The 57,671-nt window shown below is 33.1% G+C and carries 60 protein-coding genes, 4 tRNA genes and 1 pseudogene (1 of these 65 cut by a window edge); 32 read left to right on the top strand and 33 right to left on the bottom strand.

The features are described from left to right. The 4 genes from nusA to mutS form a co-directional block, all read right to left on the bottom strand. A protein-coding gene (gene nusA, locus QYZ68_RS04165) for a transcription termination factor NusA (RefSeq protein ID WP_301384297.1) crosses the window boundary here: on the bottom strand, window positions 1-104 show its beginning. 1,342 nt of this gene lie to the left of the window's left edge; the window shows 104 of its 1,446 coding nt (coding positions 1-104); the start codon lies at window positions 102-104; its stop codon lies beyond the left edge, outside the window. Between the two features lie 13 nt (window positions 105-117). Next, window positions 118-555 (bottom strand): ribosome maturation factor RimP, encoded by a 438-nt coding sequence (gene rimP / locus QYZ68_RS04160; RefSeq protein WP_301384296.1) that lies wholly within the window; start codon window positions 553-555, stop codon window positions 118-120. A 107-nt stretch (window positions 556-662) separates the two neighbouring features. Beyond that, entirely contained in the window at window positions 663-1,262 is a 600-nt protein-coding gene (locus QYZ68_RS04155; RefSeq protein ID WP_301384458.1) for a type I phosphoribosyltransferase, read from the bottom strand. 6 nt (window positions 1,263-1,268) lie between these two features. Then, the gene (gene mutS / locus QYZ68_RS04150) at window positions 1,269-3,842 is read right to left on the bottom strand and encodes a DNA mismatch repair protein MutS (protein ID WP_301384295.1); all 2,574 of its coding nucleotides are present in this window, start codon (window positions 3,840-3,842) and stop codon (window positions 1,269-1,271) included. A 20-nt stretch (window positions 3,843-3,862) separates the two neighbouring features. Between mutS and QYZ68_RS04145 the strand changes: the two genes are divergently transcribed. Continuing rightward, the gene (locus QYZ68_RS04145; protein WP_301384294.1) at window positions 3,863-4,423 is read left to right on the top strand and encodes an STAS domain-containing protein; all 561 of its coding nucleotides are present in this window, start codon (window positions 3,863-3,865) and stop codon (window positions 4,421-4,423) included. A 28-nt stretch (window positions 4,424-4,451) separates the two neighbouring features. Here the strand turns inward: QYZ68_RS04145 and QYZ68_RS04140 are convergent, their stop codons facing one another. From QYZ68_RS04140 to QYZ68_RS04130, 3 genes are read right to left on the bottom strand one after another with little or no spacing between them, the layout of a single operon-like run. Beyond that, window positions 4,452-4,970, bottom strand: a complete 519-nt coding sequence (locus QYZ68_RS04140; RefSeq protein ID WP_301384293.1) for an OmpH/Skp family outer membrane protein — start codon at window positions 4,968-4,970, stop codon at window positions 4,452-4,454. A gap of 31 nt (window positions 4,971-5,001) precedes the next feature. Further along, a complete protein-coding gene (bamA, locus tag QYZ68_RS04135; RefSeq protein ID WP_476390642.1) occupies window positions 5,002-7,434 on the bottom strand; it encodes an outer membrane protein assembly factor BamA in 2,433 nt (810 codons plus the stop codon). A gap of 45 nt (window positions 7,435-7,479) precedes the next feature. Beyond that, window positions 7,480-11,871 (bottom strand): translocation/assembly module TamB domain-containing protein, encoded by a 4,392-nt coding sequence (locus tag QYZ68_RS04130; protein WP_301384291.1) that lies wholly within the window; start codon window positions 11,869-11,871, stop codon window positions 7,480-7,482. 73 nt (window positions 11,872-11,944) lie between these two features. On the opposite strand from QYZ68_RS04130, the gene tmk reads away from it, so the two are divergent. Further along, window positions 11,945-12,553 carry a dTMP kinase gene (gene tmk, locus QYZ68_RS04125; RefSeq protein ID WP_301384290.1) on the top strand — a complete coding sequence of 203 codons (609 nt, stop codon included), beginning with the start codon at window positions 11,945-11,947 and terminating at the stop codon, window positions 12,551-12,553. A 25-nt stretch (window positions 12,554-12,578) separates the two neighbouring features. Then, window positions 12,579-13,196, top strand: coding sequence for a hypothetical protein (locus QYZ68_RS04120; protein WP_476390626.1), 618 nt, complete (start codon window positions 12,579-12,581; stop codon window positions 13,194-13,196). Here QYZ68_RS04120 and QYZ68_RS04115 read toward each other — a convergent pair. The 18 genes from QYZ68_RS04115 to QYZ68_RS04030 all read right to left on the bottom strand — a co-directional run bounded on the left by QYZ68_RS04115 (window position 13,193) and on the right by QYZ68_RS04030 (window position 27,648). Beyond that, window positions 13,193-14,308 (bottom strand): thymidine kinase, encoded by a 1,116-nt coding sequence (locus QYZ68_RS04115; RefSeq protein WP_301384288.1) that lies wholly within the window; start codon window positions 14,306-14,308, stop codon window positions 13,193-13,195. The genes QYZ68_RS04120 and QYZ68_RS04115 overlap by 4 nt on opposite strands. A 27-nt stretch (window positions 14,309-14,335) precedes the next feature. Further along, the gene (locus QYZ68_RS04110; protein ID WP_301384287.1) at window positions 14,336-15,973 is read right to left on the bottom strand and encodes a S1C family serine protease; all 1,638 of its coding nucleotides are present in this window, start codon (window positions 15,971-15,973) and stop codon (window positions 14,336-14,338) included. Between the two features lie 16 nt (window positions 15,974-15,989). After that, the gene (locus tag QYZ68_RS04105; protein WP_301384286.1) at window positions 15,990-17,465 is read right to left on the bottom strand and encodes a hypothetical protein; all 1,476 of its coding nucleotides are present in this window, start codon (window positions 17,463-17,465) and stop codon (window positions 15,990-15,992) included. 22 nt (window positions 17,466-17,487) lie between these two features. Further along, window positions 17,488-19,392, bottom strand: coding sequence for an ATP-dependent zinc metalloprotease FtsH (gene ftsH, locus QYZ68_RS04100; protein WP_301384285.1), 1,905 nt, complete (start codon window positions 19,390-19,392; stop codon window positions 17,488-17,490). Next, window positions 19,389-20,705, bottom strand: coding sequence for a tRNA lysidine(34) synthetase TilS (gene tilS / locus QYZ68_RS04095; protein ID WP_301384284.1), 1,317 nt, complete (start codon window positions 20,703-20,705; stop codon window positions 19,389-19,391). The genes ftsH and tilS overlap by 4 nt, the downstream gene beginning before the upstream one ends. Then, window positions 20,705-21,271, bottom strand: coding sequence for an aminoacyl-tRNA hydrolase (pth, locus tag QYZ68_RS04090; RefSeq protein WP_301384283.1), 567 nt, complete (start codon window positions 21,269-21,271; stop codon window positions 20,705-20,707). Before pth ends, tilS begins: the two co-directional genes overlap by 1 nt. A 5-nt stretch (window positions 21,272-21,276) precedes the next feature. Beyond that, window positions 21,277-21,822: a 50S ribosomal protein L25/general stress protein Ctc gene (locus QYZ68_RS04085; RefSeq protein WP_301384282.1), complete on the bottom strand. Its 546-nt coding sequence runs from the start codon at window positions 21,820-21,822 to the stop codon at window positions 21,277-21,279. Window positions 21,823-21,846: 24 nt separating this feature from the next. Next, a tRNA-Gln gene (locus tag QYZ68_RS04080) sits at window positions 21,847-21,918 on the bottom strand. A 65-nt stretch (window positions 21,919-21,983) separates the two neighbouring features. Continuing rightward, entirely contained in the window at window positions 21,984-22,274 is a 291-nt protein-coding gene (gene spoVG / locus QYZ68_RS04075; protein WP_231760766.1) for a septation regulator SpoVG, read from the bottom strand. Window positions 22,275-22,372: 98 nt separating this feature from the next. Then, complete coding sequence (rsfS, locus tag QYZ68_RS04070) at window positions 22,373-22,723, bottom strand: ribosome silencing factor (RefSeq protein ID WP_301384281.1); 351 nt, start codon at window positions 22,721-22,723, stop codon at window positions 22,373-22,375. Continuing rightward, on the bottom strand, window positions 22,698-23,882 hold the full coding sequence (locus tag QYZ68_RS04065) for an LCP family protein (protein WP_301384280.1): 1,185 nt from the start codon (window positions 23,880-23,882) through the stop codon (window positions 22,698-22,700). The genes rsfS and QYZ68_RS04065 overlap by 26 nt, the downstream gene beginning before the upstream one ends. Continuing rightward, window positions 23,883-24,458: a nicotinate (nicotinamide) nucleotide adenylyltransferase gene (nadD, locus tag QYZ68_RS04060; protein WP_301384279.1), complete on the bottom strand. Its 576-nt coding sequence runs from the start codon at window positions 24,456-24,458 to the stop codon at window positions 23,883-23,885. Window positions 24,459-24,537: 79 nt separating this feature from the next. After that, complete coding sequence (gene obgE, locus QYZ68_RS04055; RefSeq protein ID WP_301384278.1) at window positions 24,538-25,530, bottom strand: GTPase ObgE; 993 nt, start codon at window positions 25,528-25,530, stop codon at window positions 24,538-24,540. A gap of 23 nt (window positions 25,531-25,553) precedes the next feature. After that, window positions 25,554-25,799 (bottom strand): 50S ribosomal protein L27, encoded by a 246-nt coding sequence (gene rpmA / locus QYZ68_RS04050; protein WP_301384277.1) that lies wholly within the window; start codon window positions 25,797-25,799, stop codon window positions 25,554-25,556. Next, on the bottom strand, window positions 25,786-26,118 hold the full coding sequence (locus QYZ68_RS04045) for a ribosomal-processing cysteine protease Prp (protein ID WP_301384276.1): 333 nt from the start codon (window positions 26,116-26,118) through the stop codon (window positions 25,786-25,788). Before QYZ68_RS04045 ends, rpmA begins: the two co-directional genes overlap by 14 nt. After that, a complete protein-coding gene (gene rplU / locus QYZ68_RS04040) occupies window positions 26,115-26,429 on the bottom strand; it encodes a 50S ribosomal protein L21 (RefSeq protein WP_301384275.1) in 315 nt (104 codons plus the stop codon). Before rplU ends, QYZ68_RS04045 begins: the two co-directional genes overlap by 4 nt. Window positions 26,430-26,532: 103 nt before the next feature. Then, window positions 26,533-27,063, bottom strand: coding sequence for an adenine phosphoribosyltransferase (locus QYZ68_RS04035; RefSeq protein ID WP_301384274.1), 531 nt, complete (start codon window positions 27,061-27,063; stop codon window positions 26,533-26,535). A gap of 51 nt (window positions 27,064-27,114) precedes the next feature. Then, window positions 27,115-27,648 carry a DUF2147 domain-containing protein gene (locus QYZ68_RS04030; protein WP_301384273.1) on the bottom strand — a complete coding sequence of 178 codons (534 nt, stop codon included), beginning with the start codon at window positions 27,646-27,648 and terminating at the stop codon, window positions 27,115-27,117. 213 nt (window positions 27,649-27,861) lie between these two features. Between QYZ68_RS04030 and flgF the strand changes: the two genes are divergently transcribed. The 14 genes from flgF to QYZ68_RS03960 all read left to right on the top strand — a co-directional run bounded on the left by flgF (window position 27,862) and on the right by QYZ68_RS03960 (window position 40,633). Continuing rightward, window positions 27,862-28,710, top strand: coding sequence for a flagellar basal-body rod protein FlgF (gene flgF / locus QYZ68_RS04025; RefSeq protein ID WP_301384272.1), 849 nt, complete (start codon window positions 27,862-27,864; stop codon window positions 28,708-28,710). Between the two features lie 12 nt (window positions 28,711-28,722). Next, a complete protein-coding gene (gene flgG / locus QYZ68_RS04020; RefSeq protein ID WP_301384271.1) occupies window positions 28,723-29,517 on the top strand; it encodes a flagellar basal-body rod protein FlgG in 795 nt (264 codons plus the stop codon). After that, on the top strand, window positions 29,517-30,158 hold the full coding sequence (locus QYZ68_RS04015; protein ID WP_301384270.1) for a hypothetical protein: 642 nt from the start codon (window positions 29,517-29,519) through the stop codon (window positions 30,156-30,158). The genes flgG and QYZ68_RS04015 overlap by 1 nt, the downstream gene beginning before the upstream one ends. A 130-nt stretch (window positions 30,159-30,288) precedes the next feature. Continuing rightward, the gene (locus tag QYZ68_RS04010; RefSeq protein WP_301384269.1) at window positions 30,289-31,302 is read left to right on the top strand and encodes a flagellar basal body P-ring protein FlgI; all 1,014 of its coding nucleotides are present in this window, start codon (window positions 30,289-30,291) and stop codon (window positions 31,300-31,302) included. Next, window positions 31,292-31,627: a rod-binding protein gene (locus QYZ68_RS04005; RefSeq protein ID WP_301384268.1), complete on the top strand. Its 336-nt coding sequence runs from the start codon at window positions 31,292-31,294 to the stop codon at window positions 31,625-31,627. The genes QYZ68_RS04010 and QYZ68_RS04005 overlap by 11 nt, the downstream gene beginning before the upstream one ends. Window positions 31,628-31,721: 94 nt before the next feature. Continuing rightward, the gene (locus QYZ68_RS04000; RefSeq protein ID WP_301384267.1) at window positions 31,722-32,525 is read left to right on the top strand and encodes a sigma-70 family RNA polymerase sigma factor; all 804 of its coding nucleotides are present in this window, start codon (window positions 31,722-31,724) and stop codon (window positions 32,523-32,525) included. Window positions 32,526-32,567: 42 nt separating this feature from the next. Next, entirely contained in the window at window positions 32,568-33,491 is a 924-nt protein-coding gene (locus QYZ68_RS03995; RefSeq protein WP_476390625.1) for a divergent polysaccharide deacetylase family protein, read from the top strand. Next, window positions 33,460-34,476 carry a tRNA (adenosine(37)-N6)-threonylcarbamoyltransferase complex transferase subunit TsaD gene (gene tsaD / locus QYZ68_RS03990; RefSeq protein WP_301384454.1) on the top strand — a complete coding sequence of 339 codons (1,017 nt, stop codon included), beginning with the start codon at window positions 33,460-33,462 and terminating at the stop codon, window positions 34,474-34,476. The genes QYZ68_RS03995 and tsaD overlap by 32 nt, the downstream gene beginning before the upstream one ends. Beyond that, window positions 34,473-35,288 carry a pyridoxamine kinase gene (locus QYZ68_RS03985; RefSeq protein WP_301384266.1) on the top strand — a complete coding sequence of 272 codons (816 nt, stop codon included), beginning with the start codon at window positions 34,473-34,475 and terminating at the stop codon, window positions 35,286-35,288. Before tsaD ends, QYZ68_RS03985 begins: the two co-directional genes overlap by 4 nt. A gap of 203 nt (window positions 35,289-35,491) precedes the next feature. Next, complete coding sequence (gene murG, locus QYZ68_RS03980) at window positions 35,492-36,577, top strand: undecaprenyldiphospho-muramoylpentapeptide beta-N-acetylglucosaminyltransferase (RefSeq protein ID WP_301384265.1); 1,086 nt, start codon at window positions 35,492-35,494, stop codon at window positions 36,575-36,577. Beyond that, the gene (locus QYZ68_RS03975) at window positions 36,571-37,059 is read left to right on the top strand and encodes a CvpA family protein (protein ID WP_301384264.1); all 489 of its coding nucleotides are present in this window, start codon (window positions 36,571-36,573) and stop codon (window positions 37,057-37,059) included. The genes murG and QYZ68_RS03975 overlap by 7 nt, the downstream gene beginning before the upstream one ends. Before the next feature lie 13 nt (window positions 37,060-37,072). Continuing rightward, on the top strand, window positions 37,073-38,116 hold the full coding sequence (locus QYZ68_RS03970) for a hypothetical protein (protein ID WP_301384263.1): 1,044 nt from the start codon (window positions 37,073-37,075) through the stop codon (window positions 38,114-38,116). Then, a complete protein-coding gene (locus QYZ68_RS03965) occupies window positions 38,116-39,276 on the top strand; it encodes a two-component system sensor histidine kinase NtrB (RefSeq protein ID WP_301384262.1) in 1,161 nt (386 codons plus the stop codon). Before QYZ68_RS03970 ends, QYZ68_RS03965 begins: the two co-directional genes overlap by 1 nt. Beyond that, window positions 39,269-40,633 (top strand): sigma-54-dependent transcriptional regulator, encoded by a 1,365-nt coding sequence (locus tag QYZ68_RS03960; RefSeq protein ID WP_301384261.1) that lies wholly within the window; start codon window positions 39,269-39,271, stop codon window positions 40,631-40,633. The genes QYZ68_RS03965 and QYZ68_RS03960 overlap by 8 nt, the downstream gene beginning before the upstream one ends. Before the next feature lie 62 nt (window positions 40,634-40,695). Here the strand turns inward: QYZ68_RS03960 and QYZ68_RS03955 are convergent, their stop codons facing one another. Further along, on the bottom strand, window positions 40,696-41,583 hold the full coding sequence (locus tag QYZ68_RS03955; RefSeq protein ID WP_301384260.1) for a LysM peptidoglycan-binding domain-containing M23 family metallopeptidase: 888 nt from the start codon (window positions 41,581-41,583) through the stop codon (window positions 40,696-40,698). Between the two features lie 110 nt (window positions 41,584-41,693). Here QYZ68_RS03955 and QYZ68_RS03950 point away from each other — a divergent pair. From QYZ68_RS03950 to QYZ68_RS03940, 3 genes and pseudogenes are all read left to right on the top strand, one after another. Continuing rightward, window positions 41,694-41,960: pseudogene (locus tag QYZ68_RS03950) on the top strand (nucleoside triphosphate pyrophosphohydrolase family protein); the annotation flags it as partial. Further along, window positions 41,952-42,326: a nucleoside triphosphate pyrophosphohydrolase family protein gene (locus QYZ68_RS03945; RefSeq protein ID WP_367317282.1), complete on the top strand. Its 375-nt coding sequence runs from the start codon at window positions 41,952-41,954 to the stop codon at window positions 42,324-42,326. The pseudogene QYZ68_RS03950 and the gene QYZ68_RS03945, both read left to right, overlap by 9 nt. A 66-nt stretch (window positions 42,327-42,392) precedes the next feature. Further along, window positions 42,393-43,262 (top strand): DUF368 domain-containing protein, encoded by an 870-nt coding sequence (locus QYZ68_RS03940; RefSeq protein ID WP_301384259.1) that lies wholly within the window; start codon window positions 42,393-42,395, stop codon window positions 43,260-43,262. On the opposite strand, the gene QYZ68_RS03935 is transcribed toward QYZ68_RS03940, so the two are convergent. The 3 genes from QYZ68_RS03935 to QYZ68_RS03925 all read right to left on the bottom strand — a co-directional run bounded on the left by QYZ68_RS03935 (window position 43,244) and on the right by QYZ68_RS03925 (window position 44,681). Continuing rightward, a tRNA-Leu gene (locus QYZ68_RS03935) sits at window positions 43,244-43,327 on the bottom strand. The genes QYZ68_RS03940 and QYZ68_RS03935 overlap by 19 nt on opposite strands. Window positions 43,328-43,384: 57 nt before the next feature. Further along, window positions 43,385-44,110, bottom strand: coding sequence for a hypothetical protein (locus QYZ68_RS03930; protein WP_301384258.1), 726 nt, complete (start codon window positions 44,108-44,110; stop codon window positions 43,385-43,387). Next, on the bottom strand, window positions 44,091-44,681 hold the full coding sequence (locus QYZ68_RS03925) for an ATP-dependent Clp protease proteolytic subunit (protein WP_301384257.1): 591 nt from the start codon (window positions 44,679-44,681) through the stop codon (window positions 44,091-44,093). The genes QYZ68_RS03930 and QYZ68_RS03925 overlap by 20 nt, the downstream gene beginning before the upstream one ends. Before the next feature lie 61 nt (window positions 44,682-44,742). Here QYZ68_RS03925 and QYZ68_RS03920 point away from each other — a divergent pair, with 61 nt between their 5' ends. The 7 genes from QYZ68_RS03920 to QYZ68_RS03890 all read left to right on the top strand — a co-directional run bounded on the left by QYZ68_RS03920 (window position 44,743) and on the right by QYZ68_RS03890 (window position 51,599). Further along, window positions 44,743-45,117, top strand: a complete 375-nt coding sequence (locus tag QYZ68_RS03920; protein ID WP_301384256.1) for a hypothetical protein — start codon at window positions 44,743-44,745, stop codon at window positions 45,115-45,117. Continuing rightward, window positions 45,107-46,219, top strand: coding sequence for an NAD(P)/FAD-dependent oxidoreductase (locus tag QYZ68_RS03915; protein ID WP_301384255.1), 1,113 nt, complete (start codon window positions 45,107-45,109; stop codon window positions 46,217-46,219). The genes QYZ68_RS03920 and QYZ68_RS03915 overlap by 11 nt, the downstream gene beginning before the upstream one ends. A gap of 220 nt (window positions 46,220-46,439) precedes the next feature. Then, on the top strand, window positions 46,440-47,402 hold the full coding sequence (locus QYZ68_RS03910; RefSeq protein ID WP_301384254.1) for a ribonuclease Z: 963 nt from the start codon (window positions 46,440-46,442) through the stop codon (window positions 47,400-47,402). A gap of 17 nt (window positions 47,403-47,419) precedes the next feature. Continuing rightward, window positions 47,420-48,343: an ABC transporter ATP-binding protein gene (locus tag QYZ68_RS03905; RefSeq protein WP_301384253.1), complete on the top strand. Its 924-nt coding sequence runs from the start codon at window positions 47,420-47,422 to the stop codon at window positions 48,341-48,343. Then, window positions 48,343-49,077: an ABC transporter permease gene (locus QYZ68_RS03900; protein ID WP_301384252.1), complete on the top strand. Its 735-nt coding sequence runs from the start codon at window positions 48,343-48,345 to the stop codon at window positions 49,075-49,077. Before QYZ68_RS03905 ends, QYZ68_RS03900 begins: the two co-directional genes overlap by 1 nt. A 6-nt stretch (window positions 49,078-49,083) precedes the next feature. Next, on the top strand, window positions 49,084-50,586 hold the full coding sequence (locus QYZ68_RS03895) for a GldG family protein (RefSeq protein ID WP_301384251.1): 1,503 nt from the start codon (window positions 49,084-49,086) through the stop codon (window positions 50,584-50,586). Window positions 50,587-50,597: 11 nt separating this feature from the next. Next, a complete protein-coding gene (locus QYZ68_RS03890) occupies window positions 50,598-51,599 on the top strand; it encodes a DUF4340 domain-containing protein (RefSeq protein WP_301384250.1) in 1,002 nt (333 codons plus the stop codon). On the opposite strand, the gene QYZ68_RS03885 is transcribed toward QYZ68_RS03890, so the two are convergent. Beyond that, on the bottom strand, window positions 51,556-52,053 hold the full coding sequence (locus tag QYZ68_RS03885) for a hypothetical protein (RefSeq protein WP_301384249.1): 498 nt from the start codon (window positions 52,051-52,053) through the stop codon (window positions 51,556-51,558). The genes QYZ68_RS03890 and QYZ68_RS03885 overlap by 44 nt on opposite strands. A gap of 55 nt (window positions 52,054-52,108) precedes the next feature. Next, on the bottom strand, window positions 52,109-53,566 hold the full coding sequence (locus tag QYZ68_RS03880; RefSeq protein ID WP_301384248.1) for a hypothetical protein: 1,458 nt from the start codon (window positions 53,564-53,566) through the stop codon (window positions 52,109-52,111). Between the two features lie 108 nt (window positions 53,567-53,674). Here QYZ68_RS03880 and QYZ68_RS03875 point away from each other — a divergent pair, with 108 nt between their 5' ends. Genes QYZ68_RS03875 through QYZ68_RS03865 form a run of 3 tightly spaced genes read left to right on the top strand, consistent with a single transcriptional unit; the run spans window position 53,675 to window position 55,955 of the window. Further along, on the top strand, window positions 53,675-54,124 hold the full coding sequence (locus QYZ68_RS03875; protein WP_301384247.1) for a septum formation initiator family protein: 450 nt from the start codon (window positions 53,675-53,677) through the stop codon (window positions 54,122-54,124). Next, complete coding sequence (locus QYZ68_RS03870; protein ID WP_301384450.1) at window positions 54,121-55,101, top strand: ABC transporter permease subunit; 981 nt, start codon at window positions 54,121-54,123, stop codon at window positions 55,099-55,101. The genes QYZ68_RS03875 and QYZ68_RS03870 overlap by 4 nt, the downstream gene beginning before the upstream one ends. 35 nt (window positions 55,102-55,136) lie before the next feature. Beyond that, window positions 55,137-55,955, top strand: a complete 819-nt coding sequence (locus tag QYZ68_RS03865; protein ID WP_301384448.1) for an ABC transporter permease subunit — start codon at window positions 55,137-55,139, stop codon at window positions 55,953-55,955. Between the two features lie 2 nt (window positions 55,956-55,957). Here the strand turns inward: QYZ68_RS03865 and QYZ68_RS03860 are convergent, their stop codons facing one another. Continuing rightward, complete coding sequence (locus QYZ68_RS03860) at window positions 55,958-56,575, bottom strand: endonuclease III domain-containing protein (RefSeq protein ID WP_301384246.1); 618 nt, start codon at window positions 56,573-56,575, stop codon at window positions 55,958-55,960. A gap of 90 nt (window positions 56,576-56,665) precedes the next feature. On the opposite strand from QYZ68_RS03860, the gene QYZ68_RS03855 reads away from it, so the two are divergent. Then, window positions 56,666-56,739: transfer RNA gene (locus tag QYZ68_RS03855), tRNA-Arg, on the top strand. 6 nt (window positions 56,740-56,745) lie between these two features. Then, a tRNA-Pro gene (locus QYZ68_RS03850) sits at window positions 56,746-56,818 on the top strand. A 47-nt stretch (window positions 56,819-56,865) separates the two neighbouring features. On the opposite strand, the gene QYZ68_RS03845 is transcribed toward QYZ68_RS03850, so the two are convergent. Continuing rightward, the coding region (locus QYZ68_RS03845) for a P83/100 family protein (protein ID WP_301384245.1) at window positions 56,866-57,671 on the bottom strand (806 nt) is incomplete at its 5' end.

Raw genomic sequence — 57,671 nt, 5'->3', positions numbered from 1 at the left:
TAAGCTATCACTATAGATTCTTTAACCGTCTTCTGGATAGCGTCCACACTCATCCCTCTCTCATTCGCAATATTACATATCATTTGGCCAGTGCCCTTTATCATCTCCAAGACTCCTTTATAATAATCTAGCCTTCCTTACATCGCTATAAAGAACTTTCATCTCTCTATTACCTGTTTTAAAAACAAAACTATCCTCCTCGGCCTCCAAAATAAACCCCTCCTCAAACCCATTATCCAACATCAACTTAATCCTTTTCCCCTCAAAAATCTTAAACTCCCTCCTGCTCTTAATTTTTCTATTCACCCCAGGTGTAGACAATTCTAGGCTAAAATTACATCTGAGAACCGTACCCAAACTTAACAAAATCATCTTATGCAAGTCACAAAGCTTATCAACTCCAAAATCACCCCGCCCATAAAGAACTACCTGAACTCTGCCCTGACCCCTTTTCTTAAAAGTGCTAATTTCTAAAATTTCAATCCCTAATCGATCCGTTATACTCTTTATTAAATCGTAAACTTCATTTTCTTCAAAACTTCTACTCAACCACATCCCTAAAAATAAAAGGCTCCCTCGAAAGAACCTTATTAAATAAAACAACCCACACAGGGTAAGGGTAGCATCAATGACAACAAATGTCAATTTCCAAAATTTTCAAATTAAACTTTAGAGATTGACATCTTTACCACATTCAAAGCTCCATTCCTCATCAATATATCTTCACAAAAAGACATGGATGTCCCCGTGGTAACAATATCATCAATAAGCACAATTTTTTTATCCCTAACAGGGTTATACCTCAACCTGATCTTATTTTCTAAATTATTAAGCCTTAATCTCCCACGCAAAACCTTCTGACTCTCACACCAACCTCGCTTCAGGATATTGACATAATTTACACCATGCTTCATTAATAAATTCCCAATATACTCCATGTGATCAAACCCGTAAAAAACTTTTCTTTTAACACTACAAGGAACACTAACCACAATATCAAAATCAATGCCAACTAAAAATTTAAAAATTCCATCCGTAAAAAATCGACCAAGCGCTTTTTGTCCATCTTTCTTGTAAGAAAGAACAATCTTTTTATATTCATCCCTGTATTCAAAAAAATACAAAATATTATCTCTAGATTTAATCCTAAAATTCAAAAACCCTATGCAGCGTTTACAGAGTGCATGTGAGTAAACATAACCCCTGTGGCAACAAACACAAAAGGGGAGAAATATACTTCTCAACACACCAATTCCACACAACAATATTTAACGTCCAATCTTTAAAATTATTTGATTAAGTAAATCCATTGCTTGATAGGGCGTAGTACTATTGATATCTACTTTAGAAATTAATTCCTTAATTTCTAGATAAGCATTGACCTCAGCCTCATAACTTAAAGCTTCATCCTTCTCTGATTCATCAACAGAAGTAGCTAAAGACAAAAGTTCTGGTATGCAAACCCTTTCCCTGCTTTTTAAACTTTTAAGAATAACCTTCGCCCTCTCAACAACTTTTAAAGGTATACCAGCTATTCGGGCAACATAAATCCCATAAGAATTAAGTGATGGTTTCTCCTCAACTTCCCTTAAAAAAATAAGTTCATTCCCTTGCTTCTCTATCTTCATTGATAGATTAACAAAAGATTCATGTTTAATAGCTGAAAGTTCATGAAAATGAGTTGCAAACAAACTCCTAGATTTAATATATCCTAAGATGTATTCAACAATGGAACATGCAATAGCAAGTCCATCACTAGTACTAGTACCCCTTCCTACCTCATCCATAATTATTAAACTATTAGAAGTTGCATTTCTTAAAATATTGGCTGTTTCATTCATCTCAACTAAAAAAGTGGATTCTCCTTTAGAAATATTATCACTTGCCCCTATTCTACAAAAAATCTTATCTGTGATTCCTATTGTAGCTTTAGAGGCAGGAACAAAAGATCCAATATGCCCCATTAAAACAACTAAAGCAGTTTGCCGCAAATAAGTTGACTTGCCTGCCATATTAGGACCGGTAATTAGACAAAAATACTTCTCGTTATCAATACTTACGGAATTTTTAGTAAAAGCTTCTACACCCTTCATATAATGTTCAACAACAGGATGCCTTGCCCCCTCAAGAATAATTTCTTTATGGTTAGTCAAAGTAGGTCTCACATATTCATTTTTTCTAGCTAAATAAGCAAAATTAGAGACTATATCACTGTATGCACAAAATTCAGAAACTTTCTTAATTACTGCATTGTGTTTAGCTACCCTTAAAGCTATCTCATCAAAGATCTCCTGTTCAAGGGCCGATAAATTATCTTCAGCATCATTAATATCTCTTTCAAGTTCAATAAGCTTGCTTGTTTTATATCTTTTTGCAGTATTTAGAGCTTGACTTTCGATAAAATGAGAAGGTACTTGTCCATAATAACTCTTTGTAACCTCAAAAAACAAACCTCTAGCATTAGTTTTCCTTATCTTAAGACTGTTAATTCTACTAAAATTCCTCTCAAAATTAAGATAATCATCCACATATTTACTTGCATTATTTTTAATCTCTCTTAAGCGATCAATTTTAGGATTATATCCTTGTTTTATAATCTCATCTTGTTCTCTTGAAATTGAACCATTTATTAAAGAATAAATTTCTCTTATGTTATCCTCATCATTAGAATCAAATATCCAATACCCAAAGGAGTGTTCGTTAAATAATCTCTTTATTAAAAAAAAAGCTATTAAAGCCTCTCTGATAAACAAAAAGTCTTTTTTTGCATATTTTCTCATCTGAATTCTTGAGATTACTCTCTCAACATCCCAAACGTTACTAAGAATATCTCTTAATTTCATAGTCAAATTAACATTATTGTTTAAAAACTCCACATGAGCTAACCTACCATTAATCTCAGAAATATCTAGAAGTGGATTTAAGATATATTCTCTTAGAAGTCTCTTACCCATAGGTGTCTTACAATCATTTAAGACTGAATAAAGGGAATAATTAGAAGTTAGATCATTGTTATTTTTGACAAGCTCAAGATTTATTTGAGTAACATCATCAAGAAACATATAAGCAGAATCGTTATTAATATGGATCGTGCCAATATTGCTCAACAAATTCTTTAAGTTGTTTTTTACATAATCTATTATCAAGAAAGACGAAATATAGTAAGGCTCCTCCTCTTTAAAACCGAGCGAACCTAAGCTAACCATACCAAAATGCTCTTTTAATGATTTTATTGCAATCTCTTTATCCAAATGCCAATCGGGAATCTTGTTTACCAAAAATCTGTCAAGAACAAGTTTTTCTAAATACTTATAGTAAAAACTTTCTGATACTATTATTTCTTTTGGAAAATATTTCTCGATATCCCTTCTTAATTTTTCTAAAAAATTACCCTCATATAGAATTATTCCAAGCCTGGAAGTTGATAACTCTATATACGAAAATGAACAATATCCTTTGTAATCACTAATGGCAATCAAATAGTTATTAACATCATCTTCTAAAAAATCTTCATCAATAACAACACCAGGACTTATAACCTCAACAACTTCCCTCTCCAAAGGCCCCTTAGCGTCCGATTGCAAGCCTTGCTCACAAATCGCAACCTTTTTATCTAGTAAAATTAATTTTTTTATATACTCCTTACTAGCCTGGCAAGGTACCCCACACATAGGAACACCTTCTCGTTTGGTCAAAGTCAAACCTAAAAGCTTACTCCCCTCAAGAGCATCATTGAAGAACATCTCATAAAAACTTCCTACCCTAAAGAACACAATAGCATCCTTATAACTATTCTTAATCCTTAAATACTGTCTCATCATTGGTGTGACATTTTTTTCCATAAAACAATACTGAATTATAATTGATATTATTGACACTTTACAATATACTTACTAGCGAAGAAGAATGGAATATGAGAGAAAGTGCTCCCGAGAGTGGTGTTTTTTATTTATTCGAAAATTCCTCTGTTTTTATAAAGCTGATTAATAGGTTTACTGCGCTGCATGGAGTCGGGTTTAGGGCGCTCGTTGAAGATGTGTTGCTAAATAATAGCGGGGTCCAGACGTTGTATTTGGATTTGTCGGAGGCACAGTACTTAGACTCAACGTTTATGGGAACTCTGGTTCATGTCAAGAACAAGAGCGATGAATTAGAAAAAAATTTTAAAGTCGTAAACCCTAGCAAAGAAGTTCTTGAAAATTTAAAATCTCTTGGCCTTGAAAAGATATTAAAGATAGAAGATAGAGAGGAAACTTTTAAAAAAAGCAGAATGAAGGAATTTCCTTGTTATAGTGCCCAGAAGAATCAAATATTTAGGTCAATATTGAAATCACACATTTTACTCTCAAACATCAACAAAGACAACAAAAAAGAATTTTGCAGCTTGCTTAAAAGATTAAAAAAGGAAAGTCGTAACCGCTAAGACCTTAGTAAAAGACACGTTTTACTGTTTATTGTTTATTTAAATGTTTAATTACATCTTCTGTCATATCGACAATGCTATTATAATAAAGGATGTAAGGATTGTCCTTTTTCATAACCAAAGAAACACCATTAGTCTCTGCAACATACTGAATACCATTGAGTATTTTACTCCACAATATCCCATCGCTATTTATGCTGTTTATATTAATCTGTTTTTGCTGGTCAAGGTTGCTCTTTGCTAAAGTTGTAAGCTTTTTAAGTTCATCTATTTTCAAATTATATTGATTACCATAACTCCTTGCACCATCTAAATCATGAGCACTAACGGCCTCATCATACATTCTTCTTAATTCTTTAATCTCGGCATTTAAAACATCCATTTTTTCTTGGTAATGTTTTTTTAACTGTTCAAGATTAGATTTTAACTGTGGATTTAAAAACTCAATTACAATCTTTTCAAAATCCACAATTCCCACCTTTGTAACATCTATTGCAAAACCATTGAACTGAAATAAATACACCAACAAAAGAACCATCAAAGACATATTCTCTCCTGTAAAGACAAAAGCAATTATATTAATACCTCATATCAATTGCTAAGAAAAATTTAAAGCCTGCATAGTAATTGTAGTGCCTATTAACTCCTGTGTTATCAAAATAAAACGGATAGGCAACAACTAAAGATAAAGGCAACTGCGGTAACAAACTCCTAACTCCAAATCCCCAACTAAACATAAAACTACCAAATGGAACAAATAAGGCATTTTCTTTCTCTTCCAAAGAATAAGCAGCCATATCTAGGAACAAAGCATCCCAAACCAAGATATTTTTAATCAAAGGCATTGACAACTGAATAGTATTAATAAATGAACTATAAATATTTTTTAAAGTTCCCCATCCCCTAGCTATCATAAAATTTTCACTAATAGTTATAAAATGATGTGGCTGTATCTCCACTTCAAAACTGTTTCCAAGAGGCGGTAAAATATTTGTATAAACACTTCTTAAAGTCAATATTAAGTCAAAAAAAGGAGTAAAAACATCTTGATACCCTAGAAGAGAAATATACCTTTCAAATGTGGTAGTAGATTTTGTAAAATGGCTCTGGCCAAATAAAAACCCACCAAAAAAATCAAAATGCTGTTTAAGTAAAAATCCATCATTAGATAAAGATTGAGAATTTCTTGTATCCCACGCTACACCAAGACCAAGAGAATTTTCAAACCTAATAGTATGATAATTATCTCTTAAATAATAGCTTGAAGGCCTATTAACACTATTGTCATAATGAACATATTTTAAAGCGGATTGCACAGTTCCAGTAAATGTTTGCTTGCCAAGGTAATTAGAAAAAGTATATCCAGTGACAAAAGCTAAACTCAATTTAATCAAAGAATAATTCATAGTATTAAAGTCTGAAAAATTCTTCGCATTATGATACTCTTCCCAACTTTCAAAAGGATCCGGCACTTCCTTTTTGCCTGTAAAAATGGGCCCATTGATATCTTGATAGGCCGTATTTATAGAATGTGAAAAATCAAGAAATCCTCCAAAAGTCCATCTAGTCTGCATAAACCAATAATCTTCAAATGACAGTCTCAAACTCTGTTCCGAGAAAGCAAGATTAAGTTTTGTAGACAAAGAATATCCTTCGCCTAAAAAATTAGATTGCTCCCATTGTCCAAACAACGAAAATGGAAACCAAGAATTACTAAATCCACCAAAATTCATACCAAATCTAAAGCTTGCTGTTTCTCTCTCCTCAACTGAAAAATTTATCTTCATCAAACCATCAATATTGCTCTGTGCAATATCAGGAACAACATTGCCAAAATAACCAAGTCTCTGCAAGTTAAGCATCCCCATCCTGAATTTTTCCAAACTAAAAACATCGCCTTCCATTAACGGTATCTCTCTAAGTATTACATGGGAGGCTGTCTTCTTATTACCCGAAATAGTAATAGACTCAATGTGAGCCTTATCTTTTTCTACTATCTTAATTAAATAATCTACGAATTCCCCTCTCATTTGCCTAGAAGGCACAATTTCTGTAAATATGTATCCATCCGAATAATATTTCTCTCTAATTTTTGAAAAATCCTGCTCAAATTTCGCATCATTGAAAATATCCCCTTCCTTAAGAGTAACTAAAGCCTGTAACTCTTCTAAGCTGAAAACCAAATTGCCAGAAATCTCAAGCTTACCAAATTTAAAAACTTCGCCCTCTGAGATGAAGTATTTCAAAAAAACCTCTTTTTCCGACTTACCGGGTTCACTAGGATCTCGTACATCCACAGTACTATTTACAACCTTAACGTTAATATATCCATTATTCTTATAAAAAGACTCAAGTTGAATCTTGTCCTTATCAACATTTGACTTTAAATACTTTCCATCAGAAAATAAAGACGCTGTTCTTGATGCTAAATATTTCCTGAGAGTACTACCCTTAAAGTTTAAATTTCCCTCAAAATCAACTTCTTTAACAACATATTTAGGCCCTGCTTTTATTTCAAACACAATATCTACCAAATTGTTAACTTCTTTAGTCTCATATTTAACAGAAACATCAAGATACCCAGCTTCTCTATACATATCTTCAAGCTGAACAACACCTCTCTTAACATTTGAAAGATTTAAAGACTCATTTATCTTAATCTTTGCCTTATCACGCAGCTCACTGTTCCAAAAAACTTTACTATTATCAACAAAAGAAATAGTCTTTACTAAAGATTTTTCCTTTACAAAAAATGTAATAAGAAGTTTATCGCCCTCTACTCTAAATTCAGGTCTAATAAGACCATCAAAATAATCAAGAGCATATAGATCAACTTGTAATTTATCAAAAACCTCATTAGAATAAATTTGTCCCAAATAAGAATTTACAATAGAGGAAAGGTTCCTTTTGTTTATATTTTTAAGTCCATCAAAATCAATACTTTTTATCATCTTTCCCTCATAATTAACCTGAGAATAACCCAAATTAATTGGAAAAACAAAAAAAAACATAAAAATTAAAACCTTAAAAACCCTCATCCAAAACCCCTTAAGCACTCAATACTTAAACTTCCAAGAAATAGATATGTTATTTCCCATACCGCGCAGACCATTCTTGGTGAGATCGTAATCAAAAACATAATCAACAAAGAAAAACGGCGAATCAAGCTCAATACCAAAATTGACGATAAAGTTCAAATTCTGAGAAAACGGAGTAGTCTGCTCTTTTAAAAACCCAAAACCAGCCTTACCAAAAACACCACTAGTAAAATACTTACCCACCTCAACACTTGTATTATCAAGAAAGCTCGCAAAAGTTGGGTTCCCTGATATACCAATAACATTCCTCAATATATCCGTCTTTATACTCAACAGGTCTAATTTTAATACAGAACGTGCATAATCTTCAATAGGCTGTACTACCAAATCCACAAGAATATCATTAGCAAACCCGATTGCAAGCTCGGCCGTGTTGGTACCTGCAGACTTCAATCCATGTTCACTCCCAATTATTGAACTTGACAAAAGATATTTTATCTCTTGTTCAGTTCGAACAGGATAGGATATAAATCTGAAATCCCACAAACTTAAAGGACCATCCATACCCATAGTCACAAGCAATTTTTCACTGCCATCCTTAATTGTGTTTGTCGCTTCAATTTTTACCCATGGATCAAATTTGGCCTTATTTTCATTGAAGGAGATATATGAACCACCCTTGAATACAAATTTCTTGTTATTGTAATTAACAGAACCATTTGCTATGTTTAAATCTCCCTTAAGCATGAAATCATCTGTTCTAGTGTCAGACTTAATTATCAATTCATTGCCTTTAGCAACAGTGACATTTAAAAACGAAATCTTGTTATCTGGCCAATGAAAAGCAACATTGCTGTCAAAATTTACCTTAAGATCTGTGATAATAGCAAAATCTTCAGAACCAATATCCTCAGTTTTAGAGCCTTTCTTTCTCTTAAAAGGATTCATTAAAAAATCAAAAATCGAATTCTCAAGCAAGTAAACCCAAGAGTTTGAAATACTTAAATCTCCACTAAGCATAATCTCTTCGGCATTGCCTTCAATAAAAAAATTACCCGATGCATAGCCAATAAAATTTATAGCTACTTTATCAAATTTAATAGGAACTCCAGAATCACCAGGAATATCAATATCTACCTTATAATAATCGACAATAGTATCACTTAAAAAATTAAGATTAAGACTAGCAAAAACATTAAAATCTGAATAATAGCCTAAGTTAAAGCTATTATCTAAAATAAGCTTATTATCCTGAACCAGGATTGGTACATTAACTAATTCCAAAATTCTACTCTTCCCGTGCTGTCTAGAAGATTTCAGATATTCAGTACTAATTGACCCACTCAATACATTAAGCTCTCCATTAAGATTTGGGTTATACAAATCTCCCTCAATACTCAATTCACCCCCTAAATTAATATCATGTAGAACAAAATGTTCCTCAATATTAAGAAGAGCTTCTGAGTTTAGAAAATCTTTTGTAATTAACCCTGAATTAAATTTAATATCCTGAATAATCCCGTTAATTTTATTATTCAAAACTTTACCGGATGCATCAAAACTGAGAGGCAAATAATCACCAATCCTAATGTTAAAATTACCATCAACATATTCATACAAAACATCAATAAGATCATATTCAACTGATAACGCACTAAATTTTTCAGAATTGTCTCTAAATTCGATCGTAAGATTAGAAAGATTATTGTCCTTATATCTTAAGCCTCTGAAAGAAATTTCTCCCTCGGTTTCTCTCCTTAAAATACCAATCTCTTCCTCTTCCTTATTTTCAAACCTTTGAAAAGTTGCATCAACTCTTGATGAGAAAAGATCACTATCAATATTTAAATTAGAAACTCCAATAGAATTTTTAATATCATATCTAAAACTACCTGTAAGAATTTCTCTTTTGTTCTGTGTTGCCTTTATGTTGTAGATATTAAGATTATTATCAATTAATCCCAACTTAAAAGAAAAATACGTAGGAATTCCCATTAAAGACATTCCATCTGTTTCAAGGTATGCGTTAAGAGAATAATTAAACAAATCATTTTCTTTAAAATTAAAAATAAAATTACCGTTAGCTTTTCCATTCAAGAAAGATAGAAACTGAAAATTATCAAAATCCAACCCCTGAAATCTTCCCAAAACATAATTGCCATCTTCATTAGAATTAATTCCTAAAAAATAACGCTCTGTGCTTACATTTGAAAATAGGTTTATCTCCCCGCCAAGTTTATCACTTAAATCAAAATGCCCCTGTCCTTGTAAATTTGAGTACTTATTTACAAATTTAATGTTTGAGAGATTAACCTCTTTATTCTTATATAAACCCTTAAAGCTAAAATTAAGATTATAAGCCGGATTATTAGAAATCTTATCCAATCTAAACTTATTGATTACAAGACTTAAATCATCGTTAATTTTCTCATAATTTCCATAAGAATTAACATTTAACAAAACATCAAAATCTTTATCATGAAAACGGAAATCATCAATATTTAAAGAGTAAGTCATCATAGAATTAGCATAATTTAAATTGGCCTTCGCCTTAGGCGACAATTCAAGGCTAACATCCTTATCTTTAAAATTAAATTCAATATACAAAGGATAATTTTTGTGCAAGTAACTAAAATCTGTCGTGATCTTTAGTCTGTCATCAAGCAAATGTATTAAAAAAACAGAATTTATATTATTATCGCCACCCTTGTAGGTGAAATTCTTCACCTTATAAATGCCCTTCTCTCCGCTAGCATCAAACATCAAACTGAAATTATCCAATTTTGAAGATATAGAAAAATTAAGACCATTCAGTCTAGACTTTTCATAACTCAGAGTATTTAAATCAAAATCCGATGTTAAGTTAAAGTACTTACCCGATAATAAATGCTCGGGAATAAACTTAGTAATCACAGACTCTGGTATAATGTCCTTTAGAAAAAGTAGAGGAAATTCTTTAACACCCAAATTAAACCTAAAATTTTCCTTATCAAAATCTCCTTTTAGCAAAACCATAGAATTGTTATTTTTAAAATTTAGTAAATAATTAACATAAGTTTTATCTTGAGAGAAACTAGTTTTAAAAATTAAGTTTTGAACTTCAAGTCCCCCGATTTTAAAATTATCAGATTTTACCAAAAAATTGCTCTTCTCTTTACTAAAATCTAAATATCCATTAATATCTCTAAAATTTAGTATTCTTGCAGATCTAAAATCAAGCCTTCCTATTGGCACTAAATCCTCTAAGGAATAGTATCCCTTATAATTAACAAACCCTCTCCTAAGCTTTAAAAAAGCATTCTGTATTTTCGCAATTTTATTATTACCTTTAAGTTGTATCCTTATTCCTTGGATCTCTTCGTTTATTGTGGTGTCTTTTGAGGATGAATTTAACAAAAACGAATATCTTAAATCCTCATCTCGAAAATCATAAGAAAGTGCCAATTGCCCATTCAGGGCTATGTTGACATAATCTTTATAATCATTAAAATCTTCATCAAGTCTTATCCAATTTAGAAGATTGATATCGAAAAACAAAGCATCCAATCTCAAAAAATTTTTATTAACATCGTAGCTTAAATTAAAATCCAAATTTTCTCTTCTGAGATTAAAAACTTCAAGATTTCCCTTTGAATAATTTATTTGAAAACCCTGATCAAGTAGAGAAAAATAACCTGTATTAAGTTCCAAAAAACTGATATTAACATACCCATCTTCAAGGTCCTTTTTAAATTTGCCTTCAAAATAAAATGTCGAATCCAGAGAGCTTTTATTGCTAGCATCTTCCTTAAAATCTGCAGAAGAACTAAAATCCACAATGGAACTAAATAAAAAATCATCATCAATGGTTTTTAATCCAAAATTTTTGACTTTAAATTTTAAAAATTTATCTGAACCCAACTTAAGATTGATATTAATGTCTTCCAAATTAATATGAAGCTTGTCTAGATAATCAGACATTTTACCGATGATTGCATGGTTATTAAATTTATCGTCATTTAGTTCAAAATTGCCAGAGCTTGAACTTAATGACTGTAAAAGATTTAAATCATTTAAATCAAAATTTAGAGTACTACCCTCCACAAAAATATTTAAAATAATATTCTTATCTCCCAATAGCAGTTTAAACAAGTCCAAATTTATCTTAACCGTACTCATCAATACCTTTTCTTGGTCATTTAAACTCAATTCTAGATTATCTATCTTTATTGACGAGAAAAAATACGGCGCAATGCGATCGTATTTTATTTTAAATCCCGACTTCGATTCAAGATAACTTATGACTAAATATTTTACAGAATAAACCTGAACTTGAATAAATAAGACAAAAACCACAAGAATTGATATAAAAGCCAAAACTGAACAAAAAAACGTTAAAGGAAGTCTACTTCTCACAAAAAATAAATTCATATATTTATGTGTATATTATATAATAACTCACTGGTATCTAATTGTTTAAAAACATCTAGGGAGATAAACATTTTTGAGTAGGGTTTTGAAAAACTTTTATTGTATAGAAGGTATCGATGGAAGTGGGAAGACGACCATGATTCAAAGACTACAAAAACTTTGTAGCAACAAACTAAAATACTATTTCACAAGAGAACCCTCAGAGGGGGTAATTGGAGAATTTATTAGGAAACAATTAACCAATTTTAAAAATCCGATGCAAGAAGTAGCACTAACTCACCTGTATACAGCAGATAGATATGAACATCTTTACAATCCAAAAGACGGAATAATTAAAATATTAACCAAATCCAAAACTAAAGTAATAACTGATAGATATTTATTCTCATCCATTGCTTATCAAGGAAATTTGGGGCAACAATTAAACAAAGACTTCCCTTTGCCCGAAGTAATTTTCTTCATAAAGATAGATCCTAGAATTGCATATGAACGTATTGGAAAAAATAGAATACAACCTGACCTCTTTGAATTTGAAGCAAAAAAACTTCAAGATATCAATGACAGATATGAGGCTATCCTCAAAGATTTCAAACAATTACTAAACATAGTCTACATTAAAAATTCAGATGAAGAAGACTTGGAAATAGGAGCGAGAAAAATATTTAATTTAATCAAATTTTAATATAATGAGAGCAGAAGGAAGCAAAATGTATTGCAAAAATTTTTTTACCCTGTACTTGTTTGTACTTTCGATGTTCTTGGCAGTAGATGCTAATGCATCATCAAAATTTTTCTATGCTGAACAATGGTACGTCATCTTTAACACACAAATGAAAAAAAGACCTCAAAATTTTAAAAGGAATATATTTTTTCTAAAAAATGCATTAGAGTTCCCTTTCGGAAATCCTCAGTATTCTTTAGCAAAAGTGGAAACAAGAGAAGAATGGGATAAATATAAACTTCTCTTTAGGATGCATGTAAACCTACTTCTTGTTAAGCAATATCTGTACCTAGGTGATCTATTTGACACGAGATATGCACATTTTTACAAAACTCCGAAAAAAGATGGAATTCTTGAAAACTTAAATAAAGCTACAAACTTTTATAAAATAGCTACCTCCTTTTACAAAGAGGCCTTAACGTTCCATAAGAAACTGAAAAAATACAAATCTATCACAATACAGAGTGATGGAATAACAAACTGGGAAGACGAATATCACAGAATTGAAACTAACGAATTGAACTACTACGATATAATTGAAAAAGAACTGGCACGTATTGAAAAAACAAAAAAAATTTTCAATGAAAGAACAAATCACTACTAGGATATCCCAAACCTTTCCTTATGCTCCTTTGAAAAGAATACCTTTTGAATGTAATCCCTGTTAAGAGAAAATTTATCAACAAGTTCTTTAAAATCATCCCTACTGAGGATATTATATTCCAATGCAAGTGTAATTAAGGCTCTTTCGGCCAAAAAAGGCAATTTAAATAAGTTATTCAAGACTTCAACCTCACATTTCCCTCTAGACTCAATTGAAAGAGAACTTTCAAAAGTTGAACTGCATTTACCGCTATTTAAACACGATATTTCTCTCTCAAATAATTCCTTATCACCCTGAACATATAGTAAGGCAAAAGGCTTAAGAACAGTGAAAAAATATTCTCTGCCCACAAGACAATGATGCTTAGCACATCTTGCAGCATAATTTGGATAAACAGCAGACTCAACAATCCCATCTCCCCCAACAATCAACAAGGGATCAAAGTAAGGAGCTGCTATTTCTCGTCCTTCGTAAAAATAATACCTATATGTTAAAAACGACTCATCCATACAGCCATCATGCTCACAATAAGCACCAATACGACAAACCTTATCTGAATATTCTATTAAAAGTTTAGCAGTATTATTAAAAATCTCTTTTCTGAAATTATAAATCAAGGTGGGCAACACAAACAAAATGTCCAAATCCAAAGCAAGTCTGCTTAAAACAAAAACCAAGCGTTCTTCATAAAAACAAGCCTCATCAACAATAAAAGTACCATACCGAGAGTTATCTTCTACTATTTTTTCAACATCAAAAGAATTACCCGAAAACCCAACACCACTAACTCCATCAACCACGCCACCTCTATAAGGAATAACATTTTCTGGACAATCTTTAAATCTTTTCCTATCAAGAACATTTCTAATAAAAAATACATTGGCTCTATTCCTGCTGCCTTTAGTTATAGAACTTAATATTTTTAGGGATTTATTCTTAATGATAAGAGAGTCCTTATAAATTCTAGCCGCATATTCGGTCTTTCCACTACCCATAGGCCCAACTACAAGCATTAGATTTAAACTACTTCTAAAATCAAAATGGCTAACAGAGATCATGCTACTCAACCTAGGATCCATTTCTCCACTAGCAAAATTCAAATAAAAATTCATAACCACACCCTGACTATTTTAAAACATTTATACAAATGCAAGGGAATCAAATGGAATAACAAGCTGCAAAGGAGCTCCTAAATAACCCGAGAACAGCTTTTTTGCATAAAGCAATAAAACAAATACTCTCTTACTTTTAAGATATTTAAAATCATAAATAAAAACATCATCATTTATCCTAAAATTAAGCTCACTTCCTATTTTATTGGAAAATACTTTAGTAACCCTATATTCTCTTGAAGAGACCAACGTCAAGCTTAACCCCAAAAAAGCTCCCATCAAATTTTTTAAAGAATCTATCTTTAAAATACTCTCAATTATATCCTTTGGTCTCTCTTGAGGGTAAAGATAAATCTCGTAGTCCTTATTATCTCTTCTATAGATAACCCTTACCATAGCCTTTTTTTGTAGGATATAATATTGAAGCTCTCTTAAACTTTCAAAGTTTAGGGAATCAACACTAAGAATAGAATCACCACTCCTCATCCCACCAATATCTGCAGGAGAATTAGGCGCAACATATGATACTTCCAATTTCCCCAAACTTTCAGAGAAGATCAAGCCCAACCACTGATTTTTTAAATTCCCTCCTCCATACATAAAGGGTAAAACTTTTAAAACCCATTTTGAAGGAATAACAAAATTAAGCCCTTGTGTATGTAAAATTCCAGCAAATGTAATCCCAATAAATTCCCCAGCTTCATTGACTACAGGCCCACCAGAATTGCCCCGATTAATGGCAGCATCAATCTGGTACGAATCACCAACAGGCAACAAGTCTCTGTTCTTACCAGATATTATTCCTGAAGTAATAGTCTTTTCAAGGCCCATAGGAGAACCCATTGCATAAATTTTATCCCCAATGTTAATATCTGAAGGATAATTTAAATTAAACTGACTTTCTACTTTAAAAGCAACCTTAATTAAAGCAAGATCCATCTCCTGAGAATAAGCAATTACCTTAGCAGGAAGTTTTTCCCCCTTGCCCCTTGGAAGCCTAACATAAAGACTTGAAATTCCGTCATATTCCTCATCAACCTGAGAACTAACTACATGGTAATTAGTCAAAGCATACCCCTTATCCTTATCAATAACAAAAGCTGTTCCCAAAGCAATATTTGGAACCATATTCCCATTTAACAATTTAGTACCCATATTTACCCAAACCGTTAAAACGGAAGTATCAAGTAATAAATTCCTTGAAGGAGACTTTTCATTAATAATAAAATCTTTTAAAGAACTAAAAGTATTATCAAATAAATAATATTTCGCAAAAAAACTTGCAAGATTTGGATCTTCAATCTTTAAATTTTCAAGATGCCTTAAAATCAATTGCTCCTTACTCTCGCTAAGCATAATGCCAAACAAATTTAAGGTTTCAAGCTTATGCAGAGCCTTATCATACTCTTTTTTCTGATAAAAACTTAAATATTCACTCTCAATCCCAAATAAAGCCTTATCTTTTAGGTCTAGAGTATCTTGATCAATTTCAAGTCCTCTGTTTTTCAAGTTATAGAAACTCGAAAGAGCAACTTCAAAATTATTATTCTTAATGTGACTGTCTATATTATCAGATGGAATATAGTAAATCTGCTTGTCGTCTATTTCCCTTACTGTTTTGCACGCAAAAACCAGTACGATAATAAGAACAAACTTTTTATGCATCAACAATTCCTAAAAGCTAATTAATATAACAAAATGCATCATAACTATCATCCAGGATAACTTTTTTAGCTTTTATTACCCCTCCATCATAAATTTCGACATAGTTAAACTTCCTAGACCCGTTAACTTTTCTATGAACTGAAATCAAATCCCCAACCCCATAATGCCTAACCTCAACAACCTCATTTTTATTCAATATTTTTTTCTCTATTAAATTTTCTTTAAATTTTGAAACTGAAACTTTCCTAAGACTTAAATTCAAAATACTGGGAAGAAAAATCTCTAAAACATCCGTCATCAAAAATCCATTAATTCCTATATAATCCACGTTATAGATAAAATTATTAAAAATTTCATATTTAAAAGAATTTAAAGCAAAAGTATATATCTCTTTTTTATCGAAACAATCAAACTCAATCACGCTTACATAAGGATAAATGGAATATATAACCTTATAACCAAATAAACTATTTTCATAACAAACAGGAGATCTATCTTTAAAATAGACTCTATTAAAATACCCATCATCCTTATTCAATTCCGAGGCATAATCTACCATTTTTGAAAAAAAACTCACCAAAGCACCATTTTCAAACACGGCAGCGCCATTTTTACCGTCCACAAAATACATACCAGATAAATTTTGATAATGCCCCAAAAATTCTTTTCTTATCTCAGGATCTGCCAAAAGATCGTAAAACATCTTATATTCATCTATAGTTTTTGGGGGACTTGCCCTAAAGAATACATAAGCTTCATCGGGAGTTAATAGCTTATATTTTAATAAATAAATACTCTGAACACCATTCAGCTTCTTACTCCTAGCCTTTAAAAGGGAAAACAAAGCAACAGAATTGGATTCATCCAAGGCTGCATTCCTACAAATGTAATCAATATTATCATTATCAAAAAAAGAATCTTCTCTTAATCTAAGCTTGCTAAAAAGACTCGGAAAAAACTTATCTTCCTTTAAAAACCACTTAAAAAATTTAAAATCATCACCGTATACAGAAAAAGAAGCTGCTAAAATTTTATTAAAATTCTCATCAAAATCACCAAGTCTATCCGAAGCTTCAAGCCTCATATAAATCAATTCTTTATCGCTCTTTAAATCACTGTCTAGCCTATCGTATAGAGCAACAATTTCTCTATTCCTAGAAACATCCTCATTTTGCCTCAAAATTAATGAAAAATACTGACGATACAAATCCCTAATCTTTAGGGATTCAAATTTATTGATATCTAGTGCAGATTTTAATAAATAAATCCTATCCAGTAACGAAATATCATCCCTAAATGAAAGCTCATAAAGAGCATCCGAATTACTTAAATCAAAATCAAGCGAACCATACACCATATCCATCCCTCTTTGAGTGCCTGTAAAACTTTTGGCCTCATTAAGAAGAATTTTAGATATATCCCTATCTCCCTCACTTAAAACAGCATTTAAGTTCATTAGAGACAAAAGAAGAAAAATCTTCAAGAAATTCATACGGACCCCTTAAAAATCTTATTTATCCATTCACTATCTCAAGATCAGTTTTTGCTAAATTCTGACCATATTCATCCTCAACTATACCGAACCCTAAGAGCTCCCTTACTTCAGTATCTGTTAAAGTTTCTCTTAAAACCAGAGCTTCTGCAAGTTTAACTAACTGGTCTTTATGTTTAACCAAAATATCTGAAGCCTCTCTTAAACACTCCTCTAAAATCCTCTTAACTTCTCTGTCTACCCTATCAGCAGTATTCTCAGAGTACGCTTTCGATTTAGAAAATTCTTTTGGAAGGAAAATCGGAGCATCATCATCCACTAAAAATATAGGACCCACATCCTCTCCCATCCCCCATTCTGTGACCATCTTTTTTGCCAAATTAGTAGCCTGCATCAAGTCATTCTGCACCCCGGCAGTGGTAAAACCTAAATTAATTTGCTCGCTAGCATAGCCACCATAACATATCTTAATCTTGTCAAGAATCTGATGCTTATTTATTGAAAGCCTATCCTCTTTAGGAAGAGAAAAGGCCACTCCAAGTGCCCTACCCCTAGGAATAATAGTAACCTTGTGTAGCGGATCGGCATGTTCAAGATAATAATGAAGTAATGCATGCCCTGCTTCATGATAAGCTGTCTCGAGTTTTTGCCTATCAGTAATAGTCATAGACTTTTTGGCAACACCCATCAATATTTTATCCCTGGCTTCTTCCAAGTCCTTCATCAAAATTTCAGATTGATCGTTCCTTGCAGCAATTAAAGCCCCCTCGTTGATTAAATTCGCAAGATCAGCACCACTAGCTCCAGGAGTTGCTCTCGCTATTACCTGTAAATTAATATCCTTGGCAAGCTTAGTCTTTTGCGAATGAATATTTAGTATCGCTTCTCTTTCCTTAATATCTGGAAGAGTAATCGTCACCTGCCTATCAAATCTTCCAGGTCTTAAAAGAGCAGAATCGAGCACATCGGGTCTATTTGTCGCTGCCATCACAATTACATTAGTATACGTTCCAAATCCATCCATTTCTACTAATAACTGATTAAGAGTCTGCTCCCTCTCATCATGCCCCCCCCCGAGGCCTGCACCCCGGCTCCTCCCAACAGCATCAAGTTCATCGATAAATACGATACAAGGAGAATTTTTCCTAGCATTATCAAACAAATCTCTAACACGACTTGCTCCAACACCAACAAACATTTCAACAAAATCTGACCCCGACATGTGAAAAAAATTTACACCAGCCTCCCCAGCAACAGCCTTAGCAAGCAGAGTCTTTCCAGTCCCAGGAGACCCAACCAAAAGAACACCCTTTGGTATTCTTGCACCTATCTTTTCAAACTTTTTAGGATTCTTAAGAAATTCCACAACCTCATTAAGCTCCTGCTTAGCCTCCTCTTGTCCAGCCACATCCTTAAAAGTAACCTTATTCTTCCCCGCTTCATATTTTTGAGCATTGCTCTTCCCAAATGAGAAAACCTTCCCCCCTCCGCCTTGAGTTTGACGAAAGATAAAGAAAAAAAAGACAAAAAACAATATCCATGGTAAAGTCTGAAGAAGCACACTAATTAAGGATGCTTGACTCTTACCAGAACTCACCTCAACCTTTTTATTCCTAAGTTCGGCAAGCAAATTTATGTCCAAATAAGGTATGCTAGTCGAGAAGTAAGATTTTCCCAAGTTCGAATTCTTGACAACAAATTGAATTTGACTCTTATCAACTATTACAACCGACTCAATCAGTCCGCTATCTAAATAAGTCTGAAAAGTACTATAAGGAACATTTTTGTATGTTTCCCCTCCTCTCATAAAATAAGACATGAATATAGCTAGAATTAAGAAGACTACAACAAGACACAAAATCCAATTTTTATTTTTCTTTTTATTATTAGATTTTCCATTGTTCAAATTGTTATTGTTAATATTCATTCCTTTAAAAATCCTCCGATCAAAGATATAATAACCTTTTTAAGAATGCTCTTATCACTCCACACTAAGTCTAAAGTATTTAAATCAATAATTCCAACCACCTTACTTTTTAACACCAATAACATTAAATAGAGAGGATTATATCTTATAAACTTAGAAAAGAACCTCTTCGCCTTTAACTTATTTCTAAAAAATCTATATTTAAACTCATAAGAACAGAACCTCAATTCCAGTATAGAACCATCTTCGCACTCCAAACATTCTAACAAAATCTTACCTAAAGATAAACTATAATACCCATTAAGTTTTAAGGTAAAATCGAAAGGTTCATACAACTCCTCAACTCGTCTTAACATGAGATTAATCTTATCCTTACGCTTTTCTAAAAAAAAATAATTATTTCTTATTAAGATTACACTTTTCTTGTTAGAATGATCTACTCTAAAAATCCCTTCAAGGGATCTATATGATACATTTAACACAAGGCCCTCTAAATTTAGAATTTGGAAAATAGTTCTAAAAATCAAATACTTAGGTAACTCAAAAAAAATAACGGCATCGAAAGAATAATAATAATTACCCTTATTGAAAGGCAAAAAACTCTTTTCGTCAAAAAAATGTACAAATTCACTCGAAAACTTAGATACTCTCCTTAAGCTCTTCTTGTATCCTGCAAAAATCTCCCCAATAACGGGCATTAATTTATTTCTAATCCTGTTCCTTAAATACGTATCCTCACTATTGGTGCTGTCAACAAAATAAATAACCTTATTTAAAGAAAGAAATTCTTCAATCTCTTCTCTGGACACCCCAAGCAAAGGCCTGATAATATTTCCATTAATGATTGGAATACCAGAAAGCCCATCTAGAAAAGAACCTTGAAAAAATCTCATAATCAAAGTTTCAAACTGATCCCCTTCATTGTGAGCAAGTGCAATATAACTGGCCTTATTTTCTCTGAAAGATTCCAATAAAGCATCATATCGATACTCCCTAGCCAGCTCCTCTACCGATCTACGAAGTCGACTAGCCTCCCTTGTTATGTCAACACTACAACGCTTTATCTGAAAAGGAACACCATAAAAAGTACAAAACTTCTCCACGTGTTCCAATTCTTTACTCTGTTCGCGCTCAGGCCTTATGCAATGCGCAAAATAAAGAGCCACAATATCATTATTCAAATACTCTTTCAGGCTTAACAACAAAGCGGTAGAATCTGCACCCCCTGAAAAAGCGACAACCACCTTTCCCCTAGTCAGTGCATTTTTTTCATAAAAACTCTCTATCCTTCCTTTTATATTGTTCCAAAACATCAAAAACTACTAGAATTAATCTTTTCAACTTTATCTTCAAAATTAAATTCATCAATATCCAATATCTCTTCGCTTAAAAAAGTAAAAACATTCTCAACACATTCCATCTCACTAGCACTAAATTTTGAAAGAACAAAATCCCCAAGGTTTCCTTCATCACCATTACCAATACCAATATATAACCTGCTATATTTAGTATTCCCAAGCCTCTCAGAAATAGACCTCAGGCCATTGTGTGTGGAAGCTCCTCCTGACTTTCTAAGTCTACACCTTCCCAAACGCAAATCAACATTATCGACTACAACCAACAAATCGGACACCTTAACACTAAACTCAGAAAAAACAGAAGGAAAGATGCCACCACTAAGATTCATGTAAGTCAAAGGCTTAACCAAGACAACCCTTCTGCCTTCGTAACTAAAACCAGAATACTCATAACCATCGGCCCTACTTAAAGAGAGCCCGTGCTTTAAAATCAATTTATCTACGAGGGTAAAACCAACATTGTGTCTAGTGTGAAAAAAATCAGACCCAGAATTCCCCAGCCCAACTATTAACAAACTCATATTCTCTATTTCACAAATAAAACAACCGAACCACCATCCTCTTCTGAAAGCTTAACATCACAAGGAAGCACAATGTCCCCGCAAGTTATCTGGTCTCCTCTTTTAACAGGAGACAAATCTACCTCAATAAACTCAGGCAATTCCAAAGGCAAAGATCTAACCCTAATCCGACTCCTAAGCACACTCAAAACCCCACCTTCCTTAACGCCAATAGAAGCCCCGACAAATCTAATCTCAACATCTCTTTCAATATCTTGTTCTCGATCAACTTCATAAAAATCAATATGATAGATAAGATTCCTAGTAAAATCTTCATCAACATCCTTAATAAAAACACACCTATCAACATTCCCATCTCTTAAAACCAAAACAGTATTGTCTGTAAACTTCCCAAATTTTTTATTAAATTCATTACTCCCAACCCTTATGTGGAGAACGTCACTCCCTCTCCCATAAACAACAGCCGGTATCTCATGCTTCAGCCTCATCCTACGAGCACAAGAAGAACCAAAATCTAACCTGCGCTCACAACTTAAAACCCTACTATCCACAACAAAAACTCCTAATCAAAAATACTGGGACGGAAGGATTCGAACCCTCGAATGACTGGACCAAAACCAGTTGACTTACCACTTGTCGACGTCCCAAATACCCAAATTATATACAAATCAAAAGCATACAAAATACAATACCCTTTGTCAACAAGGCTATATCAACTCAATTCAAGCTCAAGATTTGAAGGATTTTCCTTCACGTATTCTTTAAAAATAGAAGTTTGCAATATCTCTCTAAAATTTTGATTAATAGGGTGTACAATATCCTTGTATTCCCCCACCTTAGTTCTTCTATTAGGCATGACAATAAAAACACCTTTCTGTCCCTTAATAACTCTAATATTATGAAGAACTAAACAATCATCAAAAGTAACTGTAACATACGCCAATAACTTAGAACTGGGATTTTTATTATCAACTCTCCTAATTCTTATATCTGTGATATTCACCTCTAAGCCTCCCTAAAATACATGTTCTAAATCTAGAATATTTTTAATTTTTTGTAAATAATTTTTATGATATTTTTATTTTTTTTAATTAAATATTTCTAAGAGTATATAAACTCACCATGACTCCATAGCTTTTCAAGCTCATAGTACGCTCTGGCCTTATCACTCATCAAATGTATGATTAAATTTTCGCATGAAACAATTGTCCAATCATAAATAAAACCCTTACCTTGAACACAATAATTAAAAGATCCTGCATTAAAAAAATTTACCAATCTCTCAGAGTACAAAGCCTCCATATGTTTAAACGATGAACATGATACAATAGTAAAGAAATCTGCCCAATTACAAACAGAACTAACATCAATACCTAAAACATCAATTCCATCAAAATCAGATATTATTTTGCATAGCTTCTTCACATCATCTATGTCTAACATACCTTCCATCAAAATCATCTCCCAAAATGATTATTACATCAGGACTTGCGGCCAACCCATCAAATCCCAATATATCTGTATGAAATTCAGAAATCGGTTTAACCTTTCTTGCTCTAACTACATCCCCGACCCTCATAGCTATCTCCAAATTATCTGAATTATTTATCACTAAAGTATTGGAATAATTATCCCTATCTGCGTTTGCAAACTTTATAACATTAAATCCTAAAGACTGAAAAATATTAGTAGCCTTTCTTGCAAGCCCAGAGATTTTAGTACCATTTAAAATAATAACTTTTATTTCTTCTTCATCTCTATTTTCACTTATTAAATCCTTATTTAATTTCTCTATTGATTCTTTAAGAACCGCCCCTCCATAATAAGGGAAAACAACTTTTATTGTACTATTATCGTTACCCTTAAATATTTCCTCCTGCCCCTTAATGTTAACAAAAATAAATTTTTCGCTATTTATTTTGTAATTGGTAAAAATATACCTAAACACAGTCTCAGAAAGATTAGTATCTAACATAGAATACATTCTAGAAAAATCTTCATGGGTCTCATCCAACTCTTCAAATTGTGCTACAATCTTTTTGAAAAACTCCTTAAAAAACTCAAATCTTTCATCAAAGTGATTAATATTTTTGAAATAGCTTAAGTAATCGTAAGCTTTATCCCCATCAAAAACAGAATTACCAGAAGGTATTAGAATAGAATTTGTCATTTTGTATACTTTGACAGGCCTTTGAACAAGAAGACGCACCCCACCAAGATAATCAATAAATTTTACAAAAGAATCCTTTTTAAAAAGAATATAGTAATCAGGTTCATGATTTAGCTGTCTAAACACCTTAAACAAAAATTCATCAAACCTGTTTCTCTCATATAAATTCTCAAACCAAGATACATTTCCCTTTAAATCTTCATAACCTGTGTAAATAGGAATATCTAAAAATCCAATATTCCCGGTTTTTATATTAATAAAAATCTCTTGCATACTCAAAAGATTACCAATATCGTCTTCTATCAGAATGAAAAAACTAATATTACTCTTAGTATTTAACTCAAAATACACCTGTTCTCTTTTAGAACTATCAACAAAAAAAACCACAACACCGAGAACCACCAAAACGATTAAAATTAGGAAAAATAACTCTTTTTTCAATTAATTACCTTGGACATACAAATTATTATCTTTAATATATCTTAAAACACCAGAAGGAAGCAAATAATCAACCGGCAAACAATTCTCAATTCTGCTTCTAATCTCTGATGAAGAAATAGGAAACATTTTATTATCAACGTAGGTATGTTTAAAATAGCTCACGATTTTTTCTTTATATATCCTGTGCACTACCACAAGATTAACGGACTCTGCTATTTCTTCTGCATTTTTCCACAAGGCAAAATTTTCGAAAAGATCATCGCCAATAACCAAATAAACTTCAGAGTGCACATATTTCTTTTTAATACAAGCAACGGTGTCAATAGTGTACGTGATCCCTCCATTGACTATGTCACACTCGTCTACGCACATATTGCTCTCGCTCCGTATTGCCAACTTGAGCATCGCAACTCTGTCCTTAACACTAACATTCCCTTCAACAATTTTATGGACAGGATTATGTGTGGGAACAAACACTACTTTATCAACTCCCAAATAATACTCTATTTCCTTTGCCAAAAACATATGCCCAACATGCACAGGATTATAAGTACCACCCAGCACCGCTATTTTCATAAATCCCCAACCAAATGATATATTAATCAATTTCGCAAAATATTATAGACTAAGAATTAATTATTAGAATAAACAAGAATCAATTCTCCTTACTTCCTGCCAAGATAAAAAACTCCCTAGTAAGTTCTTCTATGCCTTTATTTTCATAAATAGAAATTCCTAAAATTTTTTCGCCCTCTAAAAGCTTTTTCGCCTGTTCAAAGTTTTCGTTTGCACCCTCCAAATCAAGTTTATTAGCAACAATTATGCGTCGCTTTTCCAAAAGGCCTGCTCCGTACACACCGAGTTCTTTAACAAGAACATTATAGGCACTTAAAAAATCATCACTAGAAGCATCAATTAAAAAAACCAACCCACTAGCTTTTGAAATATGTCTTAAAAATTCAAATCCAAGCCCCACTCCTCGACTAGCGCCCTCAATTATTCCAGGGATATCGGCAACCACTAAATCATGGTAAGAATCCCTGAGAACACCAAGATGTGGAACCTTGGTAGTGAAAGGATAATTTGACACCTTTGACCTCGAAGCGGTTATTCTATTGATAAGAGTAGACTTTCCTGCATTAGGAAGCCCTACAAGCCCAATATCAGCCATTAAAGACAATTCTAGTCTAAGATTTAAGGTAGAACCCCTCTCCCCAGGCTGTGCATATCTTGGGGCCCGTTTTTTAGAGCTTTTAAAATTCAAATTCCCAAGTCCGCCCCTGCCCCCCTTTAAAACAACAGATTCATCATCAAAATTCTTGAGTTCAAACAAAACAGAGTCCGTGTCAGAATCATAAACACAAGTATTTGGGGGAACAAAAATAACCAAATCCCCTCCGTCAGCTCCCTTCTTCTGCCGACCCATCCCAGGTCTACCATTCCTAGCAACAAACCTCTGCCCATTTTTGTAAATAGACAAAGTTCTAAGATTATCCTTAACCCTAAAAACTACGTCACCTCCCCTTCCCCCATCCCCTCCATCAGGGCCCCCCTTCGCCTTAAATCTCTCACGCAAAAAAGAAACACAGCCGGCGCCACCATCACCTGAAGAAACGGTCAAATTCAGAGAATCCTTAAACTTATGCAAATTAACCTCAAATCACTTAAGCATTAAACAATATTCACATATTTCCGTCCCCCAGAAGTTTTAAACTCCACCACGCCATCCTTTAATGCAAAAATTGTATAATCTCTACCTAATCCAGAATTCTTTCCCCTATGAAACTTGGTACCCCTCTGCCTCACAATAATCTCTCCAGCTCTAACAAATTGACCCCCACTCCTCTTAACACCAAGTCTCTTAGATATAGAATCCCTTCCATTCTTAGAGCTACCTCCACTCTTACTCGTTGCCATCAATTTCCTCCAAAATCAACTTAATATCACAAGGGTATTCAAAACACAAATCCCTTATTCCCCTTATCAAGAACCTACTATAATAAAAAAGACCCTTCTTACTCAGATCTCTAAACGAAGGCCTGAACTCTAAATAGCCCCTTAAAGCATTATCAACCACGAAATCCTCCCCCTCAAAATCAAGAACACCCAAAAACGTCCTTAAAAGAAAAGAAAAAGAAGCGCAAACCACATTAACACAGCCAACACCCCTAGCATGCCCGTCGGCCAGTATGTAAACAACCACGCTACTCCGAGTTCTAATTAAAACATTGATCACTGACAAACAATATCATTGACCAACACATAAGAATAAACTTGCCGGTGTCCCACCTTCCGCTCACTTGACTTTCTCCGCCTATACCTGTAAGAAATAACCTTCTTATCCTTACGATCCTCCAAGTAAGTACACCTCACACAAGATCCCAAAACATAAGGCCTTCCTATCTTTACATCCCCTTCCTTATTTACAAGGGTAACACCTTCAAACTCTACCCTCTCGCCCTCACCGGAATCAATCTTATCTATCTTTAAAATCTCCCCCACAACAGCCTTGTACTGCTTACCCCTTATATCTAACAACGCATACATCACAATTACCTCTCGATATCCAGTTAAGCATTATAAAGCTAACAAAACCTAAAGTCAATTATTCAAATACTCAATACCTTACATGATTTTTAGCTAAACAAAATCAAGGATATCTGACAAGAGAATTAAAATTATATTCCCCTAAAGCATCTCTACCATTAATCCCCACAAGTTCAATAAAACAAAATATATCAGATATTGCTCCACCAGCTTTTTCAAGTAGCACAGCCGCCGCTTTTAACGTACCCCCAGTGGCCAAAATATCATCTACCAACAAAATATTTGAATGCCTCTTAACATCATCTTTGTGTATCTCAATACTGCTAACTCCATACTCAAGCTCATATTCCTCCCTTAAAACCTCCCTTGGAAGCTTGCCCTCTTTTCTGATTAACAAAAGAGGTAATCTCATTCTCAAAGCCAAAGGAGACCCAACAAGATATCCCCTTGATTCAATAGCCGCAATACAATCGATTTTTTTCGACGAATAAAACGCACACACATCCTCAATCAAAGACTCGTACGCCTCAGCGCTCAACAAAACACCGGTAATATCATAAAAAAGTATCCCTGGCTTTGGAAAGTTAGGCACTCTTGAAATAAACTTGTCGTAATATGCCGTCCTATCTACCATCTAAATCTTCCTAAAGACTAAACTAATATGCTTGGGCATTTAATTAATTTATTATTCCGGAACAGGAGGATTTGGCACCAAGTCGCTCACATCAAGCCCAGGAACCTCACCCTCCCTAGCTCTAGTCCAAACTTTAGTCCTACCGAAAACCCACACCTTGCCCTTGGTCACAAGATCTCCGGTTTCTGAATCTACTCTCATCTCGGAAGTATAAATCTTACCATTATTAGGGTCAATGATCTTACCCTGATCCCACTTACCATAATCAGGAAAATATTTAAGCCCCCACATGAAATCAAGGCCCTCAATCCCCAATTGATTAAAACCCACAACTTTAGACCCTGAAGGATTATCAACATCATAAACCTTCCCTTCTCTAATCACGTTCAGTATTCTACCGTACACCTTGCCTTTGTACTTATACACATACACCACAGAGTTTTTAACGTTAGTAGCTTCATCATACCCGACCCAATATCCCAAAACCTCGCTACCATCTTTGACATTTCCAGCATAACCAGATTCTGAGAATACAAAAGACGGAAAAAAAGATAAAAGCGCAATCACCAAGCCTCTTTTAATCATGTACTAACCTCAAATCAAACAAACTCTCACGGGAATTATACATTTATTTTACACTTTTCCAAGGTGTACCCTCAAAACAGTAAACACAAAAGCCAACTCTACACAGCAAGTAGCAGAGTTAATTAATTTTACTGAATCAAAAAAATTTAAATTGATATATAAATGTTTTGGTGGTAGGATTAGTGTTAAGAGTGAAAATAGTAAGGATTTAATGTGGTAAGGGGTATATACACTGCTGCTAGTGGGATGGTGGCGCAAAGGCACAGGTTGGATGTTATTGCGAACAACTTGGCGAACGTTGATCTTGCGGGGTACAAAGGGACCTTATCTGTCCAAAAAGCCTTCCCCGAGATGTTGATTAGAAGGCTTAACGATGATGGTCTTTATAAACTTCCCAAAGGCTATCTTGAGACAGCGCCAGTTATTGGGAAAATTGGCACGGGTGTTGAAGAAAATGAAACATACACTTCCTTCGAGCAAGGGCCACTTAAAACAACAGGTAACCCTCTTGACATGGCATTAACTGGCGAAGGGTTCTTTGTGGTTCAAACTCCAAAGGGGGAAAGATATACAAGAAATGGGTCTTTTACACTTGGAAAGGAAGGTATACTTGTTACAAAAGATGGATACCCCGTTATTGGAGAAAAGGGGTATATTCGTCTAAAGGACAACAATTTTAAAATAACAGATCAGGGCCAGATATTTCATAATGGTGAATTTGAATCTGATCCTAGAAGGCTTGTAAGCGAACATGAGAACTCTTGGGGAAATTACGAACTACTTGATAGTCTGAAGATCGTAAGGTTTGAAGAAACAAGATTTTTAAAGAAACAGGGAAACTCCCTCTGGGGTAGCACAGAAATATCAGGACCCCCTAGGGACATTGAATTGGGTTTAAGGCCTAAAATTGAAACCGGCATCTTAGAGGGATCTAACGTAAATGCCATTAACGAAATGGTATCGATGATTGAGGTTAATAGAGCTTACGAAGCAAATCAGAAGACTATACAGACTGAAGACTCGCTTCTTGGTAAATTAATTAACGAAATAGGAAAGTTTTAAGGGAGTTGTTTTATGATGAGATCGCTATGGACGGCGGCCAGTGGTATGAAGGCACAGCAGTATAACGTAGATACGATAGCTAATAATCTTTCAAATGTTAACACTACGGGATTTAAAAAAACAAGAGCCGAGTTTGAGGACCTAGTGTATCAAACACAAAGCAGGGCTGGTACTCCTGCTTCTGAAGACACGGTAAGGCCTTTTGGAAATCAGGTTGGGCATGGGACAAAGGTGTCAGCAACACATATAATTTTTGAGCAGGGAAAATTCAGGGCTACCAATTTGAACACTGATGTTGCAATTGAGGGCGACGGTTTTTACAAGATGCTTTTACCAGATGGTACTTATGGCTACACTAGAGACGGTTCGTTTAAAATAGATGCAAATGGCGATCTTGTAACAAACCAAGGGTATAGGTTATTACCCGAGGTATCTCTTCCTGAAGAGTACATACAAGACTCTCTTACAATATCCCAAGAAGGAATAATATCTGTAAAAATCGATGGTGATTCTGATCCAGTTGAACTTGGGCAAATAGAAATTTCAAGATTTGTAAATCCGTCAGGTCTTATTGCAGTTGGAAGCAATGTTTTTAAGGAAACCGTTGGCTCTGGGAAGGAAATATCTGGGACTCCTGGAAGTGATGGTATGGGTCGGCTAAGACAAGGGATTCTTGAAATGTCAAATGTATCTGTTGCAGAAGAAATGGTAACAATGATTGTTGCGCAAAGGGCTTATGAGATAAACTCAAAGGCAATTCAAACTTCAGATAACATGTTAGGTATTGCCAACAACTTAAAAAGGTAGTGAGAAAATACGCAAGTAAGATTGTATTTATCTATTTTTTAACAGCAAATTTAGCACAGGTCGTCTCTCATGATACTTGTGTTGGGTTATCCCCCAACAAAGTGTATTTTTTATCTAAGGAATATTCGAAGATATGTGATGACAACTACCTGTCGCAGATTTACATAGGTCCACGTTTTAAACAAAAACAGGTAATATTCGAAATGATTAACCATATCACAAAAAATTTAACAAACAAAAACATTTACATACTTCAATTCAGCTTTAACGAATCAGAAATTAATATGGCAAATAAATCCTCCGAAGACATCAAATTTCGAGTAATAAAAAACGAGTCATACAAAAACATACCCATTCAGAAAACTTCAGTTTATTATGCAAAAAAATTCGAAGATTATAAAAAGCATAATAAAATAAATTTGTATATCGACATAATAGAGCCAATTGTGTTCGCAAAAGTACATTTAAGAGCTGGACAACAATTGAGTGAAAGCAATGCTTACTTTAAATACAAAATAAATACAGCAAGGCCCACCGAATTCTTAAGCTTAAACGAACTAAATAGCGCCAAATATGTGGTCTTGCATGAGATTAGCAAACATAGTGAAATAAAGCTGGATAAAATACAAAAACAGAAATAACTTAAAGAGCGAATTTCAACGCACTAATCCCATTTTGCCTAGCCTGGAGAAAAAGTAAAACGACTATAGGGAATTGCAATAATGTTAAAATAAGGGTAGACTATACCTCCTATATGAGAGGAATTAGAGCATGATGAAATTGATGGTGTTCGTTGTATTAAGCTTGAAAGCGGTCCTCATTTCATTTTCCCAAGAAGATCAATCTCTTAAAGGGTTTAATAAGGGTGGCGTTCCTGGCCAATCAGGAGAGAAGATAAGACTAAAAGAACTTGCAAAAATACAGCCCACAAATTCCTCTGTGCTAACAGGAATCGGCATAGTAGCGGGACTCGCTGGGAAAGGAGATACACTCAAGAAGGATAAAGAGGCCCTAAGCAAGATCTTAACTCAGATTGGCATAAAGGGGGATGGAATAGAATTAAATAGCATAGAAAGCAAAAACATCGCCCTGGTACACGCGTCACTCAGGATAAATGGCAACATGATTGAGGGTTCAAGTCAGGATGTTCATGTAGCATCTGTATTGGATTCAAAAGATTTAACGAATGGCCTCCTGTTAAGAACAGAACTGAAAAACGGAGAAGGGAAGATAATAGCAATCGCGTCAGGCCCAGTAACCACTAACGAAAAATCAAGAGGAACAGGACTTATAGCAAAGGGAGCTACAATACATGAGAGCAAAGATTATTCTCGATACAATATCATCCTAAAGAAGGAAAATTATACCCTAGCAGATGAAATAAGTAAAAAGCTTAATCAAAAAGGTATTAAAAATAACATAAAATCTGGAAACATAATAGAGATAGAGATAGAAAAAATTGGACTGCTAAGCGAGATTGAACAAATAAAAATAGAAACTTCTCCCGTTGTTTTAATAAATGAAACAGATAAAACCGTAATGGCAAGTAAAAATGCAGAAATAGGACCTTTAATGCTTTTAATTGAGAGAAATGAGAATAACTCGTTTGGCAGTAAAAAGAACGAAAAAGTTAAGATAGAAATACAAAAAATGAACCTAAGTGAATTTATATCAAAAAATGTAAATGCACTCACTAACGATGAGTTGATAACAATAATTAAAAAATCTAAAAAAATTAATAAATTAAACGGAGAATTAATTTTGGAGGAGCAAAATGCACAATAGGATTGATCTGCAATTTCTAGAAACAAAAAGTCAAATAAATCAAATAAAAAATTTAAAGAGTAAAGCTAAACAGGTAGGCAAACACAACAGTGATCTCTATGACGCCTCTTTGGAATTTGAGGCAATATTTGTCAACCAGATGCTTAAGAGCATGAGAAGCTCTTTGAGGAAAGAGAATAACTTAATAAGTGGAGGCCAAACAGAGGAAATTTTTGAAGATATGCTTTATTTAGAAAGAGCAAAACAAATATCAAAATACAAAAATTTCGGGCTTGCTGATTTAATCTACAATCAAATAGCAGAAATAAATAATTTTAGCCAATAATTAACGGTTTTACTTATTATTGGCATGCTTTTTGCCCTACACTTTAAGGGGGTGCTTGTAAGATACATAAATTTAAAAGATAGGGAGAAGTGTTGTGAATATCTTTAGTAACGAGGATTTAAATATCTATTTAAAGTCAGTAAGAGAGCACAGACTGATAACGCATGAGGAAGAGGTTGAACTTGCTGCTCAGATTAAGCGTGGAGATATGAAGGCCAAAAATAAAATGATTAACGCTAATTTGCGCCTAGTCTTGAAAATAATTAAGAGATACGCTGGGAAAGGCTTAAAAATTGAAGACTTAATTCAGGAAGGTAACTTAGGGTTAATAAGGGCTGCTGAGAAATATGATCCGAGCAAAAATACCAAATTTTCAACCTATGCTTCCTTTTGGATTAAGCAATCTCTCCAAAGAGCATTAAATACTAAGACTAGACTTGTAAAGGTGCCTTATAGGAAAGAAAACTTAATACTACAGATAAACAAATATCTCATGGAAGAAGAAAAATACCCCAAGAAAGAAGATATAATGGAAAAATTTAATTTAACTCCCGCTCAATACATAAAAATCATTCCATATCTTGAAAAAGAATATTCTCTTGACAAAGAAATTGAGGGATCAGAAAATTCCACACTCTTAAATCTTTATGAGGACAACTCTTTTAATCCCGAAAGTACTCTTGAGCAAAACTCTACTTTGAATCACTTAAATCATATATTAGATACCAAGTTAAACCACAAAGAGAGATATATCATAAGAAAGAGATACAACCTTGATAACAATGATAAAAAAAGTACGCTGAAAGACATTTCTAGTGAACTTGGGATATCTTCAGAAACTGTAAGGCAAATTGAAAAAAGAGTGCTTAAAAAGCTTAGAGAAGAACTTTACCAATAACATTGACATTAATGTTGGGTTTTGTTTTACTAGTCATCAAGCATGGATGTTAGGAGTATTTTTGTTTTAATAAAGGGGAATAGAACGAAAATTGCAATATCGTTCTTTTTAATTACTATCGTTGGTGCGGTAATTTTGCTGTTCTCTGGCCTTGCATACATTAAGAATAATGCAGTATCGGTTAACCTGGATTTCAGAAAAAAGCTAGAAAAAGTTAAGAAAGAGAATTCCATGAGAGATAAAAAAAGACTCAAGGCTCATACTTTAAAGCCTGAGTTTTATCTTGTCATTGATGATGTCGGATACGATGAATTTATGTTGGAAAAATTTATAAAAATTAACCTGAAAATCAACTTTGCAATTATCCCTTTTTTATCTAAATCAATGTATGCCTACAATAGGCTAATAAGTGAAAACAAAATTACAATGATTCATTTCCCAATGCAATCGAAACATCAAAATTCGATAGAAAAATTTCACATCAACATTGACGACAATGAAAACACGGTACGAACAAAAATTGAGAAAACATTTAAAGAATACCCCAATGCAAAAATAATGAATAATCACATGGGAAGCCTTATTACCTCAAACGAAAAAATAATGAAAACTATTTTAACTAAACTTAAAGAAGAAGACAGATATTTTTTCGACAGCTTCACTACTAAAGAAAGCATATCAATAAAAATTGGAGAAAAAATTGGCGTCAGGGTAGAAAGAAGGGATATCTTCCTGGATAATAAAGATAATGAAAGGGATGTCATTGCATCGCTCGAGAAGGCAAAACAAATAGCGAGAATCAAGGGAACTGTGAAAGTAATAGGGCATATTTGGTCAAAAAACACCCTCAAAATACTCAAACAAGAATCAGAAAGCCTAAATAAGGAATTCGAATTTAAAAACTTATTAAACCTTTATGAAAAAGAGAGTAGCAATGAAAGTGCTTGGAATAGAGAGCTCATGTGATGACTGCTGTGCAGCTATCGTAGAAGATGGCACTAGAATATTAAGCAATGTTAAACTCAGTCAAGACGAACATAAGAAGTACTATGGCGTGGTTCCAGAAATTGCCTCAAGATTACATACAGAGTTTATTATGTATGTCTGCAAGAAAGCTTTAGAAGATGCCCGAATTAATGCTTCAGATATTGATTTAATAGCAGTTACATCTAAACCAGGACTTATTGGTTCTTTAATTGTTGGAATAAATTTTGCAAAAGGATTATCAATTGCACTCAAGAAACCCTTAATTTGCATTGATCATATTTTAGGCCATCTCTACTCCCCCTTAATGACTGAAAAAATAGAATACCCATTCCTATCTTTAGTACTAAGTGGAGGACACACAATACTTGCAAAACAAAATAATTTTGATAGTGTTCAAATACTTGGACGCACCCTTGATGATGCTTGCGGAGAAGCATTTGACAAGATAGCAAAGCATTATAACATGGGTTTCCCAGGTGGCCCCAATATAGAAAGGCTAGCCAGGAGTGGAAACGAATATGCATTTAATTTCCCAATTACAATTTTTGAAAAAAAAGAAAATTGGTATGACTTTTCGTATTCGGGGCTTAAAACGGCATGCACACATCAAATTGAAAAATTTAAAGACAAAAACGAGAAAATAACAAAAAATGACATCGCTGCAAGCTTCCAAAGAGCAGCTTTTGAAATTCTACTAAATCCAATCAAAAGAGCAATAAAGACTACAAATATAAAAAAATTAGTAATATCTGGAGGCGTTGCTGGCAATCTTTATCTAAGAGAAAAAATCAAAAATCTTGCAATAGAAGCTTACTATCCCCCAATAGACCTTTGTACAGATAATGGAGCAATGATTGCAGGAATTGGATATCACATGTACTTAAAATACGGAGCAAGTCCAATTGAAACCGATGCAAGTTCAAGAATAAAAACGTATAAATATAACAGGGAAGTGAAGTTATGAAAAGAGTATTGGCTATGCATGACATTTCGACCACGGGGCGCACATCGCTTACAATGTGCATCCCAGTTATATCATCATTTAATATGCAAGTTTGTCCCTTTGTAACCGCTGTTCTCTCCGCAACAACAGCTTATGAAGAATTTGAAATAGTAGATTTAACAAATAAACTAGAAAAGTTTATCTTGTCTTGGGAAAAGCAAAACATAAACTTTAACATATTTTATAGCGGGTTTCTTGGAAGCAATAATCAACAAAAGATCATAAAGAACATGTTCAAGATATTAAAGTTTGAAAAAATAATAATTGATCCTGTGTTTGCAGACAATGGACTACTCTACCCCATTTTTGACCAAAAAATTGTAAGTGGATTTCACAGTTTAATAAAACACGCAGACATCATAACACCTAACATAACAGAACTTAAAATGCTAACTAACACAGAAAAGATAAATAATAAAGATGAAATAATTAGAGCCATATTAAGCCTTGAAACACATGGAGTAACAGTAGTTACCAGTGTAGAAAAAGGCGATCTTATTGGTACCGTTGCCTATGACCCAAAAACAAAGGAATATTCAGAATTTTTCTTAGAAAAATTGGAACGAAACTTTAGCGGGACTGGAGATTTATTTGCTAGCTTGTTAATAGGATATCTGGAAAAATTAGAGATAAGACAAGCCTTGGAAAAAGCAACTCGAGTCATTCACTCAATAATAAAATACTCTATTGAAAATAATATCTCTCAAAAAGAGGGTGTTCAAATTGAACAATTCTTAAAAAATAATTTTCATACTATTCAAGATAATTCTTAAATCCACTTTGAATGGAATGCGAAAGCAAAAATCATAAATCTAACAAAAGAAACATTTATCTCTTAAAAATTGGATCTAACTTTTAATCTGCTCCTTGCTCGACGAAAGAAATACTTAATATTTGCATTAGAGTGTGATATTCAATAGAATATTAGTATAATCCAGCTCATATCGCTAGGGGTTTAGGCACACTGAAGAGGTATATGAAAAACAGAAGAGTAATATTTTTTACGGGAGGTGGTACAGGAGGGCATATTTTCCCAGGAATAGCGATAATTGAAAGCCTAAGAGAAATAGACAAGAATGTCGAATTCTTCTGGCTAGGCCGAAAAGAATCAATGGAATCTAAAATTATAAGAGAGTATCCCTACATTAAGTTTATTGAAATTCCGTCTGGAAAACTTAGAAGATATTTCTCATTACAAAATTTTAGTGATTTTTTGAAGGTTATGCTTGGAATAGTTCAAAGCTTTTTTGCTATAAAAAAGTATAAACCCCAAATTATATATGCAACTGGTGGTTTTGTATCAAGTCCTCCAATCATAGCAGCAAGTCTTCTCAAGGTAAAAAAAATAACACATGAGATGGATCTTGACCCTGGTCTTGCAACAAAGATCAACTCAAAATTTGTAAACACAATATACATCAGCTTTAAAGAAAGCATCAAATATTTTAAAAACAAAAATGTCGTATATACAGGATCACCAATAAGATCAGAATTTACAAATCCAAATCCAAACATCATAAAAGAACTGTCTTGCAACACAGCAAAACCTATTATTAGCTTACTGGGAGGATCTCTTGGGGCAGATACTTTAAATAGAATAGCCTATAGCATCAAAGATAAAATTGATGCTTATTTTATACACCAGTGTGGGAAAAATCTGACCGAAACTAGAGCAAATAATTATCTGAGACGCCAATTCTTTAATGCAGAAGAAATGTCAAGTATAATCAAATTTTCAGACATTATAATCAGTAGAGCTGGGGCTGGAGCTATTAAAGAATTTGCCAATGCTGGTGCATGTGTAATACTTATTCCATTTGAAAAAGGATCAAGGGGCGATCAAGTTAGAAATGCAAAACTACTAGAAGAGCAAAATGCATGCTTAACAGTAAAGGAAAAAAATCTACATGAGAGTGTCTTAATAGATGCTATACAGGAAATATTGAGTAATCAAGAAAAGTCTGAAATATTAAGACATAATATAAAAAAATTTCATAAACAAGGTTCATCAAACCTAATAGCCAATATCTTATTAAAGGAATTTGAGGCAATGGAATGCTAGAATACGCCCCTGTTAAAATAACTGGAATAGCCGACATATTAATAATAATAATTTTTATTTCACTGGGGTTTAGGGGCTTTTTAAGGGGATTTATTAAAGAAATTGGTGGGTTTGTTGAAGTATTTGCTTTAATATTTTTACTTTATAATAAGACGCATAACTTTCAAGTGTTTGTATCTCCAATACTTGAGCTGTCCTATATTCAGGCATTGTTAGCATTTTTCTTATTAATACACATAGGGTTTTTAGTATTGCAATCTCTAGTTGAATCAATGGTAAGCCATCTTCAACTACTATTCTTTAATAGAATACTTGGGCTAATGCTTGGTTTATTTGAAGCATTTGGAATAATTGCAATTGTAGTTTATCTAATTCACTCGCAGCAAATCTTTAAGCCTTCATACTTTTTAGAGGGAAGCACATTACTTGAATATCTTAATCCTGGAATAAACTATTTTTTCAAATTATCAAAAACACCATAACGAGAAGTAAAATATGGAAATGGTACCCAAAATCACTAAAGAAATACTTAATGAATATGAAAAAGGCGCCCTCCCTAATGCGATTCTTTTTTTGGGAGACAGATTCTCTCACAAAAAAATAAGTGCTTTTGTGCTTGCAAAAAAAATATTAAAATCACAGAATTTAACAAACCCCAATCTACTAATATTCTCAAGCATTAATGCAGTAGAAGCAAAGGCATATCTTAATGCAGATTCAAATGAAGTTATAAACCAATACTTAAAATATGTTAAGAATGTCCTTTTCACTAAATACAATTTCAGCAGTGATAAAAACTTAAAAAAAATAGAAAAGAATGTTAATTTTATCAACTATATTTACTATAAAAACGAATACGGGGAGGCTACAAAAAAAGAACTTATTAAAAAAATTGAAGAGATAATTAAAGACATAAATTTCAACCTTACTGTTAATGAGATTAGAAAGATTAGAGCTTGGGCATTTTCAGAAAAGAATAAAACAAAAGTAATCTACATAAATGAAATCGAAAATTTATCCTTTAATGTTTACAATGCACTTCTTAAGATATTAGAAGAACCACCCTCAAATATTTATTTGATTTTATCCTCAAGAAATAAAAATAAAATTCCTAAAACAATACTATCAAGACTTAGATGCTACAATTTCCGAGGAGGAAATAGGGATTTTGAGGTTAAGAGCTTTAAAGCCATCTTTAATAAAAATGACGAACTTACAACCGAAGAGTACCTGAATTCATTTTACAGAGAAGAAAGCGAGACACTAAAGGGAGAAGCAAAGAGAATTTTGAATGTCATCAAAGAGAAACAGGGATTATTTAACCTTGAGACATTTAATTTTTTAAAAGATGAACTTACATTTAAATTGTTCCTAAAAGAACTTTCTACTCAACTCAGACATGAATTCTTAAACCAAAATTTAGATATTAATACCTATCTCAGAGGACTAGAACACTTAAAACATATTTTAAAACACATGCCTTATAATCAGAGCAGAAAACGAATAATAGAAAACCTGATGTTAATTTATGAGGATTAATGAGTAAATTTTTTAAAAAAGCCTTATCTAAGTTAAATAAACTATCAAGCGAACAAAAACTTAAGTTTATCCAAGATCTATATAGGAAAATAGAAATATATGATGGAATTTTTGCATCCATTAATGAAGGCATTCTTGTGCTTGATAAACTTAACAACATAATTTATCTAAATAAAATGCTATTCCAAATATTGACTCTAAATCCTGAGACTAAACTAGAAACCCTTAGCGATATTCAGATTCCAACCCTAACGAACTTAATAGAAGAATTAACCATAAATGAAGACAAAATAATAGGGTATGAATTTCAAATTTCAACGAATATGTTCATTAAAATATCATTTATGCCGTATGTTAAAGACCAAAGGCTTGAGGGGAACATTATTCTAATCGAGGACATTAAAGATAAAAAACACAAAGAAGAACTTTTCAGAAGAGCAGAAGCTCTAGCTGCCTTTACAAGACATGCAAGAAATATCGCACACGAGATTAAAAACCCGCTGGGAGCAATTGACATAAATTTACAGCTACTTAAGAAAGAGATAGACAGGCAAGAGCTTAAAAGCACTAAAGCAAATAATTACTTTAGAATAATAAAAGAAGAAATAAACAGGATGGATAAAACTGTAACAGATTTTCTGTTAACAGTAAGACCTATTAAGATAATGGCTGAAAAGAGAAATATCAATGACATCGTGGAGAGTGTATATAATTTGCTAAATCCAGAGTTAGAGAACAAAGACATTAAGCTACTTCTTCATCCTAAAAAAGTAAGCCCTGTTTTGGTTGACGAAAAACTTTTAAGGCAAGTCATAATCAACATAATAAAAAACGCAGAAGAAGCTCTAATTGAATCAAATAAAAGAATGAAAAAAATAGATATTTCTATCCAAGAGAGTAAAGATAAAATATATATCATAATAAAAGACAATGGAGACGGCATTAAAGATGAAACAAAAGATGAAATATTTAAGCCACAATTTAGCACAAAAGAGAAGGGAAGTGGCATAGGGCTTACTATTTCTTATAAAATAGTAAAAGAACACGGAGGTGAAATTTTCGTAGAGAGCAAGAACATGAAAGGAACAACTTTTACAATCACTCTTCCAAAATTGAACACAGACAAAATTTTAATTGAAGGATATTTAGAAAATGAGTAAGGTACTTGTAGCGGACGATGAAAAAAACATACGGGAAGGAATAGCAACCTATCTGGAAGAGGAGGGTTTTTTTGTATTTACTGCTAGTGACGGAGAAGAAGCACTTGAAACAATTGAAAATGAAAAAATTGATGCTGTGATATCCGACCTTAGAATGCCTCATTTATCAGGAGAGCAATTATTAAAAATCGCAAAAGATAAAAACTCAGACATACCTTTCATTATCCTTACAGCACACGGAACAGTTGATTCAGCAGTTGATGCTATGAGAGAAGGTGCTTATGATTTTTTAACAAAGCCGGTTGACCTTGAAAGGCTATTACTCGTAATAAAGAGAGCCTTAAATGACCGACATGATAAAATTCATGAAAGTATATCCTCAGAAAGTATTATTGTCAGAAAGGATTTAAACTACTACGAGCGTATACTTGGTAAATCTCTTGTTATGCAAAAAACGTTAGAATTAGTCAAAAAAATTGCTAAATCAAAGGCGTCTGTTCTAATTACGGGGGAAAGCGGAGTTGGGAAAGAAGTAATAGCAGACGCCATTTTTGACCTATCAAATAGAAATGATAAACCTTTCATTAAAGTAAATTGTGCAGCTCTTTCTGAGAGTATACTTGAAAGCGAACTTTTTGGCCATGAAAAAGGAGCGTTCACAGGTGCAATTTGTCAAAAAAAAGGTAGATTTGAACTTGCCGATAAGGGAACAATATTTTTGGATGAAATAGTAGAAACATCACCTGAGGTTCAAGTGAAACTGTTAAGAGTACTTCAAAATAAAACATTTGAACGAGTAGGTGGAGAATCCACCATGCAAGTTGACATCAGACTGTTAACAGCAACAAATAAAGATATTGAGGAAGAAATCAAGAAAGGCAGATTTAGGGAAGATTTATTTTATAGACTAAACATAATAAATATCAATATCCCACCCTTAAGAGAGAGAAAAGATGACATACAAAATCTAACAAACATATTGATTAAAAGCGTCGCTAATGAAAACAATAGAGAAGAAAAAAGCCTCTCCGGCGATGCAATGAAAGCTCTTTACGCATACGATTGGCCAGGCAATATTAGAGAATTAAAAAATGTACTTGAAAGTGCCCTAATACTCTCTAAAGGCAAACAAATTGTAAAAGATGACTTACCACCAAAGATTAAGAGTAACACAAATCAAATAGTAAAAATAACATTACCAATAGGCATAAGCTTAAAAGAAGCAGAAAGAGAAATCATTAAACAAACACTCCTATATTCTAAACACAATAAAAGCAAATGTGCCGAAATACTTAAAATAGGAAGAAAAACTCTTCACAACAAAATAACAGAATACGAAGACTACGACATTAACTAAATGAACCTTTTAGAACTTAAATAATGTAATGTTTTTATAACATTTAAAATTGCTTACATAGCCTACTTTAAAATTTTAACAGGATTGATTGGAGTATCCTTCTTTAATATTTCAAAATGTAGATGGGGTCCTGTTGACCGTCCCGTCTGGCCTACCCTACCAATAACATCTCCTGTTTTTAAAACATCTCCCCTACGCACAACATAAGAATTAAGATGACCATAAAGAGACTTAATGTTGTTTTTATGCTCAACAACAACAAAATTCCCATAAATATCATTATAGCCAACTACAACTACAACACCATAAGATGAGCAAAAGACTAGGGAATCCATTGGTGCCGCAAGATCTATGCCTGTATGAAAGCTATCGACACCAGTAAAGGGATCTGCCCTAACACCAAAATCAGAAGTAACAATAAATTTCTTTAAAGGAAAAATAAAATCAGAATTTAGAAAAAAAAGCATCTCTGTGTTTGAAAAAAAACTCAAATCTGGTTGCTGGGTAGAATCGAAAAAATAAAATTCATAAATTTTATCGTCTCTTTTAACCTTTATCTTTTCTGCCTTCGTTAAGTCTCTTGTAGCTAAAAGTAAATTATTAAATCTGTGCTTCTTATTATTAAGAATATAAAGGCCTTTCTTACTAGGAATTAAAATTTCTTGTCCCTCACTTAAAGAAGGAGAATCCAGTAAATTAACCGTAGCAATACTAGCCTGCCACCCATTTACCTTATTTGCAACCTTGAAAAAAGTATCTCCCTTTTTTACCCTATACGAGTAAATAAATAAGGGAACATTTTCCCTCTTATTGTATTTAGAAACTTTTGACCTAAGATCAAAAAAAACAGGATCCTTATTTGAGAAATTTTTTATCTCAGGATAAGAATAAAGACAATTAAAATGTAGAAAGGAGAAAACCACTCCTAACCCAAGAATGACTCTACTCACATACAAAACTCCAATGATACATCTGCCTAAACATAGTAAAGTTTTTTAAAAAAAGATACAATGGAGCAAACTTGTAAATAATAAAAAACTGTATTAGACTTGTCCTAACTGTGAAATTGAACGAATACCAAGTACAGGCAAAAAAGACTGCTAGATATAGAAGTAAGAAGGAAGAGCTGATCTTAACGACGCTTGGTCTTGCGGGGGAGACAGGCGAAGTTGTGGGGAAACTGAAAAAATTGATTCGAGATAAAGACTATGTACTTGATGATAGATATTTACTATCTATTAAGAAAGAACTCGGTGATGTGCTGTGGTACATTTCAAGCTTAAGTGGTAACCTCGGGATAACCCTTGAAGATGTTGCAATTACTAATTTAAAAACATTAAAAAATGTATATAAGGGTGATGTTACGGAGTTGAATGAATATCAAATTCGAGCAAGGGAAATTGGTGAATACGAGAACAAAAGGGAAGAATTAATCTTAACGATACTTGAACTTGCAGAGGAAACAGGCGAGGTTATAGAAAAAATAAAAAAACTGATTCGAGATAAGGACTATGTCCTTGATGATGAGTATTTACTATCTATTAAGAAAGAACTTGGTAATGTGCTGTGGTACATTTCAAACTTAAGCGCTGATCTTGGGGTAACCCTTGAAGATATTGCAATTACTAATTTAGAGAAATTAAAAAAAAGACATGAAGATGATACTATCAATGGTGAAGGGGATGAACGATAGGCAGATAACTTAATGCTAAATAAATCAGATATACGGGCGTTGCTAAGCATTTACATAAAGGGTTTATTGATCGGTATTGCCAACTTAATACCTGGAATCTCGGGTGGAACATTGGCACTCACTCTAGGAATTTATTATAGAATAATATATTCGTGCTCAGACCTCATTAGGACAAAGGGGAAAGAGAATATAACCTTTCTTGTAGTGCTTTCTTTTGGTATGCTGACCTCAATAGTGGTACTTTCGAAAGTATTGAAAATTTATCTCTTAGATGGAGAGACTGGGGAGGCATGTTTAACGATGTTTTTCATCGGATTAATTACAGGAAGCGTATTTAGCATAAAAAAAGAAATTAAAATGAGAGAATCCAATAATCAAGGCAAAACTGCGAAATACTTCCTATTCTTATGCGGTTTTTTTTCTGTGTTGTTTCTTCTGATCATGGAAAGCTATAATTTATCATTTGATACATCCAAGTATCAAGACAAAAAATCGATAGAGTACTACCTACTGATTGCTAGCTCAGGTATGATAAGCGGGTCTGCTGTAATCCTACCGGGAATTTCAGGCTCGCTATTACTGTTAAATCTTGGGGTCTATAAAGAAATCGTAATTATTGTCTCTGATTTTAATACAACGCTGTGCACAATATTCGGTATATTCGCAGCAATAGGAGCAGGGATTACAACCCTACTCGTTAAAAAAGCAATAGACAGGCATCTGATTAAATTCCTCTATCTGTCAACAGGTTTAATATCAGGTTCAGTTCTACAAATGCTACTCAGCATTACGAAGCTCAACTTAAACCCCTCCCTCTCATTCTTTATAATCCCCACCATTCTGCTCATCGCAGGACTTCACATAAACAAAATGTCTGAACACATAAAAGGCGAAGGCACTTCTGGCAAAGTGATCTATACCGAAGACCGGACTTGAACCGGTACGGGGCTTCCCCCTCAGGATTTTAAGTCCTGTGTGTCTACCACTTCCACCACTTCGGCAACGCTAGTAATCATATAATAATCAAATTATCATGTCAATCACAAGAATTTTAAAGTTTATTTAATAACAATGCCTTTCGGAAAACCGTCTAAATAAGATTCATCATTTAAAAAGCTTAAAAGAACATATAATAAAGAATGAAGAGACACATAAGCTGTAAAATTAGAATAAATCCTATAATTAACGTTGTTAATTATAGGCATAGGGTCCTTTGAATCTTGAACCAAACTAAAAAACCCTTTTCTAACTATTGTATCTAACATAATAAGCTCCACCCTATCTAGGATAAAAATCAAATTTTCATATTGAGAATTCAAGTATGCTATTTGCCCATTAAAACCAGAAATATCTAAATCGTTTATTATCTCATCATTAAGATTAAAAACAACTATTCCATATCTATTATTTTTAAATATAAAATCAACAACAACGCCTAGTTTCTGCGCATAAGACCCTTCAACAAAACCTAAAATTTTAACCTTAACCGATTCCTTAGCAAGAACACTAATGGAATACCGATTACTCTGTCTAATAAAATGAGACATTTTAAAGTTTCCAAACGAAACTCTATTATTAATTAAATCCAACTCCTTGTGACTATTTAAATTTTTAACAATAACTAAATCAAAATCCGACAAAGAAACATTGTAGGCGGTGTCTAGTAACAAATTCAGAGAATCAAGATTTCGATCAAAACTAGCAACACTAAACTCCAAAATACTAAATTCTGTTTGCGATGAATTACAAGACAAAATCAGAAAACTAAGTAATAGATTTCTCAAGTTCAAGTCTAGTTTCAACAATCTTAAAGACAAGACCATATTTCATTGCATCTTCACTAGTTAACCAAAAATCTCTATCAGTATCCTTTTCTACCCTAGAAAGCTTCTGTCCTGTTTCTTTTGCAATAATATCATTAAGCTCCCTCTTAATTTTATTAAGTTCGTTTGCATAAATCTCAATATCCGTAGCGACGCCTTTAAAACCACTTAAAGGCTGATGCAACAGATATCTTGCACGTGGCAAAGAAAATCTACTCTTTGAGTCTGAAGCTAAGAATATCAAAGCACCAGCACTAGCCACAAGCCCAACTCCAATTGTAAAAACTTTAGGTTTCACAAACCGTATCATATTAAAAATAGCAAACCCAGCGTCAATATCACCACCCTCTGAGTCAATATAGACAAATATAGGCTTCGCGTAGTCTGATGCTTCTAAAAACAATATCTTCTCCTGAAATAACTTCGAAGTATCCTTATTAATCTCTCCTGTGATGACTATTGCTCTACTCTTTAATGAAAACTCCAATGCCCGATGCAATTCCGTTTGAGCCTTAAGATCTTTACATTCCATACTCCTACCCTTCTAATAAATGTAATGATACATATTATAATTTAAAACAAAGGGTTTTAAAATGTCTAAAAAGTCAAAAATTATTCAAAAAGACCATACAGAGTTAAACATAAATAATGAGATTGATGCTCTAATAAATAAAACATCAACCTTTAAAGAAGGCACTCTAAAAAATTTCAACGATAGAAAATTTTATAAAAATTTAAAAATAAACAGCCTAGTAACAATGAAATTTGAAACAAAATTCTTAAAACAAAATCTTAAAACCCCAAACATCAAAATTGACCTAACCTCAAACATTGTGTATTACTCGTATTATGACGAAAACCATTTCGTGTATTATTCATCTAAAAAGGCACCCTCTGGGGTTGCAAAAGTATTACTAAGAATAATCAATGTCACCTTCATTACCGGTAGTATTATTAATGGAATTTGAATTTGCAGTCATTGGTGGGGGTATTGCTGGTAGTACTTTAACTTACGAACTAATTAAAAGGAAAAAAAGTGTAATTTTATTTGATAACGAAAACGAAAAGGCAACAACTGTAGCGGGAGGACTTATTAACCCTATTATGGGAAGAAAAATGAATACTGCTTGGAAAGAGCCTGAAATTTTCGAATTCTCAATTCAATATTACAAGGATATTGAAAAAAACGTTAACTGTTCTTTTTTAGAAGAAAAACCCATTTTCAGACCATTTACTACAAAAACACAGAAAGAAGAAATTCTTCTTAAGATGAAAAAAGATAAGAATATACAAAATTTCATACTATCAATAAAAGGAGGAAAAATTTACGATTTTTCTTCTGATAATGATGGAGGGATGCTAACTAAGGGAGCCGTAGTCAATACAACTTCATACATAGAAACCATTAGGGAGTATTTTATCAAAAACAATGCATACATCAAAGCAGAAATCAATGAAAATACAATTCAAATAAGTGAACAATCTTTTAAAATCAAAGCATTTAAATTCAAAAAATTAATCTTTACAAGAGGGTATAAAGAAATAACTACAAATCTTTTTTCATATCTCCCATTCAGACCAGCAAAAGGAGAGATGCTAATATTGGAAATTAAAGGATTAAATCTTAGAGAAACTTACAACAGACACATATCATTAATACCTTTAAAAAACAATAAATTCTACCTTGGCGGTACTTATGAATGGAAAAATTTAGACACAAGCACAAACGAGTGGGCAAAAGAAGAACTTATAGCTAAACTTAAAAAAATTACAAACTTAAGCTACAGCATCATACAACATAAAGCACATGTAAGACCCTCTACCCTTGACAGAGAACCTTTCCTTGGCGAGCACCCAAAATACAGAAACATATTCATACTAAACGGACTAGGAACAAGAGGTATATCAATGGCACCTTATCTATCTCAAAGTATTATAGATTACATTGAAAAAAAATCTAACCTTCCTTCTCATTATGATATTTACAGATATGCAAATTTTTATAAAGAAACAAACAATTTTTTTGCAATATATCTAAATTTAGAAAAAAATAATATAATGCTTAAGTGAAAAATAAACTAAATTTTCAACACCGGAGCAGTGCTTGTCTGTGTTTTATGGGATAGATATTTTCGCTAAGATAACAAGGAGTATCTGCTATTAGAATCCAAAATGGTAAAAAAGGCCATGCCACTTGTGCAAATCGCCCGTTCATTTTTAAGGTAAAATTGCAGGCTGGTCCTTTTGCCTTAAAGACAGCAAAAAAGAAAAAAGAACTGGGAGAATATTTTTGAGTTTCAATATTAACATTCTCGGCACTGGGGGAACAAGACCACTACATAACAGATATTTAACTTCTGTACTAGTAGAATACTATGGGGATAATTTTCTCTTTGATTGTGGGGAAGCTACACAAATGTCTCTCAGAAAACAAAAGATATCATGGCAAAAAATTAAAGTCATCTGCATCACACACTTGCATGCTGACCACATCACAGGATTACTTGGAATGGTAATGCTTATGGCACAAAGTGGAGAAACAAGAAAAGAACCTCTAACTATTATTGGACCCGTTGGAATTAAAAGGTATTTAGAAACAAATATTGAACTTTTAAAAGTACATAAAAATTATGAGATCTTGTATCAAGAAATTATAATCAATAAAACAGAAGAGGTTCTGTATGAAGATAAAAGAAAGATAATTGAATACAGAAAATTAAGACATTCTGTAGATTGTGTCGGATATCTGTTTATAGAGAAAGATAGGCCTGGAAAATTTGACAACCAAAAGGCAGAGACCCTTAATATACCCAAGGAACACATTAGAAAAAAATTACAGGATGGACATGAGATTGTACTTGATGGGAAGAAAATACTTCCCTCTGATGTTTTAGGAGAACCCCAGAAAGGTTTAAAGTTCGCATACATTACAGACACAGGCTATTTTGAAGATTTAATCTCGCATATTAAAAACTTTAATCTGGTTATAATTGAGAGTACATTTAAAGATGAATTAAAAAAAGAAGCCGAAAAGAAATTGCACTTAACTGCACAATCAGCGGCAGCAATTGCAAGAAGAGCAGGAGTTAGTCAAACAGGTCTCATTCATTTTAGTGAAAGATACACACTAAACAAAGACTTATGTGAATTACTAAACGAAGCGAGACAAGAATACCCGAACGGAGAAATATTTTTAACAAAAGATGGAATGAGACTTGAAGCAAATAAAAATAAGTTTATTATAAAATATTAGTATCTAAGGAGAAGTATATGATAAACGTAAAAAATGTCACTAAAATATACGGTTCATTTACAGCCCTCTTTAATGTTAGCTTTAAGGTTAACGAAGGAGAGGTGCTTGGCATACTTGGACCAAATGGGGCAGGTAAATCGACATTGATCAAAATTTTAACATCGTTTCACTACCCCAGCAAGGGATATGTAGAAATCTTTGAAAGAGATATCACAGAGAATCCAACAGAAATACTTCAAAACATAGGATACGTGCCTGAAAAACTAGCTCTTTATCCCGAACTATCTGTTAACGAATATTTAAACTTCATCTCAGAAATCAAATGTATTCAATCTCCTAAAAAGGAAATAGAGAAAGCCATGAGCGTTTTTAAACTCAACAGTGTTAAAAATAAATTAATATCTAATCTATCAAAAGGATTTAAGCAAAGAGTAGGAATAGCTGGGGCTTTATTAAATAATCCCAAGCTTGTAATACTTGATGAGCCTACAAATGGACTTGACCCAAATCAAATTATAGAATTTAAAGATTTTTTGAAAGAACTGGAAAAGACTAGTACAATACTCTTTTCCTCTCATATTTTAAGTGAAGTGGAGTCTATCTGTAAGAGAATAATCATTATTAATAAAGGAGAAATTATTGCTGATGACACTAAAGAAAACATAGTTAAAAACAGACTCAAAGAAACTGAGCTAGAGCTAGTTGTCTATAAAGATTCTGAACTAACTAAAGAACATTTTACCAATAACGATATATTCACATTAATAAAAGCAGAAGAATATGAAAACGAAATCAATATTTCATTGAAACTTGCTCCTGATAAAACGGAAAGAGAGCTGTTTAATTATATAGTAAGTAAGGGCGTCTTATTAAAGGCAATGATTCCAAAACATGAAAGCTTGGAAAAAATCTTTAGCAAACTTACAAAGGAGATAGCATAATGAAAATGAACTTAAGGCAATCCTTGGCTTTATCAAAAAAAGAATTGAAAGTTTTATTCGGAACACCAACCGCATATGTTGTAATTCTATTTTTCTTAATATTTATAAACTTTTCTTTTATATTTTTCTCAGGATTTTTCATCAAGGATAATGCCTCGTTAGTATCTTACTTTTCGTCAATGCCCATTATCTTAATGTTAGTCTTGCCAGCACTTAGCATGGGAGTTTTTTCAGAAGAACACAAAACAGGAAGCATTGAACTACTTTATGCACTCCCGATAAGTCCACAAGAAATAGTAATTGGAAAATTCATTACACTTAAAATATTTACATTAATACTTTTCGCTTTAACACTACCCCTAACGGTAATGACCGTTTTTATGGGGGAGTTTGACCTTGGCATAGTATTTCTGCAATATTTAGGAATAATCCTCTATTCTTATTCCGTTCTTAGTATGGGAGTATTCATATCCTCCATTACTAAAAGTCAAATAGTATCGTATGTACTAACCGTGTTCATTCTAGTGTTGATAATATTTTCAGGAAAGCTAGTAATGATATTTGGCAAAGAAAATATATTTGGAGAAATGCTTAACTTTATCTCAATTGCTAACCACTTTAGTTACTTTAATATGGGAATACTAAACCTATCAGATCTTATTTATTTCATTACATTTTCAGTTACATTCCTCATATTAACTTCATATAGCATAAGATTGAAAAAATGGAGATAATTACTTATGAAAAATAAAAATAATGAAATTATAAATCTAATTTTAAACCTTGGAATAATATTTTTAGTTCTTTGCAACATATCTATTTTCGTTTTCAAGATAGACCTTACCAAAAATAAAGCTTTCACAATTTCTTCGGTTACAAAAGATTTGTTTTCCAATGCAAACGAAAAAATATACATTACTTACTATAATTCCTCAAGTCTTGGTAATTATTTTGCATTTCCAGATCAAATAAAAAATTTCCTGACGAGTTTTTCTGATGCCTCAAACGGACAAGTAATTTACAGGGAAATCGACGCTGATAAGGTATCTTCTCCTTTGGAACAAATCGGAATTCCATCCCAACAAATTGACCTCAGAGATATCAATCAACTCTCTATACTTAAAATATATTCAGGAATCGAAGTAATTTACGAAGGAAAACGAGAGGTACTACCTATTGTTACTGAGATTGGAAATCTAGAGTATGAACTTGCAAGTAGTCTAGACAAATTAATCAACAACACAAAAAAAGTTCTAGGGCTTGTTTTTGGGGATACAACATTAAAAGAAACACATAAAAGCTTCACAGAGATAATGAAGAAAGCTTTCAAAACCGATATTCAAGAAATAGATCTTAATAAGGAGCAACTAAAGGATATTAACGGCTTATTTGTAATTGGTGCTAAGGAAATAAACAATGAATTGATGAAAAAAATTGACGAATTTATTGTAAATAACGGAAAAGTATTATTTGCTACAAGTAAAATTGATTATAATCCTCAAAATCCGTACGCAACGGCTCCCCTTAAATCTCCACTTTTCAATCTGATTGAAAATTATGGGGTTAAATACAATGAAAATATTATACTTGACAAAAGAGCTCCAAATCTTTTCTTGGGGGGATATTTTCAAATTTATCATCCGTGGATATTAATCGATAAAAGTAGCATTATCGATCCCAAAAATCCTTTATTTAAAAATTTCTATGATGCTTTAATTCCTTGGAGTAATTCACTAGAACTTTTAGAAAACAAAGAGAGCGACATAAAGTACTTACCTCTATTTGCAAGCTCCAAAGAATCTTGGCAAGTTAAAGATGAAAATATTTCAAGCATAGCGATGCATTCATTTGATGTTCCAAAAACTTTTGACAAAGAAGATACACAAAAGATTCTTGGATATTATATTGAAGGACAAATTAAAAGTTTTTTTAATGACAAAAAATCCGAAAATTCAAAGATAATTTTTCTAGGCTCAAGTATGGTGTTTAGTGATTATATGTATAATGGTTCACCTTCAAACTTTGAACTTGCTGGACGAATTTCAGATTATTTAATGCAAAAGGAAGCATTTTTTAGCATTAAATCAAGAGAAGTACGCTCTAAACTAAAATTTGTAAGTTCTTCACAAGAAATGATAAATGCAAAATTTTTGCTAATAATCGTAAATTTATTACTATTGCCGGGAGCAGTAATAATATTTGGAATTATCAGATTCACCCAAAAAAGAAGAACTAACTACTAAAGGAGCATTTTATGGAGAAGAAAGGAACATTGTTAGGAAAGAAAGAGTACATGAAGATAGCGATGATTTTTATACTACTATCTTCATCCTTGTTAGGGATAGTATTTTCAAATAAAAATAAGGTTACAAGAATTTTACAAGAAAAATTAGTTGAAATTGACTTTAATCAAATTGCAAAAATTGAGACAGAGCTTGAGGGTAATCTTACAAAAACAGAAAAAGGATGGGAACTTAAATATAATGATGTCAATCTTCCAATTGATGAGAAAAGAGTAACCTCTATGATCCAAGCTCTAAAGAATTTACAAAAAAACAAACTTGTGAGCAGAGATCCCAAAAAACATAAAGAACTAGGTATTAAAGAAAATCCAGATTTTAAATTTTTTGATGACAAAAATAACTTGATAACAGAGATATTTATTGGAAACTCAGGAGAAGGGGATTCAAGATTATCCTACATAAAAAGAAGTGATGATAATGTATACTTAACCAATAATATTTTCTTATCATACAAAGGTAATTCTTACAATACGTTTGCAAATACCAAACTTTTCAGAGAAGAAAACTCAAAACTGGAAAAATTATCTCTGGTAATATTTAATAAACCAAACAAAGATGAAGAAGATGCAATACAAAGTAATTATAATTTATATAAAAAAGATGAACTTTATTTTTTAAACGAGGAGCATTTAAAAAAAGAAAAACCATTGCAGATGATCAAAGAATTTACAACAGATGGATTTGAAATAGATAAAAATAAAATCAAGGAACATAAACTCCAATACAACATTGAAATCATATGGAGCAACAAAAGCGTAAACAACATCGATGTTTACTTTAGTAAAGATGAAAAAGACAAGGACATTCTACTTAAGAAAGACAACGATGAGTATTACTACATCACCAATAAATGGGCTTTCTTCGATGTATTTAATTTAGAAAAAAACATAAAGATAAACGATATTCACTTTAGTGAGGATCATACACATGATGACCATGAACATCACCATTAATATTCTGATGTATGCGATATAGGACAAAAAGAGCAAAATACAGATAAAGAAGAGACATTAGAACAAGATAAGAGTTTAAAACATATAATATCCTGCCCCTTGGTAGGATATTGTAATACACAACTAAATCAATTAATTCATTACCCAATTCAAAGGTAGCATTAAATTTTTTTATAAAAACACCGTTCTTCAAAAGCACTGGCTCCGCTTCATCTGAGGATTTATAAATTAAGTCATCTTTTGTTTTATAAACTAAAATTCCATTAACTGAAGAGAACAAATAATAAGAACTAACCAAATCATGTTCTCCCAAAGTCTTATCGAAATACTGTTCCAAATCCAGACCTCTGAAAAACTCCACATTGTAAGTTTTAACATCATCTACTAAATAAGCAAGATCAAAATCTATCTGGCTTACAAACTTGCTAACGAAATAAAAAAAGACCAAAAACAAAAACAAGACTGCAGTAATGAAAAATAAAAGGCAGTACCTTATTAAACAAATAATTTTACTCTCTTACCAACAAACGCTTAATCTTTTGCAAAATCTCATACTCTCGCCTACTCTTAAAATTACCACCCTTCCTAGAGTCAACAGCAAGATCCCCCTCCAGTTTATCAATAAACTTAATTAAAACTGACCTTTCCTCTGAGCTTAACTCAAGTTTGCTTAAATAAGCATCATCATCAAATTTGTTTATAACCTTCTCAACTTCGGTGAAACTAAAACTGGATGAATCATCCCCTAACCCGCCCCTAGTTTGTATATTAGGATGTAAATCCAATTCTTCATTCTGTCCCAATCTCTCCCCCAAATTCTCCAACCGACTGTTGTAAAGGTTCCCTTCCTCAAAATCTCCAATACAATTCTGCAAATTTGAACAATCTAAATCTGTTTTTAAAACATCTTCAAAATCGTCAAGTTCCTTAAAATCAGAAAAAACTCCACCTTTCTGTTTTTGCCCAGAAACATTTTCACATTCTCCATTCAAAATCGATTCACAATCATTTATACCGCCCTCTAAATCAACAGAAACCCCAGCAGGATTACACTCCCTTTCTCCTCCCTCATGTTCCTCGTTACCCAAAAGCTTCAAATCTTTCTCAGGAAATGCTACTTCATCTTCTTTCAAGCTCTCATTTAGATAAAAATCAAGATCCTTAACATCGCCCTCTTGATTCTCAACAACCCCCAAACTACCAAGGTAACCAACATTGTCACCAGTCTCCTCACCAAACCTACTATCATTACTCTCAGAGACACTAGGTAAAACAAAAGAAGAAGCTTCTTCTAGCAAGTTCTCTTCATTTCTTGAGTCAAAATTAATATCCAGGGGTTCTGTGCTCTCTTCGCTTTCCTGATTATTCCCGAAGTCACTTTCCTCCTTCAAAGACCCATTGCACTCAGCCTCCACGCTCGACTCATCAAATTCCATATTAGAAAGCTCTCCAACAGAAACATCCTCATTCAAATCTTTCCCTAAATCACTACCACTTAAAATCTCATTACTATCCTTTGTAATATCATTCAAGCCCTCAAGTAAAGCATCCAACTCTTCCTGATCAATTGCAATATTGGGCAAATTACTCTCTTTTCTTAAAAGAAATTCACTAAGTTCACTCTCCGCTTTGTCACTAGACTGAGCAAGGGGAGCCGCGCCTTCAAAGAAACTTAATCTAGATCTTCCAGAATCTTGAGAAGACTCCAAACCATGTCGTATTTCATTCTCAACCCTTGAAATACGAACATCAACCTCCCTTAAATAATTAACCAGCTCAACATGTCTCTCTTTTAAAGAATCATCTAATTTTAGTAACTTCTCATCCAGAAGCTCTTTAATCCCATCAGAATGTAGAGCGCCCCTACCAACACCCGAAGAATGTAAAAATACACGCTCCATATCAAAATCGACTTCTCTAGGTCCTTCCTTAACGAAAAAAGCACCTACGCAACCTTCCATATTCAAACTCATTCTCCAAATCTTACTTAATACAAATTGGGCAATCTACAGGCCCACAGCAAAAGCCCACATACTTGTAAATATAGTATATTAGAAATACAATTACAAGGTAATATGTTTTTGGTGAAAAAAATTGTACTGTCGGTGTATGTGGGACTGGTAGGGTATTTCATGATCACTCCGATCTTCGGAGAGAGAGGGATTGTTAGCTATAAAGAACTACACAATAGTTCAGTCTTGATGAGAGACCATATCGCATCGTTGAAAGAAATACAGAAAACTTTAAAGGCGAAGTACATTAATCTGCAAATATCCAAACCTGCAATCTTAAGAGAAGCAAGTAAAATTGGATACTATCCTAGGAATTCAGTAGTAATAAAAAATTTGAATGATGTTGATAGTTACAGCCAAGGGAGCATTTTGTATTTACAAAAAACACCTAGGAACAGTAATGTAGAGAAAAATTTTTACCTAATCTCAGTAGTGATATCTCTCATTTTTTATTTTGTGTTAAGCTACCTAGAAACACTCAATATTCTTAACAAAGGAAGGTCGACCTTATAGCTGCGTTTATTTTAAAAAATGTATTACTTACAGCGATCAATATTGTTGTATCGACGTTTTTTTGTATGTCATTGTTAAACATGTTCTCGAGTAACAGCTCCGGCGTTCCGTTTGTTCAAAAAAATGTATTTAAGGAATACCTAGAATACGTTGGATTGCTTAAAAGCATTGTAAGTTACAAGGTAGTTTATGATTTTGATCCCAACTTAGCTTTGGACAAAAGTTGCTTTGCTAAACAAATTGCAGGAAATTCATACATGGTATACAAAACAAAGTATAAGGGATTAATATGGGGGGAGCCTCGTTACTCGCCACTAACGAAAGGCAGTCCGACAATAAACGTAATTTTCAGCAAAATAAAAAACACATTAAAGCTGTCGATTCCAGGCATCACATTCGCCTACATAATTGCTGTCTCTTTTGTTATCGCTTGGACTCTAGTTGTAAAAAATAACAGTCTGAATAACGTTTTGGATTACATAATGTTATTTCTAAATTCGCTGCCACGGAACCTGGTTATAATGCTAATAATTTCCACGCTCTATTATTTCAACATGGATCCAAAAAATTCAATAATGGGTGGTTTTGGATGGTTTTTTTCATTTTTCCTGTTTAACGCAGTTATTTTCAAGCAAGCCCTACACAAAAATCTGGCTGAGTGCTACATAACAACTGCAAAATCAAAAGGACTTAAAAGAATAAAAGTAATACTACGTCATGCATTAACTCCCTCATTAATCCCAATAGTTACCAACCTCAGGTCTACCCTTGCAACAACTTTCTTTGGTACATCTATGATTGAAACAATGTTTGGAATCGATGGAGTAGGTTCTCTGACAATTAATTCCATCAAAAGTAATGATTATGTTATTTACAAGGACTTAATATTCGTTGGGGTTTTTATTATGCTTATAGCAAATTTAGTAAGTGACATATTGGCATATAAAATCAATCCTTACAGAGGAGACCTAGAATAATAGTGAAAAAATTTAAGAAATTATGTCTTGTATTAATGGGGGTCTTTTTTTTAATTTTAATGGCACTTCCGTTCTTAATTAACGATACTTCAAGGCTTGCGATATACAGAAAAGATCCAAATAGAGTATACGTTGAAACAATAAATAAGCTTCCTCAACCTCCAACTGTTGACAACCCTTTAGGAACGGATAAAATGGGAAGAGATATAATGGCGAGGCTAATACTCGCCACTAGAAATTCTATTTTGCTTGCGTTTAGCTATGCGACAATTTCAGCTTTAATTGGAATTTTTGTAGGAATAATAATTGGAAGCTTTAAATTTAAGACTTGCATACTAATATCGAAATTAATAGAAGCACTACAAACGGTGCCGTTTTCTTACATACTGATATTAATTTTCTACCATTTTGCAAAACAAAAAAATTACAATATATTGGAGGTAGCTGTTGTCTTGGCTTTAATACACGGATGGATTCCGTTCTCATTTTTGACAAGGAACAGTACCATAGTAATAAAAAACCTCGACTACGTTAAAGCAAGTCGGACTATGGGAGCGGGTAACCTTAGACTGACAATAAACCATATATTCCCAGAGATTTTCTCGTCAATATCATCAATCATTCCTCTACAAATATCGAAAAGCTTAACTACATTCGAGATAGTAAACTATTTACAAAAAGAAAATAGAAGATTTTATCCAAGCCTTGGAGAACTTTTAAGCTATATGGAAATGGGAAGAGAATACTTTTGGGTATGGGGAAACCCCTTATTAGTACTGCTAACAATTAACATAATTCTAGCTTTAATAAGCTTTAAACTTAAAAAACACGTGAAATATTTCATTTCATCGTAAGATTAAAAAAGTCTTGGTGAAAACTCTTCTAGGAAACAATTTCTGCAATCTTTAGCACGAGACGTACAGATATCTCTTCCGTGTTTGTTGATGGCCATGGAGAATCTGTATTGTTTATCAGACGGTATTTTATTCTTTAAATCTAATTCAATTTTTAGGGGGGTTTTCTCAAGGGTAATTCTGTGTCTTGTGACAACCCTGCTAAAATGAGTATCTACAATTATTGCAGGCTGGTTATAAACAACTCCAAGAATAACATTAGCTGTCTTCCTACCCACTCCTGGAAGAGATACAAGATCTAAAATATTATCCGGAATTACACCTTTAAAATTCTTTAAAAGAATCCGTGCACAATTTATGATGTTCCTAGATTTGTTTGTATAAAACCCCAAGCTATAAATTAATTTCTCAACTTCCATTAAATTAGCATTAGCCAATCTCTGAAAACTTCCGTACCTTTTAAAAAGACTAGGCGCAATTTTATTAACCATATTATCTGTTGTTCTTGCACTTAAAATCACCATCACTAAAAGCTCGTAATTATTTTTAAAATTTAGAAAAGGCTTAACATCCGGATATCTAGATAAAGTCTCATTTACAATTAAATCAACATCAAGCATAGAAAAATTATAAAAAATATAGAATATTAAGCAATAAACACTTTATTGACAGGGATTTTCTAACATGATATACTCAACCTTAGTTTAAAAGCGCTAATAGCTCAATTGGATAGAGCAACAGACTTCTAATCTGTAGGTTTTAGGTTCGAGTCCTAATTGGCGCGTGCTGCCGGGACGTGGCCTAGTGGCTAAGGCACCTGCTTTGGGAGCAGGGGATCGTGAGTTCGAATCCCACCGTCCCGATCTTTACTCATCCAGCGCACACACCTCTTTTTCGTATTTTGGCAAGGCTAGGGAACTCTTTTCAGAGTTTTTATGTCCAGGATTGCGACCTTCCCAGTTGCGTCTTGCAAATAAACAAATTCGTTACTAACAGTAAAGCTTGTAAATGGCAAGACTTCATCTTCTGAAAGTATGAAATCACTTAAATCCTTTGAGGAAAACTTTGCTAATTTCCAAACATTATTGTCTTTAACGACTACCAGAATCATTTTTGCATCAACAAAAAGTGAAGAATCCCTACTTAACTCAAATTGTGACTCAGATTTAACTTTTAAATCATCTGCCTTATTAATCAGCTGAAGCTTTGCAATACCCGAACAGAGCTTTATCACCACTAAATCATCTGCCCTCTCATAAACCCCATACCGCCTAATTCCATGCTGAGAGGCCTCCTTTAACTTATTCCCATCAGAATCAACAAACTGCAATACCCCCAAATTCGTACTCGGGTCAAGCACTTCTAGAAAAACAAACTTATGATCAGATTTCCTACCAGATGACTGATCTAATGATGTTCCCGTAGCATTCCCATTCTCCCTATTACTATCTATCACACTCTCTTGCCGTTCATTATCCCTCTCATCCACCTTAGGAAAACCCATATCTCCTGGCTTTGGTAAATCCTTGTCCTTATTTTTATTATCAATATCCTCCTGTAACCTTTCCTTAACCATATCTCTTTGCGCATCCAACTTATCTTGACCTTTGTCTAATTGCTCCTGAGTTCCCTTAAGATCACTACCCTTCTTTTCCAAAGCTTCTCTCTCATCTCTCTTATCTTTAATCTGCTCCTCTAGCCTACCCTTCTCATCCT

Source organism: Borrelia sp. P9F1, from assembly GCF_030436115.1.
GTDB lineage: Bacteria > Spirochaetota > Spirochaetia > Borreliales > Borreliaceae > Borrelia.
Note: the sequence above shows the minus strand (reverse complement) of the source record. Positions and strands in the feature narration are given on the sequence as shown.

Coding starts and splice junctions, on each gene's coding strand:
- bamA (WP_476390642.1), bottom strand. CDS start 7,434: ATGTTTTTTTTTGTTTTTCCAATTAATTTGGGTTATTCTCAGGTTAAT.
- QYZ68_RS03965 (WP_301384262.1), top strand. CDS start 38,116: ATGAGTAAATTTTTTAAAAAAGCCTTATCTAAGTTAAATAAACTATCA.
- QYZ68_RS03970 (WP_301384263.1), top strand. CDS start 37,073: ATGGAAATGGTACCCAAAATCACTAAAGAAATACTTAATGAATATGAA.
- QYZ68_RS04130 (WP_301384291.1), bottom strand. CDS start 11,871: ATGAATTTATTTTTTGTGAGAAGTAGACTTCCTTTAACGTTTTTTTGT.
- flgG (WP_301384271.1), top strand. CDS start 28,723: ATGATGAGATCGCTATGGACGGCGGCCAGTGGTATGAAGGCACAGCAG.
- tsaD (WP_301384454.1), top strand. CDS start 33,460: ATGAAAGTGCTTGGAATAGAGAGCTCATGTGATGACTGCTGTGCAGCT.
- QYZ68_RS03925 (WP_301384257.1), bottom strand. CDS start 44,681: ATGGAATGTAAAGATCTTAAGGCTCAAACGGAATTGCATCGGGCATTG.
- rimP (WP_301384296.1), bottom strand. CDS start 555: ATGTGGTTGAGTAGAAGTTTTGAAGAAAATGAAGTTTACGATTTAATA.
- QYZ68_RS03905 (WP_301384253.1), top strand. CDS start 47,420: ATGATAAACGTAAAAAATGTCACTAAAATATACGGTTCATTTACAGCC.
- tilS (WP_301384284.1), bottom strand. CDS start 20,705: ATGTTTTGGAACAATATAAAAGGAAGGATAGAGAGTTTTTATGAAAAA.
- QYZ68_RS03890 (WP_301384250.1), top strand. CDS start 50,598: ATGGAGAAGAAAGGAACATTGTTAGGAAAGAAAGAGTACATGAAGATA.
- rpmA (WP_301384277.1), bottom strand. CDS start 25,799: ATGGCAACGAGTAAGAGTGGAGGTAGCTCTAAGAATGGAAGGGATTCT.
- QYZ68_RS04115 (WP_301384288.1), bottom strand. CDS start 14,308: ATGAATTTTTATTTGAATTTTGCTAGTGGAGAAATGGATCCTAGGTTG.
- pth (WP_301384283.1), bottom strand. CDS start 21,271: ATGAGTTTGTTAATAGTTGGGCTGGGGAATTCTGGGTCTGATTTTTTT.
- QYZ68_RS03865 (WP_301384448.1), top strand. CDS start 55,137: ATGGGGGTCTTTTTTTTAATTTTAATGGCACTTCCGTTCTTAATTAAC.
- QYZ68_RS03895 (WP_301384251.1), top strand. CDS start 49,084: ATGAAAAATAAAAATAATGAAATTATAAATCTAATTTTAAACCTTGGA.
- QYZ68_RS04035 (WP_301384274.1), bottom strand. CDS start 27,063: ATGGTAGATAGGACGGCATATTACGACAAGTTTATTTCAAGAGTGCCT.
- QYZ68_RS04010 (WP_301384269.1), top strand. CDS start 30,289: ATGATGAAATTGATGGTGTTCGTTGTATTAAGCTTGAAAGCGGTCCTC.
- QYZ68_RS04105 (WP_301384286.1), bottom strand. CDS start 17,465: ATGAATTTCTTGAAGATTTTTCTTCTTTTGTCTCTAATGAACTTAAAT.
- QYZ68_RS03860 (WP_301384246.1), bottom strand. CDS start 56,575: ATGCTTGATGTTGATTTAATTGTAAATGAGACTTTATCTAGATATCCG.
- QYZ68_RS03995 (WP_476390625.1), top strand. CDS start 32,568: ATGGATGTTAGGAGTATTTTTGTTTTAATAAAGGGGAATAGAACGAAA.
- QYZ68_RS03975 (WP_301384264.1), top strand. CDS start 36,571: ATGCTAGAATACGCCCCTGTTAAAATAACTGGAATAGCCGACATATTA.
- nadD (WP_301384279.1), bottom strand. CDS start 24,458: ATGAAAATAGCGGTGCTGGGTGGTACTTATAATCCTGTGCATGTTGGG.
- murG (WP_301384265.1), top strand. CDS start 35,492: ATGAAAAACAGAAGAGTAATATTTTTTACGGGAGGTGGTACAGGAGGG.
- QYZ68_RS03985 (WP_301384266.1), top strand. CDS start 34,473: ATGAAAAGAGTATTGGCTATGCATGACATTTCGACCACGGGGCGCACA.
- QYZ68_RS04030 (WP_301384273.1), bottom strand. CDS start 27,648: ATGATTAAAAGAGGCTTGGTGATTGCGCTTTTATCTTTTTTTCCGTCT.
- QYZ68_RS03915 (WP_301384255.1), top strand. CDS start 45,107: ATGGAATTTGAATTTGCAGTCATTGGTGGGGGTATTGCTGGTAGTACT.
- QYZ68_RS03875 (WP_301384247.1), top strand. CDS start 53,675: ATGTTTTTGGTGAAAAAAATTGTACTGTCGGTGTATGTGGGACTGGTA.
- QYZ68_RS04140 (WP_301384293.1), bottom strand. CDS start 4,970: ATGTCTTTGATGGTTCTTTTGTTGGTGTATTTATTTCAGTTCAATGGT.
- ftsH (WP_301384285.1), bottom strand. CDS start 19,392: ATGAATATTAACAATAACAATTTGAACAATGGAAAATCTAATAATAAA.
- rplU (WP_301384275.1), bottom strand. CDS start 26,429: ATGTATGCGTTGTTAGATATAAGGGGTAAGCAGTACAAGGCTGTTGTG.
- QYZ68_RS04120 (WP_476390626.1), top strand. CDS start 12,579: ATGTATTGCAAAAATTTTTTTACCCTGTACTTGTTTGTACTTTCGATG.
- QYZ68_RS03960 (WP_301384261.1), top strand. CDS start 39,269: ATGAGTAAGGTACTTGTAGCGGACGATGAAAAAAACATACGGGAAGGA.
- mutS (WP_301384295.1), bottom strand. CDS start 3,842: ATGGAAAAAAATGTCACACCAATGATGAGACAGTATTTAAGGATTAAG.
- QYZ68_RS03920 (WP_301384256.1), top strand. CDS start 44,743: ATGTCTAAAAAGTCAAAAATTATTCAAAAAGACCATACAGAGTTAAAC.
- QYZ68_RS04110 (WP_301384287.1), bottom strand. CDS start 15,973: ATGCATAAAAAGTTTGTTCTTATTATCGTACTGGTTTTTGCGTGCAAA.
- QYZ68_RS03900 (WP_301384252.1), top strand. CDS start 48,343: ATGAAAATGAACTTAAGGCAATCCTTGGCTTTATCAAAAAAAGAATTG.
- rsfS (WP_301384281.1), bottom strand. CDS start 22,723: ATGGAAGGTATGTTAGACATAGATGATGTGAAGAAGCTATGCAAAATA.
- QYZ68_RS04005 (WP_301384268.1), top strand. CDS start 31,292: ATGCACAATAGGATTGATCTGCAATTTCTAGAAACAAAAAGTCAAATA.